44 protein-coding genes (1 of these 44 cut by a window edge) are annotated in these 57671 nt (G+C 36.2%); 9 read left to right on the top strand and 35 right to left on the bottom strand.

The features are described from left to right. Positions 1-4: 4 nt before the first annotated feature. Positions 5-181 (bottom strand): 30S ribosomal protein S21, encoded by a 177-nt coding sequence (gene rpsU, locus KBW87_RS03900; protein WP_002880182.1) that lies wholly within the window; start codon positions 179-181, stop codon positions 5-7. 200 nt (positions 182-381) lie between these two features. Here rpsU and KBW87_RS03895 point away from each other — a divergent pair, with 200 nt between their 5' ends. After that, complete coding sequence (locus tag KBW87_RS03895) at positions 382-1218, top strand: pyruvate, water dikinase regulatory protein (RefSeq protein WP_057811059.1); 837 nt, start codon at positions 382-384, stop codon at positions 1216-1218. 210 nt (positions 1219-1428) lie between these two features. Here the strand turns inward: KBW87_RS03895 and KBW87_RS03890 are convergent, their stop codons facing one another. Next, positions 1429-2388, bottom strand: coding sequence for a hypothetical protein (locus tag KBW87_RS03890; protein ID WP_057811057.1), 960 nt, complete (start codon positions 2386-2388; stop codon positions 1429-1431). Between the two features lie 19 nt (positions 2389-2407). After that, a complete protein-coding gene (locus KBW87_RS03885; protein ID WP_057811055.1) occupies positions 2408-2728 on the bottom strand; it encodes an ImmA/IrrE family metallo-endopeptidase in 321 nt (106 codons plus the stop codon). A gap of 517 nt (positions 2729-3245) precedes the next feature. On the opposite strand from KBW87_RS03885, the gene KBW87_RS03880 reads away from it, so the two are divergent. Beyond that, positions 3246-3917, top strand: coding sequence for a M23 family metallopeptidase (locus KBW87_RS03880; protein ID WP_057811053.1), 672 nt, complete (start codon positions 3246-3248; stop codon positions 3915-3917). Between the two features lie 36 nt (positions 3918-3953). Here KBW87_RS03880 and KBW87_RS03875 read toward each other — a convergent pair whose 3' ends face one another. The 7 genes from KBW87_RS03875 to msrB all read right to left on the bottom strand — a co-directional run bounded on the left by KBW87_RS03875 (position 3954) and on the right by msrB (position 9174). Next, positions 3954-4832 carry a YitT family protein gene (locus KBW87_RS03875; protein ID WP_057811052.1) on the bottom strand — a complete coding sequence of 293 codons (879 nt, stop codon included), beginning with the start codon at positions 4830-4832 and terminating at the stop codon, positions 3954-3956. An 81-nt stretch (positions 4833-4913) separates the two neighbouring features. Continuing rightward, on the bottom strand, positions 4914-5456 hold the full coding sequence (gene msrA / locus KBW87_RS03870) for a peptide-methionine (S)-S-oxide reductase MsrA (protein ID WP_057811050.1): 543 nt from the start codon (positions 5454-5456) through the stop codon (positions 4914-4916). A 95-nt stretch (positions 5457-5551) separates the two neighbouring features. Beyond that, the gene (locus tag KBW87_RS03865) at positions 5552-6805 is read right to left on the bottom strand and encodes an SLAP domain-containing protein (protein WP_057811048.1); all 1254 of its coding nucleotides are present in this window, start codon (positions 6803-6805) and stop codon (positions 5552-5554) included. Between the two features lie 449 nt (positions 6806-7254). Continuing rightward, complete coding sequence (locus tag KBW87_RS03860; RefSeq protein ID WP_057811046.1) at positions 7255-7485, bottom strand: hypothetical protein; 231 nt, start codon at positions 7483-7485, stop codon at positions 7255-7257. Positions 7486-7767: 282 nt separating this feature from the next. Continuing rightward, positions 7768-7944 carry a hypothetical protein gene (locus KBW87_RS03855; RefSeq protein WP_004042356.1) on the bottom strand — a complete coding sequence of 59 codons (177 nt, stop codon included), beginning with the start codon at positions 7942-7944 and terminating at the stop codon, positions 7768-7770. A gap of 342 nt (positions 7945-8286) precedes the next feature. After that, complete coding sequence (locus tag KBW87_RS03850) at positions 8287-8682, bottom strand: iron-sulfur cluster biosynthesis family protein (RefSeq protein ID WP_057811044.1); 396 nt, start codon at positions 8680-8682, stop codon at positions 8287-8289. 63 nt (positions 8683-8745) lie between these two features. Next, positions 8746-9174 carry a peptide-methionine (R)-S-oxide reductase MsrB gene (gene msrB / locus KBW87_RS03845; protein ID WP_057811042.1) on the bottom strand — a complete coding sequence of 143 codons (429 nt, stop codon included), beginning with the start codon at positions 9172-9174 and terminating at the stop codon, positions 8746-8748. A gap of 117 nt (positions 9175-9291) precedes the next feature. Here msrB and KBW87_RS03840 point away from each other — a divergent pair, with 117 nt between their 5' ends. Beyond that, on the top strand, positions 9292-10476 hold the full coding sequence (locus tag KBW87_RS03840) for an aminotransferase class I/II-fold pyridoxal phosphate-dependent enzyme (RefSeq protein ID WP_057811040.1): 1185 nt from the start codon (positions 9292-9294) through the stop codon (positions 10474-10476). 37 nt (positions 10477-10513) lie between these two features. Here the strand turns inward: KBW87_RS03840 and KBW87_RS03835 are convergent, their stop codons facing one another. The 7 genes from KBW87_RS03835 to prmA all read right to left on the bottom strand — a co-directional run bounded on the left by KBW87_RS03835 (position 10514) and on the right by prmA (position 19364). Next, positions 10514-11662 (bottom strand): GH25 family lysozyme, encoded by a 1149-nt coding sequence (locus KBW87_RS03835; RefSeq protein ID WP_057811038.1) that lies wholly within the window; start codon positions 11660-11662, stop codon positions 10514-10516. Between the two features lie 212 nt (positions 11663-11874). Then, positions 11875-13731, bottom strand: coding sequence for an aspartate--tRNA ligase (gene aspS, locus KBW87_RS03830; protein WP_057811037.1), 1857 nt, complete (start codon positions 13729-13731; stop codon positions 11875-11877). 3 nt (positions 13732-13734) lie between these two features. Next, the gene (hisS, locus tag KBW87_RS03825; protein WP_057811035.1) at positions 13735-15021 is read right to left on the bottom strand and encodes a histidine--tRNA ligase; all 1287 of its coding nucleotides are present in this window, start codon (positions 15019-15021) and stop codon (positions 13735-13737) included. A gap of 289 nt (positions 15022-15310) precedes the next feature. Then, on the bottom strand, positions 15311-15748 hold the full coding sequence (gene dtd / locus KBW87_RS03820) for a D-aminoacyl-tRNA deacylase (protein WP_057811033.1): 438 nt from the start codon (positions 15746-15748) through the stop codon (positions 15311-15313). Beyond that, the gene (locus KBW87_RS03815) at positions 15748-17988 is read right to left on the bottom strand and encodes a RelA/SpoT family protein (RefSeq protein WP_057811031.1); all 2241 of its coding nucleotides are present in this window, start codon (positions 17986-17988) and stop codon (positions 15748-15750) included. Before KBW87_RS03815 ends, dtd begins: the two co-directional genes overlap by 1 nt. A 15-nt stretch (positions 17989-18003) precedes the next feature. Further along, positions 18004-18366, bottom strand: coding sequence for a hypothetical protein (locus tag KBW87_RS03810; RefSeq protein WP_057811029.1), 363 nt, complete (start codon positions 18364-18366; stop codon positions 18004-18006). Positions 18367-18419: 53 nt separating this feature from the next. Beyond that, positions 18420-19364 carry a 50S ribosomal protein L11 methyltransferase gene (gene prmA / locus KBW87_RS03805; protein ID WP_057811027.1) on the bottom strand — a complete coding sequence of 315 codons (945 nt, stop codon included), beginning with the start codon at positions 19362-19364 and terminating at the stop codon, positions 18420-18422. A 54-nt stretch (positions 19365-19418) separates the two neighbouring features. Between prmA and ybaK the strand changes: the two genes are divergently transcribed. Beyond that, entirely contained in the window at positions 19419-19925 is a 507-nt protein-coding gene (ybaK, locus tag KBW87_RS03800) for a Cys-tRNA(Pro) deacylase (protein WP_057811025.1), read from the top strand. Between the two features lie 300 nt (positions 19926-20225). Here the strand turns inward: ybaK and KBW87_RS03795 are convergent, their stop codons facing one another. Further along, a complete protein-coding gene (locus KBW87_RS03795; protein WP_057811023.1) occupies positions 20226-21587 on the bottom strand; it encodes a threonine/serine exporter family protein in 1362 nt (453 codons plus the stop codon). Positions 21588-21760: 173 nt separating this feature from the next. On the opposite strand from KBW87_RS03795, the gene KBW87_RS03790 reads away from it, so the two are divergent. Together KBW87_RS03790 and KBW87_RS03785 are read left to right on the top strand one after the other, a co-directional pair. Beyond that, complete coding sequence (locus tag KBW87_RS03790; protein ID WP_057811020.1) at positions 21761-22699, top strand: sugar-binding transcriptional regulator; 939 nt, start codon at positions 21761-21763, stop codon at positions 22697-22699. 318 nt (positions 22700-23017) lie between these two features. Next, on the top strand, positions 23018-26644 hold the full coding sequence (locus KBW87_RS03785) for a mucin-binding protein (RefSeq protein ID WP_057811018.1): 3627 nt from the start codon (positions 23018-23020) through the stop codon (positions 26642-26644). A 42-nt stretch (positions 26645-26686) separates the two neighbouring features. Here KBW87_RS03785 and citX read toward each other — a convergent pair whose 3' ends face one another. The 7 genes from citX to KBW87_RS03750 all read right to left on the bottom strand — a co-directional run bounded on the left by citX (position 26687) and on the right by KBW87_RS03750 (position 32661). Beyond that, entirely contained in the window at positions 26687-27226 is a 540-nt protein-coding gene (gene citX / locus KBW87_RS03780; protein WP_057811016.1) for a citrate lyase holo-[acyl-carrier protein] synthase, read from the bottom strand. Positions 27227-27285: 59 nt separating this feature from the next. Then, positions 27286-28827, bottom strand: coding sequence for a citrate lyase subunit alpha (citF, locus tag KBW87_RS03775; protein ID WP_157055160.1), 1542 nt, complete (start codon positions 28825-28827; stop codon positions 27286-27288). Further along, on the bottom strand, positions 28817-29731 hold the full coding sequence (gene citE, locus KBW87_RS03770; protein ID WP_004044969.1) for a citrate (pro-3S)-lyase subunit beta: 915 nt from the start codon (positions 29729-29731) through the stop codon (positions 28817-28819). The genes citF and citE overlap by 11 nt, the downstream gene beginning before the upstream one ends. Continuing rightward, a complete protein-coding gene (gene citD, locus KBW87_RS03765; RefSeq protein WP_004044971.1) occupies positions 29732-30025 on the bottom strand; it encodes a citrate lyase acyl carrier protein in 294 nt (97 codons plus the stop codon). Beyond that, positions 30015-31073: a [citrate (pro-3S)-lyase] ligase gene (citC, locus tag KBW87_RS03760; protein WP_057811012.1), complete on the bottom strand. Its 1059-nt coding sequence runs from the start codon at positions 31071-31073 to the stop codon at positions 30015-30017. The genes citD and citC overlap by 11 nt, the downstream gene beginning before the upstream one ends. 198 nt (positions 31074-31271) lie before the next feature. Further along, complete coding sequence (locus KBW87_RS03755) at positions 31272-32069, bottom strand: alpha/beta fold hydrolase (protein ID WP_057811006.1); 798 nt, start codon at positions 32067-32069, stop codon at positions 31272-31274. 109 nt (positions 32070-32178) lie between these two features. Then, positions 32179-32661 (bottom strand): hypothetical protein, encoded by a 483-nt coding sequence (locus KBW87_RS03750; protein WP_057811004.1) that lies wholly within the window; start codon positions 32659-32661, stop codon positions 32179-32181. Positions 32662-32766: 105 nt separating this feature from the next. On the opposite strand from KBW87_RS03750, the gene KBW87_RS03745 reads away from it, so the two are divergent. Together KBW87_RS03745 and KBW87_RS03740 are read left to right on the top strand one after the other, a co-directional pair. After that, the gene (locus tag KBW87_RS03745; RefSeq protein ID WP_057811002.1) at positions 32767-33345 is read left to right on the top strand and encodes a VanZ family protein; all 579 of its coding nucleotides are present in this window, start codon (positions 32767-32769) and stop codon (positions 33343-33345) included. 25 nt (positions 33346-33370) lie between these two features. Continuing rightward, positions 33371-33601 carry a hypothetical protein gene (locus tag KBW87_RS03740; RefSeq protein WP_057811000.1) on the top strand — a complete coding sequence of 77 codons (231 nt, stop codon included), beginning with the start codon at positions 33371-33373 and terminating at the stop codon, positions 33599-33601. A gap of 447 nt (positions 33602-34048) precedes the next feature. On the opposite strand, the gene KBW87_RS03735 is transcribed toward KBW87_RS03740, so the two are convergent. From KBW87_RS03735 to KBW87_RS03710, 6 genes are all read right to left on the bottom strand, one after another. After that, entirely contained in the window at positions 34049-35521 is a 1473-nt protein-coding gene (locus KBW87_RS03735; RefSeq protein WP_057810998.1) for a DASS family sodium-coupled anion symporter, read from the bottom strand. A 20-nt stretch (positions 35522-35541) separates the two neighbouring features. After that, positions 35542-36240 carry an RraA family protein gene (locus KBW87_RS03730; protein WP_057810996.1) on the bottom strand — a complete coding sequence of 233 codons (699 nt, stop codon included), beginning with the start codon at positions 36238-36240 and terminating at the stop codon, positions 35542-35544. A 22-nt stretch (positions 36241-36262) separates the two neighbouring features. Further along, positions 36263-37192 carry an L-lactate dehydrogenase gene (locus KBW87_RS03725; protein ID WP_057810995.1) on the bottom strand — a complete coding sequence of 310 codons (930 nt, stop codon included), beginning with the start codon at positions 37190-37192 and terminating at the stop codon, positions 36263-36265. 212 nt (positions 37193-37404) lie between these two features. Beyond that, positions 37405-49701, bottom strand: coding sequence for a Rib/alpha-like domain-containing protein (locus tag KBW87_RS03720; protein ID WP_057810992.1), 12297 nt, complete (start codon positions 49699-49701; stop codon positions 37405-37407). A gap of 444 nt (positions 49702-50145) precedes the next feature. After that, positions 50146-51540 carry a flavocytochrome c gene (locus KBW87_RS03715; RefSeq protein ID WP_057810990.1) on the bottom strand — a complete coding sequence of 465 codons (1395 nt, stop codon included), beginning with the start codon at positions 51538-51540 and terminating at the stop codon, positions 50146-50148. Positions 51541-51551: 11 nt separating this feature from the next. Further along, positions 51552-52961 carry a class II fumarate hydratase gene (locus KBW87_RS03710; RefSeq protein WP_157055159.1) on the bottom strand — a complete coding sequence of 470 codons (1410 nt, stop codon included), beginning with the start codon at positions 52959-52961 and terminating at the stop codon, positions 51552-51554. 507 nt (positions 52962-53468) lie between these two features. Between KBW87_RS03710 and KBW87_RS03705 the strand changes: the two genes are divergently transcribed. After that, positions 53469-54338, top strand: a complete 870-nt coding sequence (locus KBW87_RS03705) for an SEC10/PgrA surface exclusion domain-containing protein (protein ID WP_057810985.1) — start codon at positions 53469-53471, stop codon at positions 54336-54338. Between the two features lie 56 nt (positions 54339-54394). Here KBW87_RS03705 and KBW87_RS03700 read toward each other — a convergent pair whose 3' ends face one another. From KBW87_RS03700 to KBW87_RS03685, 4 genes are all read right to left on the bottom strand, one after another. Further along, positions 54395-55036, bottom strand: a complete 642-nt coding sequence (locus KBW87_RS03700) for an SLAP domain-containing protein (RefSeq protein WP_236695279.1) — start codon at positions 55034-55036, stop codon at positions 54395-54397. A 103-nt stretch (positions 55037-55139) separates the two neighbouring features. Continuing rightward, the gene (locus KBW87_RS03695) at positions 55140-55841 is read right to left on the bottom strand and encodes a methionine ABC transporter permease (RefSeq protein ID WP_057810982.1); all 702 of its coding nucleotides are present in this window, start codon (positions 55839-55841) and stop codon (positions 55140-55142) included. Next, a complete protein-coding gene (locus KBW87_RS03690; protein ID WP_004044998.1) occupies positions 55834-56892 on the bottom strand; it encodes a methionine ABC transporter ATP-binding protein in 1059 nt (352 codons plus the stop codon). Before KBW87_RS03690 ends, KBW87_RS03695 begins: the two co-directional genes overlap by 8 nt. Before the next feature lie 12 nt (positions 56893-56904). Continuing rightward, positions 56905-57671 carry the 3' portion of a MetQ/NlpA family ABC transporter substrate-binding protein gene (locus KBW87_RS03685; protein ID WP_057810980.1) on the bottom strand. The gene runs 88 nt beyond the window's last position, so only the last 767 of its 855 coding nucleotides appear in the window; its start codon lies off the right edge, out of view; its stop codon occupies positions 56905-56907.

Raw genomic sequence — 57671 nt, 5'->3', positions numbered from 1 at the left:
TTAATTAATAATGTCTACGTTTGCGTGCAGCTTCTGACTTAAGCTTTCTGCGAACACTTGGCTTTTCATAGAATTCGCGCTTGCGGTATTCTTGTAAGGTACCACTTCTAGAAACGGAACGCTTGAAACGACGAAGAGCATCATCAATAGACTCGTTTTCGTGAACGATTGTCTTAGCCATGTGTGATCCCTCCTTCCATTTCTTGGCGTTACGCCATACGTTTAATTAAATTATAGCAAACCTTAATTATCGGTCAATAGATACAGCAAAATTTTTTAAAATATTTTTCTTCTTCACTAAAAATCGGTTTACAAGTTGATAAAGCGATTTCAAAAATCGTCCTCTTTAGGTATAATCTTATTTAGAAAGAGGTGCTTTATATGCCAGAAAACGTAACAAACAATAAAAAAGAAGAAGTCAATATTATTATCATTTCCGATGCTGCGGGAGATACCGCTTTTAACAATGCAACTGCTGCAGCTGCTGAATTTCCAGATACACAGATTAATTATCGTCGTTACCCATTTATTACTGATAAGAAAAAGCTAGATGAAGTCTTTAAAGAGATTGAGAAATATCCTCATTTAGTTATTCTCTATAGCTTAGTTAAAGACGACATGCAACTTCCAGTAATCAAATTTGCGAGAGAACATAATATTCAAAGCGTGGATATCTTCTCCCCTGTTGTAGAGGCAATTCAACAAACTACTGGGATGCGTCCAGTGGAAAAGATCGGTGCCCAACATAAACTAAACCAAAAATACTTTGATCGAATTTCTGCAATGGAATTTGCAGTTATGTATGATGACGGTAAGGATCCTAAAGGCTTTCTTGAAGCAGATGTAGTTTTGCTTGGAGTTTCAAGAACCTCTAAGACACCTTTATCACTATTTTTAGCAAATAAGAACTTAAAGGTTGCTAACTTACCACTAGTTCCTCAAACTCACATCCCTAAAGAAATCTATGAGATCAACCCAAAGAAAATTATCGGATTAACTAATGATCCATCAGTTTTAAATGAAATCAGACGTCAAAGAATGATTTCTTATGGTTTAAATCCAGATACTACTTATTCAAATATGGACTCTATCAATGAGGAGCTTGAGTCTGCTCAAAAGCTTTACAAGAAATTAGGTTGCTACGTAATTAACGTATCTCATCGATCTATTGAAGAAACTGCAGCTTTAATCATGCACCACTTGGGAATTGAGGATTAAATTAAAACTCTTTAATAAATATATTTTTATAATATCCTACTTACGTTAAAAGACCATTCTAGAATTTTTCTCTAGAATGGTTTTTGATTTAATCTAATCTATAATGCACGTTGATCAGCTTTTTTAAAATTTACATTCCTCTTAAGTTAAATAAAAACCTGCTAAATTAAAAGGCTGTCTATCTCAAATAGACGGGCTTATTTTTATACTTTACTTTAAATTTACGGTCATATCATAGGTATGATCGTAATCATCAGCATCTTGATTATTTTGTAATTCACAATCAAATTTAAATCTAAGTGATTGTATTTTATTAATATTTTTTAACTTGTAAATTGGAATATAAACCGTCCCAGTTTTAGACATTCCTTTATCTAGCTCGTCCCAATCGTCTTTGGTTTCAATATCATGTTGTTCATTAATGCTTGGGATACTTACAGTTGCACTATTCATAAGTATATCAATATCTTTCAAAGCTTTAACTGTTACATTAATTGCTAACATGCCTTCTACTGATTTTCTCCCACGCTTAGAGCCATAAGTATAACCACTCTCAGTTTTATAAATAGTTATATTGTTTATTTTTGCTGTAGCATTTGACCATGAGTTGTCTGGGTCACCAATTTTATATTTTTTATAATTAGTGTAATAAATGTGTTGTCCATCTAAACTAATATAATTTTTGCTTTTAGCTGAAGTACTTTGAGAGCTATCACTTGACGAAGTATCAATATTTGATTCAGCGGTGGCATAAGCAATCAATAAAAAGGCAGCCGCAGAAACGTAAAACCACCAGTTTTTAGTTAAAACTTTTTCAGGTTTAGTTTTAACATAAGGACATTGCTTATAACCATTTTTGCCCCAAGGTGCGCCAATAGAATAGAGAATAATTATTATATCAGTAGACATAACAGATCCTACATTTACATGTGAACTAAGTAATAAAATAATAAAAGCAAAAATATAAAATGTGATTTTTAAAATTCGCTCATTTTGTTTATAAATTGGACCTGCATTCGTTTTTACAAAGTAACAACCAGGAACAGCGCTTAATACTACAAAAGTAATATTAAATAAACCACCAGTAAAAACGCAAAGAAAACTTATTACTGCACAAATAAGTAGCATTATACCTATGATATTTCTTCTTTTAATTGTTTTATTTTCCAAATTCTTTTCCTCCAAAATATCAGCTTTTTGAGTCTTCCGGATCTGGACTATCTTTCATCAAATACTTAGATAATTCAATTTCAACATCTTGATAATTCTTGACACCTAAGTTTTTAGCTAAATTTATATAATTTGCTCTTTTAGCATCAAAACCATAATCCACATATTCTTTTATAAGTTCTCGAATCATGAATTGATTTGCGGTGCTTTCGGATTTTATTCTCACGTAATAATCGTGCAAATAATTATTAACCATTGCATCATCATGGATATAATGACCTATTTCGTGTAAAACGACCTTAGGTACTTCACTATCGGGTAAATTCGAATTAACCATCAATTGATCGGGAATATCACCCTTGGTATTTACATTCCTCTTAAGTTAAATAAAAACTATTGCTATCGTAAGCCTTGATATATCAACAATTTTAAACCACTTATCTGTCGACCTAATCAAAAAACGCATCTTGATCACTTAATTCATCAGCCATAATCTAAACAACATTATTGTACCGACATTTTAATCATCTGTCGATCCCCCAGAGCTTTTCGCTCATCTCCCATCGACAGATTGATTTTAGAAAATATTTTATCCTTTTAAAACACACCTAAGCATTCCTCTGCTAAAAGTCATAAAGAATTTTTTCTAAAATTTAGGGCTCCATTTTCACTACACTCGTTACCTCGCCATTCATTTGAAATTGGAGACTAAAATTTAATAACCAAAATAAGCAAATTTTGTAACTTGCTTATTTTTTGTCTGTAACTATTATGTAATATTCTCCGGCTAAAATAGATCCTGTTTATAAATAAAAGGAGTGAAGATTTTACAAGTTTAACTTGTAAGTAAAATTTAAATGGTAAAGAAACGTAATTTAATCAAATTATTAGCTGGTGCATTTTTAATTAGTAATTTTGGATTGATTTCCAATGTGGCTTCTGCTGCATCTAATTCAAACAACGTTGGTTTCACTACTGAAGATGTAGTCAACAGCAATCAAGAAACAAATTCTTCAACTACTGATAAAGAAACTAAAAAACTTACTTGGGCTTACCCATTTGCAAGTCAAAAGAAAAATGGAGTTCGACCAATGTACAAAGCTCAAACTTTTGGAATGACTGACTATGCTCGTTCCCTCAGCCCACTTAGCTACTTCCATGACGGTTGGGACTTTGGCTTTTCTGAAGTAGGTCACAGCACAGTAAAAGCTATTCACCCCGGAACTGTTAAAGAAGTACGACAAGCACCGGGACTTGGCTGGTATGTTTGGGTAATTAGCCCTGATAAATACGTTGAAATCTACCAAGAAGGTTTTAATTCGCGTAAAGATATTACCGTAAAACCTGGTCAAAAAATTAAGACGGGTCAAAAAATCGGTAAATTAACTGGTAGTCACCTTCACTTAGGTGTAACTAAAACTAACCATAAGTATATTAATCAACATGGCTATCCCTGCAACAATTGGTATCGCGATGTAGGTACTTGGTTAAATCCAGTTAAGGTTATTGAAGATAACATGAATAAATAATAAAAAAGCATTCAAGATCTTGAATGCTTTTTTATATTAAACAATTTCTTGCTCTTTGAATCGTCCATAAACTTTTTCCACTTCACTCACACTTACAAAAGCATATGGATCAGCTTGTGTGATAATTTGCCGAATATCATACATGTCATAGCGATCAATAATGGTAATTAAGACCGTTTTTTCAGTATGACCAAAAGCTCCTTCCGCATCATGAATAATCGTAATTCCACGGTGCATCTTATTTTGAATTCCATCAATAATTGGTTGAGGATGCTCTGTCACAATCATTACTTGCATTTTCTTATGTTGAGTATAGACGCTATCTATTACTCGCCCATTAATAAAAATAGTTAAAGCTGAATAAAGTGCTCTCGTCCAGCCAAATACAAATCCAGCTGCCGCAATAATTACTAAATTAACTAATATATTAAATTTTCCGTAGCTGGTACCGGTTTTTTGCCGAATAACGATTCCTATAATGTCTAATCCACCAGTAGAAATTCCGTTCTTTAAGGCAAAACCAGTCCCAATACCATTAATGGTTCCCCCAAAAATCGCACATAACAGGGGATCCCAATGGACGCTTAAAGGTTGAACAACCTTCATCATAATTGAGCCAAGTACAACGGCTATAATAGTGAAAAAGGTAAATTTATGCCCTATTTTTACCCAGCCTAGAACAAATAATGGTACATTTAACACAAAGTACATTAAAGATGTAGAAATCGTAAAAGGTAAAAAGCGTTCACTCATTGAATTTATCAACTGAGCAAACCCAGTAATCCCAGACGAGTACATATGACCTGGGGTCCAGAAAAAGTTTAGGGCAATTGCCACAGCAATAGCATAAAAGAAGGCCGCTGACAGCTTAGAAACAAAATTATATCTTCGATTGAACTTGTCAATTTGATCCATGTTAAATTAATTCCTCAAAAAATATCCTTAATCTTCAACATAAAGTTTAACAAAAGTCGCCCAGCTAACCAACCTTAAATATTATTTTTGCCAATGTTTCTTGATAAATTGAGCACGTCCTCCAGCTTCTTCCATTGCATATCTTAAGGGATCTTTTTTATAAAAATCTTGGTGATACTCTTCTGCTGGATAAAAAGGAGCAGCTGGTTCAATTTTAGTTACAATTGGCTGATCAAATTTACCGCTCTCTTCAAGCTCCTGTTTTGACTTCTCAGCGGCTAATTTTTGCTCGTCAGAATTGTAAAAAATCACTGGACGATAATTGTCTCCACGATCTTGAAATTGACCCATAGCGTCTGTTGGATCAGTTACTTGCCAATAATAATTAAGAAGCTCTTCATAAGAAATTTCGTTTGGATCATAAGTGATTTCTACTGCTTCAGTATGACCCGTAGTTCCAGAACAAACTTCTTGATAAGTCGGATTAGCGACGTGTCCCCCTGTATAGCCAGATATCACTCTTTTAACACCTTTTACTGTATCAAATGGCTCCACCATGCACCAAAAACATCCGCCGGCAAAGATGGCCGTGTTATATTGAGATTGCTCATTATTTTTCGTCATTTTAAATACCTCCAACTCATTTATCAATCTGGTTTATTATACCCACAAAAAAGATCCCTCCAAGCATCTTGCTCAAAGTGATCTTTTTGTTATATTTATCTAAAGTTAGCTACTTTAACATAACGATTCTTGTTGATACGGTAGTGCTTCTTACCATTGATGGTCATTGAAGAGCCATAAGTTGGAACAGTAATTCCGCGTCTTAAAGTTGGAACGTAGACACGTCTACCCTTATTGTTGTAAACGTAAGCATTCTTCTTCAATACACGCTTAGTACCATCGATATTACCAACAACAACGTATTGGTTATCACCAACCTTGTAGTAATCATGATTATGCATAGCTACAATTCCGCCTAAGACAGTTATTGAGCTATAAGCACTGTAAACTTTACCTTCAACCTTGTGGCCATCTTTATCGTAAACATAAGCTTTATGCATTACAGTCTTTTGGGTTTTAACTTCAGCTGGTGAAGAAGGAGTAGTCTTATTGTCAGCAGGCTTAGCTTGTTCACTAATGGCTGCGTTTGGATTGGTTGGACCTTGTGATGATGGCTCCTTAGTTGCATTTGAATCAGTTACATTATTAGGATTGTTAAATTGCAATGGAAGCAAAGTAATGTTTCCATCAACATTTAATCCACGCCAATTATCAGTAAATTGCCAAATTGCAACACCATTCATAGATGGGAAGTAGTTAAAATCAGCGGTGTCAATTCGGCCCATAGTGGCATAACTTGCAACCCAAAGAGCGTTTGGATACTTATTTAATACAATGTTGGTATTTACATTATTGTTAAGTAAGTATGCACCGGAATAAAGAAGTGGTTGATAACCTGCAGCCTTAACCTTATCCATAAAAGCAACGATTGCATTTGCACTGGCATCCTTACCACCATTAACATTGTTACCTTGACCAGTTTCCCAGTCACAGGCAATATATGAACCAGCTGGCAATCCTAAAGCTTTAGCACTTGCTACAGCATAATTCCCTTCATTAGCTGCTGCAGCACTATTTGCGCCAAAAGTAGCAAAGTGATATGCCATCGGCATCATGTTTGTTGCATTTGCACTGGCAATTTGTTGAGCGGCCTTAGGATTACGATAACTTGTACCTTCACTTACTTTTACAATTGCAAACTGGGCTCCAGCTTGCGCAGTACTTGCTATATTAGAACTTTGATAACTTGATACATCTACACCATATGATCTTGCAGCAACAGAAGTGCGTGCAGCTTGGACTGTTGCTGTTTTAGGAGTGGCCAAAGCTTCAATTGAAAAGACACTTGTAGTAGCCAAAGCACTTGCACATGCTAAAATTCCTAAAAACTTCTTATTTTTCTTTTGCATGGATTTCCTCCGCGTTTATTTCTTCTTATTACAACCTCTACTATATCACGTTTTGTTATATACAAATTTTAAGAAAATATGACAAAGTTACTTTTGATAAGTAACAATTTTGCAAAAGATTAGTTTTTTAATATAAGTGTATAAGGCTATCAATGAAAAGTTGTCTTCAAATTCACGCAAATCATGTAAAAATCTAATAACAGTTTTTAATTCGTTTTCTGAATATTAATCGGAAAATTTTTCTTCAATCTCTGTAATAATTTCTTGATGCATTTCATCATGTAATTTAGCAACAACTTTTCCATTAGAAGTCAATGCATAATATATTTTCTTTTTATCATTTGGTGCCTTTTGTACAATTATCAACTCAAATTGCAATAACTTCTTTGCAGCACGAGTAATTCCCCCCTCTAGTAACTTGCAATTCGGTTTCTAATTCAACTCCAGTTTTACTTTTTATTTCCAAAGCTGACAAAATATGTAAAGCTACGATAGATACTTTCAATGTCTTGAATACCGTAGAATTTCAGCATATTAGTTAGATATAAACTTCCTAAGTCCATTAGAGCTGAACCCGAGTTGTTTTTAAAATGGAATGTCTTTTTATTATGACGTTTTAAAAGAGCCTTTTCTTCTGTCGTCATTTTCTCATTGAATTTCTGCTTACGCCAAGCCTCCATAGTAACATCATTTAATGGTGGAACTCCTTGACCCTCATAAAGATCACAAATAATAATTTTATCTGTAGGATGATTTAATTTGTACTCCTCAATAAATTTTTGCCAACATTTAATGACAAACTATTAGTAGTATGTGGATGAGCTTGAATAACTAAAAGTGTACTCATTTTATCTTCTCCTTTATTGTTGATTATCAACAATAATTTGCATTCATTTTAGGTACTTGTCAACAAAAATGAAGACAAAAAAGCGAAACTAAGTATGATTAGTTTCGCGAATTTTTTATTTAATTGAATCTACTAAAAACTTTAACTCATCTCTTGAAAAACTACGACTATAACCATCAACTAGCTGGGTCATAATTGTGGCTTCATCAAATTCTGCTCGACGATACAACTGTATCAAACTTATTACCATTGGTGTTCTTTTGTTATTTTTAATCTTATCTATATCCATCATTAGTCCCCTCATTTACCTTTCATCATACTCTATTTCTCTCAAAAATCAACATTAAAAAAGCCAAAAGTTGATATAACTACTACTAAATCAGAAATTTAATTAGATCGTTATCATATAAAGCTTAGTCTACAAGCAATTCATCATACTAATATATCAGTTCTGCACTTTATACTTAAAATTGTTATTTATTAAATTTTTGAATAAAAAAGAACTAGTAGTCGTTATCTACTAGTTCTTAACTGAAATTGAAGAAAAATCTATTACACTTCTAGGAGGAAGGACCTCAGTCACTTACTATCCTAATCCATTTTCATTTAAAAGTTAAATGATATTTATTGATATTTAACAATTTTTAACTTGACCTTGCTTAACATCATAATTAGCTTTCAAAAGTTCAGGTCCGTTACCAATTCCTACTGCTCCATCCAATAAACCACTATCACTCTTAAGCATTAAGCCAGCATTCTTATAGTCAAGTACTAAATTATCGCCAAGCAAAGTTAAATCATAATCAGAAGTATAGATTTTTACACCTGCATTATTATGCAAAACTACGGGATAATCTTTATCGGGATGATCAAGTTTAATAATAGAAAAATGCATCCCCATACTACATGATCCTCCCAGCATCGAATATTTCCCTCCTGCATCATCAGCAATTAAAAGCATCGGGTGACCTAAAACATCTCTTTTTTTCAAATAATCCAATGCCGCCTGCGTAAATTTTATCTTTGCCATAATCGTTCCTCCCTATCTCTCTTAGATTTTATCCTGAAATCAGATTTAATAACTTGATTTAAATCAATTATCAAATAATTTTTTATATTCACCATATCCTTGTTTATCAAGCTCATCATAAGGAATAAACTTAAGCGCAGCAGAGTTAATGCAGTATCTCAATCCTCCTGTCGCAGTAGGCCCATCAGTAAAAACATGGCCTAAATGCGAATCCGCTTCGGGGCTTTTTACTTCAGTTCTTTCCATATTATGGGATTGATCTCGATGATATACAAGTTTTTTAATCGGTTTAGTAAAACTTGGCCAACCACATCCCGCATTGTATTTATCTTGACTAGAGAACAAAGGCTCACCAGATACTACATCTACATAAATTCCTTTATCGTAAAAATCGTCATACTTCCCAGTAAATGGATATTCGGTAGCCGCATTTTGCGTAACCTCATATTGCTCCTGAGTTAATTTCTTCAATTTTTCTTTTTTATCTAGCATTCATATCACCTTTTTTCTGATCTATTATTCAATATACCAAATTTAAGTAAAAAAATGTTGTCTCAAGTTTTCGAGTAATTTAAAATTAATATCAATGAGAGAAAGGAAGCATTAAATATGCCAAAATTAGCAGACGATTTATCAATGACACGTAATACTCGCTTAAATTCACTAACTCCATCTAAGATCCGTGCTTTTGATGAAAAAGCTTCTAAGATCCCTGGAATTATTAAATTAACAATTGGCGAGCCTGATTTAAATACTCCTGAACACGTTAAAGAAGCCGCTATTGCGGACATTAACGCCAACGATTCCCATTACGCGCCTCAAGCTGGTAAGCCAGAACTTCGCCAAGCTATCAGTGATTATTTAAAAAGAAGTCTCAATGTGGATTATGATCCAACTAGTGAAATTTGTGTAACTGTTGGAGCTACTGGAGCATTAAATGATGTTTTCATGACTATTTTAAATCCTGGTGACAAAATTTTAGTTCCTACCCCTGTTTGGGCTTTATATTTCCAATTAATTAAATTAACAGGAGCTATTCCAGTTCAAATTGATACTTCAAAAGATGGTTTTGTTTTAACTCCAGAGCACTTAGAAAAAGTACTTCTGAACGAAGGAAAGGGTGCTAAAGCTATTATTTTAACCGATCCTTCCAATCCAACTGGACGCGTTTATCCAAGTGATACTTTGAAAAAACTTGCTGAAATTATTAAAAAGTATCAATTATTCTCTATCACTGACGAAATTTACGGTGAGCTTGTTTACGAAGATAATGTCCACCATTCCCTTTCCGAGTACATTCCGGAAAGAAACATTTTAATTTCCGGCTTATCTAAAGCTTATGCTATGACAGGCTGGCGTTTAGGGTATATTGCTGGTCCTAAAGAAATTATGGCTAGTATCTGTAAAATAAATGCATTTTTAGTTACATCAGTAACTGATAATGTTCAAGCTGCAGCCATTGAAGCACTTAATAATGGAAAAAACGATCCTATAAAAGCTCGTAAGATTTACGAAGAACGTCTCAAATTCATGAAGAGCGGACTTGAAAAATTAGGTTTTGAGATGTCCACTCCTCAAGGCGCATTCTATATTTTTGCAAAAATTCCAGATAGCTTCGGTACTGATGATGAGGCTTTTGCCAACGAACTAGCAACTAAAGCAAAAGTAGGTGTAACTCCAGGCCGCTATTTCGGAAAAGGTGGTCAAGGATATGTTCGTTTATCTTATGCTTCATCTACTGAAAATTTAAAAGAAGCTCTTCGTAGAATTGAAAAATATGTAGAAAATATCTAAAAAAATAAAGCTTAGCAAATTGCTAAGCTCTATTTTTTTACTTAAAATTCTTAACCTTTACATAACGGTTCTTGTTGATCTTATAGTAACTCTTGTTCTTGATCTTCTTCTTGCCATAAGTAGCCACACGTGCATTCTTCTTAATGGCTTTTACACGACGCACGCGCTTACCTTTATTGTTATAAACAAAAGCAGTATGTTTTACAGTACGTGGAGTTCCATCAACATTGGCAAGACGAATATATTCGTGATCCCCAATTCGGTAATAATTCTTACCCTTGATTGAAACAGTCCCACCAAGGACAGTGACTTTCTTGTAGGCAGAAACTTTTTTACCTGTCTTTACGCCATCTTTATTATAAACTGCTGCAGTATGCATTACTGTCTTCTTGTTCTTAACATACTTAGCCTTTGGAGCTTGACTAGAAGCACTATTGCCATACTTAAGTGGTAAAAGACTAATGTTACCATCAACATTTAAGCCACGCCAATTATCAGTAAATTGCCAAATAGCTACTCCATTCATTGATGGGAAATATGAAAAGTCTGGATTATCAATTCTACCCATAGTAGCATAACTAGCTACCCAGAGTGAATTTGGATACTTAGAAGTAATTTTTCCAGTATTTATATTATTATTCAATAAAGATGCACCTGAATAAAGAAGTGGTTGATAGCCTTGGGCCTTAATTTGGTTCATGAAAGCAAGAATAGCATTGGCACTTGCTTCACGTCCACCATTAACATTATTTCCGTCACCAGTTTCCCAATCACAGGCAATATATGATCCCTTAGGAAGGCCAGTTGCTCGAGCACTAGCAACAGCATAATTTGCTTCTGCTACTGCCGCACCAGAATTAGCGCCAAACAAAGCAAAGTGATATGCCATTGGAAGCATATTATTAGCTTTTGCACTTGCTATTTGTTGAGAGGCCTTTGGATTACGATAGCCAGTACCTTCACTAACTTTAACAATCGCAAATTTAGCTCCAGCATTGGCAGTACTCTTTACACTTCCAGATTGATAAACAGATACATCAACACCATAAGATCTTGCATTTACGGACGTTCTAGCAGCTTGAACGACTTGACTATGATGTTCATTACCAACATTAGTAATTGCAGTTGTAGCAATTACACCAGCACATGCTAAAATACCTACTAAATTTTTCTTATTCTTTTGCAATTATATCCCTCTTAAAATCACTTTTTAGATTTAACAAACTACGTTTAACATCTTTTAATTCATCTATATTCCAATTGATAACTATAGCAGATTTTTTATATTACTAAATTACAAATTGGTAACAAGTGTGGTGAAAGCGATTAAGTTGGATAAATTTTACATAATTTATATTAATGAATAAAAAAGCACCAGCAAGCTGGCACTTTTCCTAATTAATCTTCATCCCAAGTAGAATTCTTGGCAGCATCTTCTTGAGCTTCTTTTTCTAGACGCTCTTCAGTTTCCTTAACGCTATCTTCGTATTGTTTTTCAATTTCAATACCAATGTCAGCTAATTGTTGATCAGCAACTGGAGCTGGTGCATGCATCATTGGTTCTGAAGCAGAAGCATTCTTTGGAAAGGCAGTAACGTCACGAATATTGTCCTTACCTGCTAACATCATTGCTAAACGGTCAAGACCAATAGCCAAACCAGCGTGTGGTGGGAATCCCATGTCCAAAGCATCTAATAAGTAACCAAATTGTTCATAAGCACGTTTCTTAGTGAAACCTAAAGCCTTCAACATCTTTTCTTGGATTGAACGCTTATGGATACGGATTGATCCACCACCCATTTCATCTCCGTTCATAACAATATCATATGAACGAGCATGAGCTTTATGAGGATCAGTATCAAGAAGCTTAATGCCCTCATCGTCTGGCATAGTGAATGGGTGGTGAGCTGCGATCCAACGACCTAAACCTTCATCATATTCGAATAATGGCCAATCAACAACCCATACAAAGTCAAAGACACCTTCTGGAATAATACCAGTTTCATGAGCAAATTCACGACGTAAGTGATCAAGTGAATCAGTAACTACCTTCCACTTATCAGCTACCATGACTACTAGTTCTCCGCCTTCAAGGCCAAATTCCTTAATTAAAGCTTCTTTATTTTCATTAGTTAAGAAACGTGAAACAGGACCTGAGAATTCACCGTCTTCGTACTTAACCCATGCAAGTCCCTTTGCATGATAACGCTTGATATAATCTTGCTTTTCTTCAATCTTTTTACGTGAATATTGCTTAGCACCGTTTTTAACAGCAATTCCCTTAACAACACCACCATCAGCAATAGCACCTGAAAATACCTTAAAGTCACTATCTTTAAAAATTGGGCTTAAATCATGAAGGTACATTTCATAACGAGTATCAGGCTTGTCCGAACCGTACTTGTTCATTGCCTCATCCCAAGTAATACGCTTGATAGGAGTCTTCAGATCAATATTCATAACATCTTTCATGATCTTCTTTAAAAGACCTTCAGTGTAGTCTTGAACTTGCTTTTCATCAGTGAAAGAAGTTTCCATATCAATTTGAGTAAATTCTGGCTGACGATCACCACGAAGGTCTTCATCACGGAAACAACGAGCCAATTGGTAGTACTTGTCAAATCCAGCACCCATTAACAATTGCTTAAACAATTGTGGTGATTGTGGAAGTGCGTAAAAACTACCAGGATAAATTCTTGAAGGAACTAAGTAGTCACGCGCACCTTCAGGAGATGACTTACCTAAAATTGGAGTTTCAATATCAATAAAGCCATTTTCGTCAAAGTATTCGTGAACTGCACGCAAAATCTTTGCACGTAACATAATAGCTTTTTGAAGGGTTGGACGACGCAAGTCAAGATAACGGTACTTTAAACGAGTTTGTTCAGCCGCGTTAATGTCATCCTTAATTTCAAATGGAGGAACCTTTGATTTGTTTAAAACATCAATTTCAGTAGCATCTACTTCAACTTCCCCAGTTTTCATATCTGGGTTAACACTTGAACGTTTAACTACCTTTCCTTTTACTTGAATAACATCTTCACTACCAAGTGAGTCTGCTACTTCCATTAAATCATTACCGGAATCTTTGTTAACAACAACCTGAACAATACCTTCACGGTCACGCAAATCAATAAATACTAAATTACCAAGGTTACGTACACGTTGAATCCAACCATAAAGATTTACTTCTTGTCCTTCATACTTGCTAGTAATGTTGCCAGCATAGTCTGTTCTTTTTTCCATATGTTCCATTCTTTAATCCTCTAATTTTTTCATTACAATTTGCATATCATTTAAATCTTCAAGACTTAAATCGATAGTCTTACCATCGGATAAGCGTTTGATATTCAAAACGCCATTTTCAAGTTCTTTAGCACCCAAAGTAATTACATACTTAGCATGTACACGATCAGCTTTTCTAAATTGTGCCTTAAGTTTCTTTTGATCAACATCGTATTGAGTCTTAAAGCCTTGTTTTCTAAGAGAACGTGCAATTTCAACAGTCTTCATTTCTGTGCCAGCACCAATATTGGTAATGAAGAAATCGATTCCTTCATCTTTAAATAAATTAGGATTTTGCTCTTTCAAAACAAGCATTAATCTTTCTTCACCAATACCAAAACCAACAGCTGGAGTTTGAGGACCGTCAAATTCTTCAACTAAGTGATCATAACGGCCACCACCAAGAATAGTGGTTGCGGACTCCCAAAGATTCTTATCCTCTACCATAAACTCAAAGATGATCCCGGTGTAGTAATCAAGTCCACGTACCAAATCGTCGTCCATTACATAGTTAATGCCTAATTGAGTAAGCATGGTGGTAATAGTTTCAAAGTTTTCCTTTGATTCATCATCAAGATAATCAACAATTTTTGGTGCATTGGGTAAAAATTGTTTATCTTCTTCTGCCTTAGAATCAAGAATTCTAAGTGGATTCATTTCAAGACGTCTTTGAGAATCTTCTGATAATTGATCCTTGACTGGAGTAAAGTAATTTACTAAAGCATCATGGTAATCTTGACGGACTTGATTGTTTCCTAAAGTGTTGATGTGTAATTCATAATTCTTCACACCAAGTTCAGCCAATAAATCATGGCCCATCATAATTGTTTCAACATCTGCTAATGGACTACTTGAGCCAAAACTTTCAACACCGATTTGGTGAAATTCACGTTGACGTCCCGCTTGAGGTCTTTCATATCTAAAAGTGTTGTCAATATAGTAAACATTGAATGGCTTTACTACATCGGGGCCATAAAGTTTATTTTCAACATAGGCACGAACAACACCCGCAGTCCCTTCAGGACGAAGAGCTATATGACGGCCACCTTTATCATTAAAATCGTACATTTCTTTTGAAACAACATCTGAAGATTCACCACTTGAACGAGAGAACACTTCATAATTTTCAAAACTTGGCGTACGGATTTCACGATAATTAGCACGCTTAAAAAAGTTTCTAGCAGTTTCTTCTACCTTTTCCCAAGAGCCAGAATTTTCAGGTAGAATGTCCACTGTTCCTTTAGGTCTTTGAACTCGCATTTTATCATCCTTTTTAATTTAATTAACAAAAAAGCGTCCTTGAAACTAATCAAGGGCGCTCAAAAATTAGCACGGTACCACCTTTTGGTTGCTACGATTAACGCTCGCGAAACGAACCATTATCTGATAAAGTTGTCACAGACAGCTCTCTATCCGCTTTTTCACCAAACTGCGGTCTCTTTCAATAGAGCACATGCTAATCTTCATTCTTTGTCATCGATAATTCTTTTTTAGCTTATATTTTTAAACGAATATTGTCAACCTCTGTAAGCGATTTAAATAAAATTTGCTACAGGTCTAAAACAATAGTAAAAGGGCCATCATTTTCTAAGCTGACTTGCATATCAGCCCCAAATTCACCGGTTTCTACATGGAAGCCATGGTCTTCAAGTTCTTGATTAAAGTCTTCCCACAATTCCTTCGATTTAGGAGGTCTCATTGCTTCTACAAAACTTGGACGGTTCCCTTTTTTAGTATTAGCAAGTAAAGTAAATTGACTTACACTTAAGATTTCGCCATTTACGTCTTTTAAAGATAAATTAGTTTTACCTTCTTCATCTTCAAAAATTCGCATCTTGCTAATCTTATCGGCAGCTTTCTTAACAGTAGCCAATTCATCACCATTTTTTAAACCAACTAACAGTAAAAATCCTCTGCCAATCTTTCCGACTGTCTTATTGTCAATATCAACTTTAGCATGATTAACGCGCTGAATAACAACTCTCATTAATTATCTGACCTCTTTGTTTCATATACATCAGGAATATCTCGTAACTTACTTAAAATGTCACTAAGCTGATCGGCATTCTTAACCGCAACGGTTACATAAATATGAGCAATATTTTCTTCATTAACTTTACCAGAAATGTTGTTAATGTTTTTAGTTAATGAATTAAGCTTATTAATTACGTCACTAAGTAAATTACCTCGATTATAACCAAAGACTTCAATATTGGCATTGAATGCTTGAGCACTATTTTCCTCTACATTCTCCCATTCAACATCAATTAAGCGCCCTTGTTCTTGGGCCTCTTTAGTAATATTGCGACAATCAGCACGATGAATAGTTACTCCGCGCCCCTTAGTTACATAACCGATTATCTTGTCTCCTGGAACTGGGTTACAGCACTTAGCCAAATGGAGCATTAAGTCACTAACCCCTTGGATCATAACTCCATTCTTATGCTTAACTTTCATTGTAGAAGAACTATTCTTAGGCTTTTTATCTGGAACAGCTGCTTGCTGTCCAGAATTCAAAATAGCTTCTTCTCGTTTCTTCTGCTTTTCTTGTTCATCTTTTCGACGAATATCTATGGTTAAACGGTTGTAAACCCCAATCGCAGATTGATCCCCAAATCCAATTGCAGCATATAATTCATCCGGAGTTCGATAGTTAAAATGCTCCAGAATCTTTTCAATATGCTCTTTATCCATAAATTCTTTTGCACTTAAATCATGTTCACGCAAAATATTGGCAACTTCTTGTTCACCTTCTTGAATACTTTGCTCACGATCTTGTGCTCTAAAGTAACGTCGAATTTTGTTACGAGCTCTGGAAGTTTTAACCATGTCAACCCAATCACGAGATGGAGTTGCATTAGTTTGGGTCATAATCTCAATTACATCACCGTTTTTAAGCTTATAATCCAGTGGAACCAATTTATTATTAACTTTAGCACCAACTGCATGGCTCCCTACTTGGGTATGGATGGCATAAGCAAAATCTAAAGTCACCGATCCCTTAGGCAATTCATAGACTTCACCTCGAGGAGTAAAGACATACACGCGATCCGAGAAAATATCACTTTTAACGCTCTTCATGAATTCGCCGGCATCTTTAGTTTCATCCTTTAATTCTAGGATTTCACGCACCATATCAAGTTTTTCACCAGAAGTGCTTTCCTCGACACCGTCAAAATTGCCACGCTTATATGCCCAGTGGGCAGCCACACCATATTCAGCTACTTCATGCATTTGTTCAGTTCTAATTTGAATTTCAAGCGGCTTACCACCAGGTCCGATAATTGTAGTGTGGAGTGACTGATAACCATTTACTTTAGGAACAGCGATATAATCCTTAAATCTACCTGGCATTGGTTTCCATTCAGTATGAACAGCCCCTAAAACTGCATAACAATCTCTGACAGTCTTAACAATCACTCTAACAGCTAATAAGTCATAAATTTCTTCAAAATCTTTATGCTTATCAACCATCTTTTTATAGATGGAATAAATATGCTTAGGACGACCATAAATTTCATATTTAATTCCCAGGCCATCTAAAGTACTTTTCATTACTGAAATAGCATCTGAGATGTACTTTTCACGCTCACTACGTTTAACATCCATTAAACTAACAATGCGGTAATAAGCTTCTGGATTCAAGTAATGGAAACTCATATCTTCCAGTTCCCATTTAATTGTCCCAATACCTAAACGATCAGCCAAAGGAGCATAAATATCCATAGTTTCTGAAGAAATTCGACGTTGTTTATCAGGACGCAAATGTTGCAAAGTATGCATATTGTGCAAACGATCGGCCAATTTAACCATAATTACACGCAAATCTTTTGCCATTGCTATTAACATCTTACGATGATTTTCAGCCAAAAATTCCTGATGTGATTTGTATTGGTACTTATTAAGTTTAGTTACCCCATCAACAATAAAGGCAACATCTTCCCCAAACTCATTTTTTATATCATCATTAGTAGTTGGCGTATCTTCAACAGTATCATGTAGAAACCCCGCAGCTACTGTATCTGGATCAAGACCTAAAGTAGCCAAAGTACCAGCCACTTGAGTTGGGTGAATAATGTATGGCTGACCAGAAGCACGCTTTTGTCCAGAGTGAGCATTTTCAGCGTATTCATAAGCCTTTTCAACAAAAGCAACCTGCTCATCATTCATATAGCTTTTGCAGACATCAATTACCTGATCATGAGTCATTTCAACATACTTTGACATTGACGATCATCCCTTCTAACGGTAAAAATTATTATCCATTAAGCCAAAGAGTTCAAAGATAAGGTAAACCAGTCCTAAAACCCAATTATAACTAGCAAACTTAGGTAAAATAGCTAAACAAAAAATAATCGGTAAACAAATTATCCATAAATTACTAATTCTTCGACTTTTTATCAACTTACCTACATGATAGCTAATCAGACAGTTAACAATTAAGAATACGATCCCTATCCGCCATACAATTCCAATTTTTAATAAACTAGAAATGTAAGGTAAAACAGCAATCACAACGCCCCACCAAATTACCGGCATCGGCCTAAATTTATTCAATTTCTTTAAAATTGGAATTTGAGTGAGCTTTTGTTTAATTATATTCATAAAAATCGCATTTTCCTCATCTAAGCTTAATTTAACTTCTTATTTTACCACTTTTAGCTATCTTTTCTAGTAATTCCTAATCCAATCCAACGACCTTGCTTCATGGTAAGATCGATCTTAAAGCCATTTTCGTCTAAAGCCTTCTCAATCTTCGGTAATTGTAGGTAATCAATCCCAGAAAAGATAACTTGACCATTTTCGTTTAAATGTTCATCCATTTGCGGAATCAAATCGAGTAAAATTTCAGCTAAAATGTTAGCTACAATAATATCAAATTTACCTTTTACATCCTGTAACAAGCTCGTTTTTTGAAGTTCAATATTAGTAATATCGTTTAAAGCTGAGTTTTCCTTTGCCGCAGTCATTGATTCATCGGAAATATCTGTGGCTAAAACTTGACTGGCCCCCAATTTGCTGGCCGCAATTGCCAAGATTCCCGAACCCGTACCAACATCCACAACAGTTTGAGGCTTAATCATTACTCTTTCAAGTCCCATCATGGCGAGTTGGGTCGTTTTATGATTACCAGTACCAAAGGCGAGACCCGGATCGAGCTTGATTAATTTTTGATCAGGAAAAGTAGGCTTATAATCTTCCCATTCTGGCACAATAGCTAAGTGACGAGAAAAATCAATCACATGGTAGTATTTTTGCCAAGCAGTATTCCAATCTTGATCAGCAATGTAAGAAGTGGTGATTTCACCTTCGCCAACATTTAAACCGTAGCCCTTCAATTCTTCAAGCTTCTTTTGGTACTTTTTAACTAAATCTTCCTTATCGGCTTCTTCATCAAAGTAAGCCATAAACTGCATGTCTTCTGGAAGGTCTTTAATATCATCTAGTTCAACTACAGTTGAATCATGAAGCCACCCAGCTTGTTCAAAATCGCTGCGTTTTCTAGTTTCTACTCCTAGCGCGTTTAAATTGTCTTGGCTATACACACTTAGCGCATCTTCAATTTCATGACTAGTGGCAATTTTAATAACTAATAACTTCATATTAACTCCTTTAGAAAAATCTTTCCTAATGCTATGATAATAACGGTGATAAAAATGTCGAAGAAGAAAAAGAAAAATAAACTCGAGAAAACTTTAGTCGAGAAGATTCTTGACCAACATAAAATTAAATACCGTCAAGCTGAATTTGCGACCCGCGAAGATAAAGGCGGAATTGCGCAAATGGATACTTCTATTTTAAATGAAGATGAGCATTTGGTCTATAAGACTCTAGCTTGCGAGGGCAATAAGACTGGTCCATTAGTTGGAGTAATTCCAGTTACTGAACATTTGAGTATGAAGAAGCTGGCTAAAATTTCTGGTAATAAAAAGTGTGAAATGATTCCACTCAAAAAACTAGAAAAAACTACCGGCTATGTTCATGGTGCCAATACACCCATCGGAATCCATTTTACTCATCACTACCCTATTTATCTAGATAATAGTATGAAAAATGAAAAAGAAATCGGTGTTTCTAGCGGTAAAGTTGGACGTAGTGTATTTCTTGCGCCAAGCGACTTACAGAAGATTACTGAAGCCAAATTTGGCGACTTACTCGAGTAAATCGCTTTCATCTTCTTCTATTAATGGTATACTTATCTTATAACCACATATAAAGAGTATATAGAAGAAGATGATTACTATGAATTTCATATTAGGAATTGTGGGCTTTCTTGTCGCAATTGGTGCGGTACTTTTAATCATGAGTACAGCCTTTGCCAAGTAAAGCATAAAATTTGAATACTAAAAGCATTCCATTTTAGTGGCGAATCAATTACTCTGCGGAGATAGTTGATTCGCTATTTTTTGGCCAAAACAAAAAACCTTGAAGTTCCCATAAGAATTTCAAGGTTTTGATATATTTTACCAATCAACATGACGCCATTTCTTATCAGTTAGAATTCTAGCTGTTAATAAGCCTAATGGCAAAGCGGCCACAATCATTAATGCTTCCGTAATCCAGTAAGCACCAATATTAATATTCGTCATTCCAAAATTAAACATTGCTCGATACATATAAAGTCCTGGAACCATAATCACGATTGAAGGCACAGTCAACGCAATTCGAGGGAATCCCACTTTATTGCGGACAATACTTGCAAGTAACCCGGCGACAGTTGCCCCAATAAAGGCCGCTAAGGCAGCCGGTACATGATCAAAGTCCACTAAACTTAAACGCAAAGTATTTGCAACTGCTCCACTAATTGCCGCCATGGTAGCCATTGAAGGCTTGGAATTAAACATAATAGAGAAACCAAATACTCCGCAAAAACTAGCAATAAATCGCAATAATGTGAGTACTAATGGGCTTAAGCCTAATTTTGGCATCGATCCCGGATGAAGCCCTAAAATCATCGCAACCGCCCATCCAGCCATTGTTGCAATCACAATAATTAACACAGCATATGTTAATCGTTCCAATCCTGACCTCATATCAAGCTTAGACATGTCCAAACCAGATGTAATAAATGGAAATCCTGGAATCACAAACAGCATTGACCCAATATAACCGTATGCATGATCATAGTTGATTTGGAACAATAATCGTAAAATTGTAAAAGCTACAAAATATGTTGCACATGCTACAGCTACTCCAGCCGCAATCTTGGCAACTAAAGTTAATTTATGCTTTCCCATCTCTGAGCGCACATAGTTACCAAATCCCGCTCCAAAGAAAGCACATATAACTTCAGGAATTCCTCCACCCAGCAAAAAGATAAATCCTGCACAGGCAAGTCCAGAAGCTAATCCAGATATCCAAGTAGGATAAGTAGTTTTAAAATTATCAATTTCATCTAGTCGATTCTTGATTTGTCCTAAAGTCCAATGTCCATGTCCTTTTTTAAATTGATGAACAAATTTTTCCAATTCATTCAACTTCGTCATATTAACTCCAGTTGAAGGAATTGAAAGAGTTTGTGAATAGGACTGATTTCGAACCCCAAAACAAGTATATTCAATTGAAACTAGGCCAATATCAGCTGAACAAGTAATTCCTAGAGTTCGAGCAATCGTATCCATAGAATCTCGGACTCTCCACGCTCCTGTTCCACAAGATAAGAGCATAATTCCTACACGTCCAACTAAAGAGCCTTTCTCAACAAGAGTGGCATCTTTTGCTAAAGTGTCATCATCACTTTTGAAAAATTCCTCCCAGCGAATTTTCATATGATGGTGATGTGATAATTTACGTCGTGCTTTTGTCGCACTATCTGATTCTGTCATCTTTTCCAACATTCCTTTTTATTTATCCATCATTATAAAATCAGCTCTATTATTTTACCACACTTGTTAATTTTATAAATTTTAAAAATAGTAGTAATAATTTAAATTATTTAAAAATAAATATATAATATAGGTAAGTAATTGCTAGTATATTTAATAAAGGAATGATTAAAATGACGCAATTAAGTAATGAAGAACTCGCAAGTATCGCTCATGACTATTATTTAAGCAAACTAAATATTGCCGATATTTCACAAAAATATAACCTATCAAGATACTTAATTACTAAGGCACTAGATGATGCAGAAGAGCGCGGAATTGTTAAAATTAGTATTCAACAACATACCAAACGTAATGAAGAATTAGAGCGCCAATTACAAAGTCGCTTTCATTTAAAAGAAGTTTTTATTCTGGAAAATCTTTCTACTAAGAATCAAGACAGTGAAGCGATCGTTAATTTTGCAGCTAAACAAATTCAAAATTATGCTCAAACAGCCAAAAATATCGGAATGACTTGGGGAACTTTAATGCTAGATGTTATTAACGAATTTACACATGAAGATCGAGATGATCTCACATTTGTGCAATTATTAGGACAAACTTTAAATTCTAAAAAGCGTAAAACTTCCTTAGTTCAAGAAGCTTCTAACAAATTCAATTCTCGTTCAATTTCTCTTCCAGCTCCTTTATATGCTTTAAATTCCGACTTTATTCAAGCTCTTGAAAAAGAACCTTTTTATCATGAGCTTCACTCTTATTATAAAAATCTCGATTTAATCTTTTCAGGAATTGGCACCTTCCAATCCATTCAAGTCGATCAATTTTTAATGAAAAACTATGCACCAACTCTCTTTAAAGGAATTGATCAAAAAAAAGTTGCTGGTCTAATTTTTGGTCGTCCATATGATATTGAGGGCAATTTTTACCAAGAGGTTGGCAAACATGTCTGCGGAATTAACTTAGATGAAATTATGCAAACCCCGACCCGCTTTGTCATTGTCAAGAATCGTTTCAAAACCAATGCACTTCTAGGTGCATTAAGAACTGGAGTTATCACCCATTTAGTAACCAATAGTGCAATTGCTGAACAAATTTTGGAAAAATCCAAATAAAATCTAGTAGCAATTATAATAACATCCTTAGCTTTTTATCTTAGCAATAAAAGTTAAGGATGTTTTTGATTTATTGTTATTTAAAAAGTATAGTGATGTTCTTTAATTTTTATCTATACCAAAACATTTTATCCCGTGTTATCTATATGGTTACCCTTTACGTGCTCATAAGATTGCACCATTTTAGTAATAAAACACACAAGTGAATATTTAAAATCAAAAAAATCAGCAATCTACTTAACAATTTTAAAAATAATGTGGTAGGCTAATTATGTTATAGAAAATAAAAATGTAAGTTATTTAATTAAGGCAATAAATATGAAAGATAAAAACGACTTAAATTTCAATTCAAAATTAAACAGCAAAGAAAGATTTGGTTTACGCAAATTGTCAATTGGACTTGCAGCAGTTTGTTTAGGCACAAGTTTCATTTTACTTAATAACCAGACTGCCTATGCTGCCGATAAAAATCAAGCTCAAAAAAATGTAGAAAACATTTCAAAGCCAAATACTAATTCTGTCGAAAAAACTGATAACGAAGGAGCTACTGAATCCAATTTAAAGCAACTCCTTCAAGAAAAACAACCCTCAAAAGCAAATTCTCAGCTTGAAGAAACTTCCAATCAAGTTTTACAGAATAATAACCAACAAACTAATCCTCAAGTTTCAAATAAATCTAATATTGAGAATGCCCACAATAATCAAGAATCAGAAAAGGTTACAACCTCTCTATCTCTCAACGAATCAACCTCTTTTGAAACTTCACCAAAAAATCAAGCTACCACAAATCAATCATCCATCGCTAAAGCCAAATCATCTGAATTTACCAACACTGATATATCTAATTCTAAAAATATAACCATCACAAGTTCTAACACTCCTGATATGATGGCTAATAGCACTGTTGGTCATGTACTTATTCACGTAAAAAATGCTGGTATTTATACAACTAATAGCAATGCTACAGTCACAATTTCTAATCCCGATAACCTTTTGAGCTTTAGTAATAACGCTCCTGTATTAGGAAATGACTTTTCTACTTCTACCAATGGAGAAGGAACCTTCACTTTTACTTATATAGGTAAAGTGACTTCTACATTTGATGACCTAAATTTAGATTTGGCCATTACAGGCAATAATGATGCTGTTAAAACGTATATGTCTCATCACAATAATCAGTATCCCACAAATATTCCAATCAGTGTGAATGTCACTCTTCCCCAGACCTCTACTTTCACTCAAACTTTCACTACTACCATTAAGCCTTATGCTGACAAAGTTCAATCAGATGAATTAATGCATGGCTTTATTATGGGGCCGAAAGTAGTATGGAGTCCCGAAAGTTCAAATAATACTCGTACAGTAAATGGGCAAGAACAAATTCAAGTAGGGATTAATAACAATGGTTCTCCAGTTTTTGTTAATAAAGGCACAGGCAAAGTAGAAAATGGATTTTATGTTGAAAATGGAGTGTCTTATTCAGGTCCTGAACTTTCTGCTATTCCTGATCTTTCCACTGAAGTTAAACAAGATTCCGCACGGTTGATGCAATATGGTATTGATTGGAACTTTGGGGAATTAAATCCTTTAGATAATGTATTAGCCACTATCAGTGTTAGTGAAGGTCAAGTTATCCTTCCAAGCACTATTAAAGTCTTTCACATTACTAATCCTACTTACATTAAAACCACTGATAATATACGTATCCCAATTGATGAATCTTATAATAATATTGTAGGATACAATCCTACTACGGGTAAATTTGACAATGAAGATCCCAACTTCGAAAAATTTTTGAGAGATCACATTTCTACCAATGGTCAAAATATAAGAATTGATCAAACAGGTCCATTTACTATCAATAATGAGAATTATTCTAAAAAAGGAGCTTATTTTATTCAATTCGATGCCAATCTTAATTTACAATATTTACCAAACTGGCAAGTAACTGGAAATGGCCCAAGTATTACTACCCCTATCCATAACGAGCGCAATTGGAATACTGAAGGCCAAGGAAACAATACTATTACCCAAACTTTTACTGGTTTTAATAAAGGTTACATTACTCCAGGGAACGCTGTAAATGAAAGCATTAATGTACACTATATTGATGAAAATACGGGGAAGCAAATCCAAGCTCCGTCTATCTATACTGGAAAAGCTGATGGAACTATTAGCAACCATACTTTATTGAACATCAAAAATATTGAGAATAATAATTATATTTTTGACAAAGTTGCCACAATGGGAGGAACTCCACATATTACCCTGCCAAAGAACACTTACGATCCAGCCTATCAAAATTTTGGATTCAGCAATGAAAATACTAAAAACAACGCCCCTGTCAATATATATAATGCACCAAATTTAGGATTTAGTAATGATCCAAATAGCAAAGCATTAAATTACTATGTTTACTTTTATCAAACACAGACTCCAACTTCTCGAACAATAACTGCTACCCAAAATATTACTTATATCTATGGTAACGGTCCGCAAGCTGGAAAAGAGGCTTCCTCACATATTTCTAAAAAATTGAGTTTTACCAATAATGGTGTTATTCAGAATGGAGTGATAACTTGGGATACAGATTGGTCAGTTAATACAGGAACATTATTTGGCTTTAGCAAAGTTGTATCCCCAGAAATTGCAAATTATACTCCCAATATAAAACAAATTGATACAATTAAAATTTTTAATCAAGAATTAACTAACGCCGCTAATAACAATCAACCTATTTCATTTAATTCTACTGTTAAATATTATACTAACGAATCTGCTACTCTTAGCTTTTATGATGACACCGATAATATTTCTTTATCCAACTTTTTAATCAAAAACAATCAATCTGCTACCTTATCAGATTCATATACTAAACAAGATAATAATTCTGAACACACACTCATAAAATTTAATGGTGCAAATAATATTGTTAAATTTCTTGAAAGCAAAGGATACAGATTTGTAAAAGTTACAGGACTCGGTTCCAATAGTGCTACTCAATACAATCAAGTAAGTTATGGTAACTTTGATAATGACCCAGATCACGATCAAGCCTTTGTCCTCCACTTTGTTCATGCAACTAAACCAGTTTCTCAATCAAAGACTGTAAATGAAACTATTAACTACATTTATGCTAACGGGCCAAAGAAAGACCAAGAAGCTGCACCTACTTATAAGGCTGCTCCGATTAAGTTTACCCAACATGGCACACAAGATTTAGTTACTGGAAATACTGAATGGGATGCTTGGACGCCAGCAAGTAATCAGTTTAAGGAAGTTGTTTCTCCAAAAATTGATCATTATACTGCCGATAAGCTTCAAATTGAGACTCAAACTGTAACTCCGAAGTCCAAGGACTTAAGTTATATCGTTTACTACTCAATGATTGAAGAACCAGATAAGCCAAATACCCCAGACCAACCTTCTATACCAGAAAAACCAAGTCAGCCTACTCAACCAACTACTCCAACTGAACCTCAAATTTCTGAAAAGCCAGTTCAGCCAATTACTCCTGACACACCATCCACCCCTCAGCCAACAATTCCCGACACACCTTCTACTCCTCAGCCTTCAAATCCTGGTTCTAATAATGTTCCTCAACCTCAACACCAACCTAAACGTCCTAATAAGTCAGCTAAAACTACAATTTCAGTTCCTCATTCCAGTTCCAAGCCAACTCCAGTTCCTCATCAACCAGTTCAAAGAAATATAAAGAACAAAACTTTACATAATAATTTAACTTTAACTAAGACTGCAATTATTGCTCATCCTCACTTTGTTAAAACTTCTCCTACTTCTTACCTCAATTCAAGTAGGGATACTCAATCTAAGCCTACCCTTCCTCAAACTGGTGAAAAAGAAAATTCACTTACTATTTGGGGATTAGCTCTTGCCACTCTTGCTGGCATTTTAGGCTTAAGTGTCAAGAAACGCAAAAACTAGACCAAACTAAAAAAGTTGTTAGCTCTGAAGCTAACAGCTTTTTTATTTAAATTCTTGCCAATAAATTTTAGAAATATAGTCCTGCAATTCTGCCACTGAATGTCGACGCGAACGCGCACACTCTTTTGCAGGCCGATTACATAAAAAACAATGTCTAAAAGGCAAACCATAATCTTTTCTTGAAAGTGCCATTGCTTGATCTTTTATCAAAACGTCCGCATCAAATAATCGCCCTAATTCAGACTCATCTTCAAATTTAACTGCAACCTTCTTAATTCGATCTGCATCCCTCGTACTTACATAAAAGACTTCGCTCCCACTATCTTCATCCCAAGTAGCTACCTTTTTTATCTCCAACTGAGCCTGCTCGAATTCGTCTTCCAGCTCATCTATTCCCTTATTAAACAAGCGCTTCAAATAATGATTGTTTTTAATCGGACCTGGGATGTTCATTTTTACATCAATAATTACATTCTTAGGATATTTCTTAAAAATCGCCTGCTGCATTAAAACACGCTTATCTTTAGCAGCTAAAATCTCTGGAATTCCTTGTTGTTTTCCTTCAGTAAAGATAGACTTCATTTTTCACCTCAAAAATAAAAAGGTGTGCCCCTAAAAGGACGCACCTTTTCTTATTGAACTTAATCTTTCACTTGCTTGATAGTATCAATCACAGTACCATCACGATATTCAACAATAGCGACAGTACGATCAGTATATTCAAGAGGCTTTGGTACCCCAACTTGCTTTTCAGCTATCTTTTGTAATTCCTTAATATCAAGAATCTTTAATCCTGGCACCTTAGAGAAACTTTCAATTAAATCTTTTCTAGCTGGGTTGATAGCAATTCCACGCTCAGTAACCAAAACATCAATTGAAGAACCTGGCGTAACTACAGTTTCAACCTTAGGAACAACTGTCGCATTTCTACCACGAACAAGTGGTGCGGTAATAATCGTCATTTTAGCGCCAGCAGCAGAATCTTGGTGACCACCAACAGCCCCTCGAATAACGCCGTCTGAGCCAGTCATAACGTTAACGTTGAAGTCGGTATCAATTTGTAAAGCCGACAAAATTGAAACATCAAGATTGTTAACAACAGCACCCTTGTTATGAGGATCAGCGTACCAAGAAGCATCAATTTCTTGTTGATCGCGATTCTTAGCCATTGATTGAGCAGCACCCTTATCAAAGTCTTGAACGTCCATCACTTTTCTGACTAAGCCTTCTTCAAGAAGATCAGTAGTTGGCTTAGTAATTCCACCAACTGCAAATGAGGCAGTAATTCCTTTATCAATCATGGCTTTGCGTAAGTAACGCGTTACTGCCAAAGCAGCACCACCTGAACCAGTTTGGAAGCTGAAGCCTTCTTTAAAGTATGGGGAGTTAACGATTACTTGGTTTACCATTTGAGCAATCATTAATTCCTTCGGATCCTTGGTAAAACGAGTAGCTCCAGAACCGATCTTATCTGGATCACCAATTTTATCTACTTTAACTACATAATCAACTTGATCTTGCTTAATTGAAGCTGGAGTATTTGGATAATCAACGATATTGTCAGTTAAAAGTACAACCTTGTTTGCATATTGAGCATCCATCAAAGCATAGCCCAATGAACCAAAGACTGCATCCCCTTCTTGACCATTGGCATTACCAGCCGGGTCAGAAATTGGTACACCCAAAAAGGCAACATCAATCTTAATTTCGCCTTCTTCAATAGAGCGAGCACGATTACCATGTGAACGAAAAATCACTGGATTTTTAAGACCGCCGTGAGAAACAAAGTCACCTAAGCTTCCACGCATCCCTGAAGAAGTAATGTTAGTAATGACGCCTTTCTTAATGGCTTCGATGATTTTATCATTCATTACACCAGTAAGTGAGGATGGAGCCAAAGTCAAATCCTTGTAACCCATCTTAATGATTAAATCCATCACCTTGTTAAATGCATAATCCCCATTTCTAAAGTGATGGTGGAAAGAAATAGTCATTCCATCTTTTAAATTATCCTTTATCACTTCTTCAAGTGAGTCAACCACTTTATTTTGACCAGTAGTCACTCTTACCGTAGGAGCTACACGTTGTTCAATTGGGTGCCCAATTTCAGTAGTTTCAAAAGGTTTTAAATCCATCTTTTTCATTAAGTCATCTGGTAAGTTGCGTTTTATTTTATTCTCCAATGTAATTGCCCTCCTCATCGATCAAGTTTGAAGCTTTAGCAGTTTGAAGCACCCGGGTTGCTTTTTCAACGACTGGTTTATCAACCATCTTACCGTTCATTGAAATAACGCCACTACCCTTAGCCTTAGCCTCACGAATGGCATTTTGAACATTTTGAGCATTTTCAATTTCTTCTTTAGTTGGATTAAAGACTTTGTTAACCATTTGAATTTGACGAGGGTTAACTAATGACTTACCATCATAACCTAATTCATGAATGTAGTTAGTTTCACGGTAGAAGCCTTCAGTATCTTTCATATTAGAAAATACAGTATCAAAGGCATAAACATCGGCAGCACGAGCTGCTTGTAAAACCATATTGCGTGCAAATTCTAATTCGCGACCATCTGGATAACGGTGAGTATGCATATCAGCAGTATAATCTTCTCCAGAGACAGCAAGTCCCATCATTAAAGGAGTGGCTGTTGCAATTTCTGGAGCGTTAAGCACGCCCTTAGCTGATTCAATCGCAGCCATGACCCCAATTGAACCTTTTTCAATACCAAATTCCTCTTCCCAGTGTTCAATATCTTTAACAAGTTTTTGAATCATGGCAGCTGATTCGGTCTTTGGCAAACGAATAACATCCACGCCAGCCTTAACCATAGCCTTGACATCTTCATCATAGTAAGGAGTATCTTGACCATTCACACGAACCACAATTTCAGAACCGCCAAAGTCTACAGTCTTAATCGCTTCATAAACAAGCATTCTAGCAGCATCTTTTTCAGTTAAAGAAACTGAATCTTCTAGGTCAAGCATGATTGAATCTGCTCCATAAATTCCAGCATCTTTAATCATAGCAGGGTTATTGCCAGGAACAAACATCATTGTTCGGCGTAGACGATTTTTTACGTAAGTCAATTAAAGGACCTCCAATTCTGGTTTATCTGAAGTTTCGGTTGCACGTTGAGCTGCTGCTAAAGTACGAGCCTTAATTACACAATCAAGGGCACCCTTATCAGTTGCTTTAACTTTTACATTAGTCAAACCATACTTAGTTAAAGTTTCAGTAATTACCTTTTCAATTTCATCGCCATAGGCTTTTTTTACTTCTGAATCAAGATCAATTTCAATACCGTTATTGCCTTCAGAAACCATGATTTGGATATCGGAACTTTCTAAAGTACCGGCAACGCCTGTAGTTTTAATTTCCATTCTTAATATATTGTCCTTTCTTAATTCTCTCTTGAAGAGTGGCCAGATTATTTTTAATAAACTTCTCCGTCGTTACAGGAACAAGCTTAGCTAAACCAGTTAAATCACCGGATTTGATTAATTGACGTACTTCAGTAGCACTAATTACCTTATTATCTACTTCCATTCGTGGAATAGTAATCACATCAACTGTTGGGCCTAATTCATGAGCCAAACTTACATTGTAATAATGAGTGGTCATTGAAAGAGGCTCTTTGCCTACATAACGTCTATTAATATAGAGTGGTGGTGCGATAATATTTTTGAAAACTTGCGCATCAATTGCAGTTTGTTGGTCAATTAGATCTTTAGGTGATGGTAAAAAGTAAGCTGGGAAGGTTGCACTTGAAACTAAATAGTCACTTCCACTAACTACCTTCACATTTTTTAGATCCTTTAAGCCTTCTTTGACCAGTTGCATACGTTCGTCAGTCTTAAAAAGCGAGAGGTCACTTGCAACCACAAACACATAAACCAAGTCGTTTTCCTGGCTTGCAAGTTCTACTAAATGACGGTGACCTAAAGTAAATGGATTGGCATTCATTACAATGGCACCTACTTGCTTATTTTCCTGATCACTAATCTTAGGCAAGCTTCTCATATAATCCAAAACATTTGGTGTACCACTTTCAAGAAAGGCAGCTTCCTTAGTCTTAGCAAGTTCAGTAAAGTTTAAATGCTGAAAACTATCTGAATACTTGGCTTTAGTAAATACAAACATATGAAAAATCTTTTCATTAAATAAGTATTGTTGTAAAGTCGTTACTATCTTATTAAAACGGGCACCAGAAGTTGCATCCTCGTTGCAAACAGCAATATACTTCAACACATTGCCTGCAACACTTCCTGTTCCCACTAACTTATTATCTTCATCTACTAAGCCAAAAGTATGGTCAATTGTATCAACTTCACGTTCGCTGAAGTCTTTGATACCTAATTTTTTCAAAAAATCTTCCCACTTCTGACGAGTAGCAGAATTATTAAGATAAAGATCTACTACTTTATCCATATAGAGCACCTCTTAACTCAAGTTTGTGCAAATAAAAACTATTTTGTCGACATCTATAGTTTACTCTCGTTTTTTAATTATTTCAATTTATTCATAATATTTTTAAAAATTATAAAAATGTAAGTGATTACAGTTTGTTTTTTGATAAAAACAAAAAGATGCAAGTTTAATACTTCACATCTTTTGCTTATGGTGCGATTACTTTATTAAATTTTTCTCTTGTAAAAATCTCATCACAGCCTTATAGGTTTCTTGGGGCTTTTCGGCATGAACTAAGTGACCACATTCAGAAATAATTTGAGTTTCAATCTCACTGTTTAAGAATTGAATAGCTTGCGTAAATTGCGGATCAAAGTATGGCGACTTCTCCCCTGCCAAAACCAACATCGGTACTGGCGTCTCCATAATCACATCTCGCCAATCTTGATCAGCATGTTCAATCAAACATTTGTAATTTTCTTCAGGGTCATAGGGCTTCTTTTCATTATCTTGTCGCGCTAAATTGAACATTTTGTCATCCACATGAGCATAGGTTGCCCGGCCAAATGGCAACTTCAAGTAATCGGGATAGTTGCTCCAAGTAAGTTCCTTAAAGCCATATTTCCAAGTATTGTCAGCCACCATCTTAGGTGATTGATCTAAATCCACCATGGCAGCTAGGCGACTTTTTCCATATAAAGAAATATAAGCCCAAAATGTTGATGCACCCATTGAATTACCAATCGCGATAACATTTTTTAAATCAAGCTTGGTAAAAAGCTCGCGCACATCGATGGCATGACGACTAATGCGTTGTCCCTTATAAGTATGTTCAGACAAGCCTTGGTTACGCGGATCCAAGGTAATCACCCGAAAATGCTGATGAAATAGTTTACCAGCATCCCTGAACATCTTAGACGATCCGCCAATACCAGGAATGAACACTATAGGTTGGCGATCAGTTTCGCCAGTATCAGTATAACTTAAATGCACATGATCATTTGTTGTAAATTCCATTGATTTCACTTCTTTATTTCTTTTAGTTTACTCAATTTTAACACGAAAAAAAGACTAGAATTAGATCTAGTCTTTATAAGATATATTATTTTTAGTTTGATGAGAGCGGTTAGTTAATGGATTTCAAATACAAACCTTGATGTTCTACTAGACTTTCAATATTTTCATGAGTATGACCTTTAATATTGAATAAATATGTATCAAATCCATCTTCTATTCGTAAAAGTGAAAAATGGTCTTCATTCTTGAAAAGTATATTCAAGCCAGAATAGTCATCCATTATTAGAGAATCGATAATGTTTGCCAATTCTTCTAATTCAAGATTTCGTAAATCTTTATTTTTTAAATCTGGATAAAGGGAATTCGCCACCCGTTCATCTAAATAAACATATGAGTCATAGTAATATATAATGGCAAAAGTGATAAACTTAATTTTATTCGCAAACTGTAGTTTATAATGCTTATTTAGATAAGTCTCTAATCTACCATAGTCTTCATTTTGAAAAGTAAAAGGGACAAAATCTATATAATAACCATTATCACTATTTTCTAACATCTTATCAATAAGATCAAAGACTCTTTCTGAATTCATATTTTCACCCTTTTCATAAGGAATAAAATATCAAAAAATATATTAAAATCACATATGTAATTTTAATCTACAAATTTACCAAAGAAGAAAGGAATATTTAGTCAAATGGTGTTAATCAATAATAAGTGGTATGTAGCTCCGATTCAATTAAATGGTAGTTTTTTACTTCCTATAATCTTAATTTTCTTTCTAATTCCAATTATTAAACAGATTCGAGCTAAAAAGATTAAATGGAAGAAGGATATAATTTATGGATTATTTTTAATTTATATTTGGATTTTACTATCCATTACTTTATTTCCAATACCGTTATTCGGAAGTGGAACAAAGGTCTATACCCTTGGTTTTGGTAAACAACTTTTTATAAATACTAAAATAAGTATTTTAAGTAGTCATATGCCGATTCAATTAATAGGAAATATCTTATTATTAGCTCCATTATCATTTTTTGCAGCTGTATTCAGCTCACGATTTGCCAAATTAAGATCAAACTTTTTATTAGTTTTTTGCAGTTCTTTAACTATAGAAAGCTTGCAATTAATATTAAGTTTCTTCTACCTTGGAAATCGAACTTTTGATGTAAATGACTTGATTCTAAATTCTCTGGGTACATTAGTAGGTTGGGCATTCTTTAAATTTTTAAATATTTTCTTTAATCAAGAAATAACTGTAATTAGACAATAAAATTATATTATACGGGGATGGATTTATGAAAAAGATAAAATTTATAATTTTTGCGGGAGCTACTTTTCTAGGTTTAGCAACTTCTACGAATGCGGTACTTGCAGCATCCCAATCGGTTTATGCACACTATAAAGTTCATGGAAGTGGAAACGGAATTTCAAGCGGAAAGTCCAACGGTGTATGGCATTACTTAAACAAAAACCGAACCATAACTTTAAAAGTTACTAGCAGTTCTGGTTCTGGATCTGGTTCATGAACAAAATAAAAGAATTTCTATATAGTTAGAAGTTCTTTTATTTTTATATAGATTCGATAATATAAAATTTTAGTTCTTCCTTTTCATAAAGTTTTTGCTACCAAGTATCCTCAGTATTATAATACATTGCATAAAATTCTAGCTAAGATATTTCCTAGAAACAAATTTAAAATATAGTTTTTCTTTTAAAACCAGTTAAATATTGAGTGAGGGGATCATTCAAAAAGAAGAACAGACCAACAATAATTATCTCCATGAATTTATACATTAACTTAAACTACAGAGGGATCACAGCTAAAATAACAAAAATTAAAGTAACAATGTTTCACTCATTCTCAATCATCTTGTTCATCCCACAAATTTTATCCCCCACTTTATCAAATTTCAATTTCTACTCCAAACAAAAATACAGGCTAGTCAAAACTAACCTGTATTTTCAAATCAACTTTACCAAACACCGATGATCTTCATCCATGCTGTACCAATAAATCCGAAAATGGCTAAGTAGATCAAACCTAAAACAAAGTTCATCTTCCACCATTCCTTCTGAGTTACATAACCCGTTGTGGCCAAAATAGATGCTGGACCATTAGCATAGTGAGTAGTTGAAGCGTTGATTGCACCAGTGAAGGCCAAAAGCATTGCACTAAGACCAAGTGGAGCACCAGTTGCAACAGCTACTGACAAGAATGGCAAATATAAAGCAGTCATGTGGGCAGTACCACTAGCAAAGAAGTAGTGAGTATAGAACATCAAAAGTACTAAGGCACCTAATACGAGTCCCCAACTAATTCCCTGAAGTCCGTTTTGAACCAACTTTGAGAACCAGCCAATAAAGCCATAAGAGATAAGCTTACCAGCCATGAACATCAAAATTGATAGCCAAATCAAAATGTTCCAAGCACCAGTTTCTGCTAAGGCATCCTTCATTGTCAAAACCCCAGTGATCAAAAGAAGTGCAACAGCTAAGAATGCGACAAATGTTGCATCAAGTTGTGGAATCTTAAAGAATCCAGACAATACCCAAAGAATAATTGACAAGCAGAAGACTGCTGTCATGATCTTTTCTGGGACAGACATTGGACCCATTGCTTCAAGCTTATCTTCAGCCCACTTTTTAGCATCTGGAGTTTCAGTAATTTCAGGTGGATAAATCTTATAAATTACATATGGAATAATTAAGGTTGCAACAGCAACTGGTACAACTGCTGTGAAGAACCAGCCAGCCCACGTCATTTGGTAGCCTTTTTGAGCAGCAAGCTGTTGAGCTACCATGTTAGGCGCCGCACCTGTAATAAATAGCGCTGTTGACAAAATATTGGCATGAAATGCTGTAAAGTCAATGTAGGCACCGATCTTTTTACGAGATGGGCTATGTGGTTCTGAATGATAACCTTCTTCTGAAATTGATTGAACTACTGGCCAAACTACCCCACCAGTACGAGCAGAGTTAGATGGAATCAAAGCACCTAAAATCAATTCCAATCCAGTAATCGCATAACCAATACCAAGTGATTTCTTACCGAATTTTTGAATCATAATGTAGGCGATCCGGTTACCTAGACCAGTTTTGCTAATCCCGTGAGCCATAATGAAGGCCATAGCAATCAACCAGGCAGCGGAGTTACCAAATGAACTCAGAACACCTTGGTTCATTACTACACCAGTTTTTGGATTAACCACATCTTTCATTGGTGCTAGTCCAAGCAAAACGGTAAATACTAATCCAACAAGTGTTGTACCACCAATTGGCAAAGGTTTAGTAATACAGCCAACGATGGTTGCTACGAAGACTGCAAACATTTCCCATGCCTGCGGAGTAAGTCCGCTTGGGCGCCAAGGAGTAATACACCACAGAACTATTCCTACTACCAAAGGCCAGATAAAGCCTTTATAGTTTACTTTCTCTAATGTTTTCATATCATATTCTCTTTTTTTACTTAAGGACGATAAATATCATCAATAATGTCGAATCCCTTATCCTTTAAGGATTTATCAACCCATCTAAGGTCTACATCACCTTTACTAAAGGCGATCTGCTTTTCTTCATCCTTTTTATGAAAAGCTTGTGCCTTGGGTAAAACACCAGCGGCATCTTTGCGCGGAATACAGATTACTCCATCGGCATCCCCTAAGATGACATCTCCTGGATTAACGCTCACATTTCCGCATGAAATCGGAATATTCACTTCGCCGGGACCATCTTTATAAGGACCACCTGGAGTCGTACTACGTGCATAAATTGGCAATTTCCAATTTTGTAAATTATCAATATCACGAATAGGACCGTCAATAACAATTCCCGCAATCTTCTTTTGATCGCGTAAATATGACATCATAACTTCCCCAATTAAAGAGCGCGTATTGTCGCCTTCATCATCGATGACAAGGACATCACCAGGATGACAATATCTTAAAGCCGCATAAATTGCCAAATTATCTCCTGCTCGAGTATGGATCGTAAAAGCAGGTCCTACCATTTCGCTGTCAGGTTTAGACATCAACTTCACACGGGGATGCATGGCACAATTACGTTCCATACAGTCAGCAGTATTAGAAGCAGGAATATGTTTAAACCCTTCAATCACTTTAGGATCTGGCAAATTACGCTTTAAGTAAATTCTCTTTCCAACAGGCATCTAAATTTCTCCCTTTAAGAAATTAGTCTAAATTAACTCCATCAAGAACTTCTTGCATCTTATCTGCGGAATTAAGCATTTTCTTAGTTTCTTCTTCGGAAAGCTTAGTTTCAATAACAGCGCTAATCCCTTCACCGTTGATAACAGTTGGGGTACCCAAGTAAAGGTCATGCTTAATACCATATTCACCATTAATCGGTGCAGACAATGGCATGCAAATTGCTTGATTAGTCAAAACAGCTTTCACAATTTGAGTAAGCATCATTGCCACACCGTAGAAAGTAGCACCTTTGTTAGAGATGATCTTTCCACCCTTCTTACGAACATCAGCTTCAATTTCACTTAAAACTTCATCGTTAATTTCGCTATAATCACGAAGTGGCTTGTCATTTACAAGTGATTCATCAAAGTTTTCAAAACTGGTGTCACCGTGTTCACCTAAAACCATTGAGTTAACCTTATCAACTGGAACATTAAGCTTCTTAGCAAGTTCAACACGAAGACGAGCTGAGTCAAGTGAAGTACCAGTACCAATAACTCTATTCTTAGGAAATCCTGACAACTTTTGAGTTAAAGTGGTTAAAATATCAACTGGATTTGCAGAAACTACAAAGACACCCTTAAAGCCTGAATCCACAACTGGCTTTACAATACTCTTCAAAATGTTGACGTTCTTGTTAACAAGATCAAGTCTAGTTTCGCCTGGTTTTCTTGGAACACCAGCAGTAATAACTACGATATCTGCATCCTTAGCATCTGAATATTCACCTGGGTGGATGTTAGTTTCACCAACAAATGGAGTAATATCTTCAAGGTCCATTGAATCACCAACAGGACGATCTTTAGCGACATCACAAATTACTAATTCATCTAAGTCAACGTGTTGCAATAAATCATTTGCAAAAGTTGAACCAACAGCACCATCACCGACAAGTAATACTTTTCTACTCATAATAAGTCCTTTCATAAAAACAACTTGTTCTTCTTTACACAAACTATTATACAATAAGCGCTTTCAGTTTTTCAATATTTTAAAAAAACAAATTATTTTTTATAAATTTAAAGTAGTGCACTTACCATACCTTGTGAATTATATCTCAAGTTTAACATAAAAAAAAGGAGTTAAACAACTACTGTTTAACTCCTTTTATATTAAGGCTTTGTCTAGTGTTTACGTTTCTTTACCCCAGCTAAACCGATCAACGATAAACTAGCAGCCATCATCCCAAGAGCTTCTAATTCACTATCTTTTTCACCAGTTACTGGTAATTCCTTAGAATTAGTGTTATTCTTCACATTTTCAGAATTATTCTTACCTAACTCTGAACGTAAATTTTTATTAGCTCTAATTTGACCTTGACGACCAATTTCAGCCAATGGTGAAAATGAGCTAGAAGAAGTAAATCCGTTAATTGATTCAGATTTTACGCTTGCTTGGCGTCCACTAGCACCATTCGTGGAGGCACCAAGACGAGAATTATAAGCGTAACTTTCAAATTTTGGACTATGGGAACTTGATCTTTCTACATGTTTAGCAGAATTCATACTCAAGCTATTTCCTGGTTTAACTGAAATGAAGATATCCTTCTTTTCCTTTTGGCCATTTGGATAATCAATTCCAATTGTTCCTTTAGCTTGACCCGGCTTTGAAACATCGGGTTTCTTAATCCAGTGGGCCTTTGTACCTTCTGGAGCATTTTCAAGCATTGACGAAGCACTTGGCAAATGATCAACCGTTGTTGAAGTATGTGTTTTAATCACATCACTAACAACGATCTTTACCTTAATGTTGAACTTCTTGCCATTTGGATAAGTTACCTTCACAATCGCCTTAATAGTTCCAACCTTTGATACATTTGGTTTCTTCTTCCAAGCATATTTAGTACCAACTGGCATTAACTTTCGATTCTTGATACCTTTAATTGGTTTTGGTAAAACATTCTTCTTAGTCTTAATCTTTTGACCAACTGGAACAAGAGATTTCTTTTCCGGAGTCTTTTCTGCAACAATAACCGTTGTTGAAGTTGTATCTTGCGAACCATCTGGATAAGTTACCACAATATTAGCTGTCTTTGAACCTGATTCGCTCACTTCTGGAGCAGTTTGCCAACTTGCTTGGCTCCCACTTGGTAAACTATCAAGATTACTAATTGCAGATGAAGCATCTGGAAGATCATCTACAGTGGTAGTGATGTCTTGAGTTTGAGGAGCAAACTTATCAGCATCAGTTTGCTTAGTAGGAGTAGTTGATGTTGACGGCGTAATTGGTGTTGGATTTACTGGAGTAATTGGTGTAGTTTGACCTGTATTAGAATTATTATTAACTACATTCAGTTGAGCATCAACTTCCTTTTGACCCGTTTGAGCAACAGCCATCACTTGAACCTGATTCTTACCTACTTGCATCCCCTTTGGAACAGTTAAACTACCAGTTTGTTCATCAAGTTTAACTCCAGCTGGAAGTGACTTAGCTTCAAACTTTACACTCTTTGGTAACTTGATTTGCTTCCCAGTCTTATTATCATAAGCTGCCAGTTGTAAGAACAAGTTATTCCCTGGAGTAAATGAGGCAGGCACGGCTAAGTACGTCATTGAAATTTGATTCATATCAAAGCTGTAATTAATATCAACTTTTTCAACTTGAGCACGATCTTTAGAAACTGGAGTAGCACCATAAGGATCACCGTCAACTTCTTCATCAGCAATCGAAGATTCATTAGGTGTGTAATCAGCAACTGTTGGCACACGGTATTCCTTAAAGTGAGCTGTAGTAGTTCCGGTTGAATTGCCATCACTATCGGCTACTGTCCATGGAACATACATTATCTTGCCGTTAGTAGTGTAACTGCTGTTGCCATTCTTATCCTTACGGATAAAGTGAATCACTTGAGTTACGATATCTTCTTGATCAGAATCTGGACGGTGAATCATGATTTCACGATAGATGTAGTAGTTTGAAGCATCGTTTACGCCTTGAGTGCCGGCTTGATATGGATTGCCTGTCTTAGTTGTAGAAACTACAACCGGCAAGTTAGTGGTGATTGATGATCCATCATTAAATGTTACCTTAACAGCTGGATAGGTAGTTCCTGGAACAGTTGTATCAGGAACAGTTTCATAAGTTACACTTTTAACATTGTCTTGCGCCTGCTTGTCGTTATTAATAGCTCCTAAAACTTCATCACCCTTTTTAATAGGCGTATTCTTCTTCACAGTGATCGGCTTATTAAGATCACTTGGACTGAACTTATCAGCATCATTTGGAATGATCATTACTGGAACACTGATGGTCTTAGTTGAGCCATCCTTGAAGGTAATTGCTGCTGGAGCCGTTTGCTTACTAAGAGTTGAAGGATCAATGTCCTTTGGATCGACAAACTGAATATGATCAATCGTGTTATCTGGATCAGTAGCTGCACCCTTTGCATTATTAGTATTTTCTGGATCAATGGTTGTATTGTGGAGAATATCAATATTTTGCGGAGTACCAGTGTAGTTATCAGCCTCAGAAGTAATTTGAATAGCTTGTTCAAGTGTCTTAGTTGAACTATCTTTGAAGGTAATCTTAATTGGTGTTTCAAAGACGTTTCTTGGCTTTGAAGTATCCAGAACATTCACATATTGAATGCCAGTGATAGTCTTACCAATTTGACTAGGATCCTTTAAAGCAACTTGAGCATTAGTGGTATCGGCCGAATCAATCTTAGTACCAACTGGAATCTTCACCAATGGAACTAATTGAGCTTTATTAAAGGTTGAAGCCTCGTTAGCACCCACATTCACAGTAATCTTGACATCTTTCTTGGACCCATCAATAAAGGTTAAAGTTGCATCATATGGATTACTGCCTTGTTCGTTAGTTGGCACATCCTCATTAAAGACGGCACTTTGAACACCATGCTTACTTGCATCAACCACACCTTCAATGGCATCGGTACTCTTAACTGTCTCACCAATCTTACGAGTTACGGCAGTTAAATCAGCAGAATCGTCAAACTTGTCTGCTAATGAAACAACCTTAACCGTAATTGGTACTATAGTTGAACTATCATCGCTAAAGCTGACGGTTGCATCGTAGTCTTTACTGCCAAGTACTGAAGTATCAACATCATAATTAAACTTTGCTCCAGTTGCGCCAATTTCAACCGCATTCTTAATACCTTTCATGGCATCAGCTGCTGGAACTTGACTGTTAAGCAATTCTTCAATAACTTGAGTTTCAGTCTTGTAATTATCCTTAAACTTAGAAGCCTGACTCTCATTCACAGTTACCGGCATTTGAAGGGTAGTTGTTGAACCATCTTTAAATGTCAGAACTGCTGGATAAGTCTTTTTACCAACTACACTTGTATCAATGTCTCCATCAAAGTTAGCAGTAGTTACATTGTAAGTTGCTGGATTCTTAATGCCTTTAAGTGCATCACTCTTAGCTACAGTATCATATTTATTGACCATAATGCCTTGAACGATTGTTGCGTCTTTCTTAATGGCATCGTTAAATTGACTAGCAGCACTAGCTACAATCTGAACTGGAATCTTAACTGTGGTATGAGATCCATCTTTGAAGTAAACAGTTGCAGCATAGCTTACAGGTGTGGATGTAACTGCTGAAGTATCAATCTTTTCATTAAAGTTAGATGTATCAATGCTGTACTTCGTAATCACATTAGTGCTAAAGCCATTGATAGCATCCGTTGGGTCAACATCAGTACCCTGCTTTTCGGTAATCGTTTGAGTTAATGGAGTCTTAGCATTGTCGTCATTGAAGATAGTTGCATCGTTATAAACCTTAACTGGAATCTCAACTTTAGCAGTTGTGTTATCGGCAAAGGTAATCGTTGCTGGATAGCTTGTAGTTCCAAGAGTCTTAGTATCAATTACAACTCCATTATCAAAGGCAACACTGGCATCTTTTGGTAAATCCTTAATACCGTCGCTGGCATTGATCTTGGTAGGGTCAGAGTTTTGAGTAGCCAGAATGGTTTGAACTTGGCTGTTATCTTTATTCTTGTCCTTAAACTTACCTGCATCAGTTTCACTATAAGTCAAAGTGATAGTGGTATTAGCAGTGTTAGCAGTAACGGTTTGACCAGCAATCTGACCACTTGTGATGTCCACGCTATTACCTGCATCGTCTTTTGCGGAAACCGTGTAATCAGTAAATGTTGGTACATTATATGCATCCCAACTACTCTTATTAGAATCAACTAAAGTCCAATCATCATAACTGATTACGTCCCCAGTAGTGTTGTTAACTTTCTTGCTACGCTCGAAGTCAACCCCTTGAGTTACAGTTACTGGCTTGTTGGTTGTCGGATTCGTGTAAGTAATAGTCCGAGTGATAGTTTCAAACAAATCATTTTGATCTGGATCGCCTTTATGGGTGGGATCAGGATCTACTGTGTTGATTTTGTCAACTTTAACAGTAATTGGGTTATTATCAGAAGCTTTGAAGGTGTATGTTTCAGGAACTTTATCATCAGCATTTAGTTGATAGCCATCTGGAATAGTTAAAGCTGATTTAATCTTAGCTTGACCATCAGTTACTCCTGAAATTATTTGACTATCTACTTTATCGCCACTATTAGTATCAACATAATTAATGGTGATTGATTGAGCATTTGCAGTATGGGTTACCTTAATTACTTCATTTGCGGCATGTTTTTCAACGCTAGCATCATCAAGTGCAATAGCTTCACTTGGCACTTTGCCATCACTAGTTAAAGTAATTGGCTTACCACTTCCGTCAACAGCACTAGCACTATAGCCAGCTTTTGAAACATCAACTTCCGCAAAGCTTGCATTATCACTTACCCAGTCTGAGTAGGAAACTTGCTGACCGGCAGGCTTTGAAGTATCAGTATACTTGATCCGAGTCAAGATAACGTGTTGGATAGGTCGAGCGGTCCCATCAACAGTAATGGTACGAGTGAAGTCCTTATAAACATCGCTGTCTTTTTGGTTAACCTTCTCTTTACCATCTTCAACGCCAATGACATTGATTGAAACATTTGCTTTAGTTATATAGCCATCATTATAGGTGATGGTGACATTGCTAGTAGTTTGACCAGTCTTTGAAACGTCAGGAGTAGTCGTCCACTTGACCCTAGTTGGATAACCATCAGCAGTTAGATCATCGCTAGCCTTAAGGTTAGTGACAACCTTCTTGGCATTCGTACTATTAGTCAAATCTGGAACAATATTTTGATCGGTTGAGATCGTCCCAATCTCTGGAGTAGCTTCAACAGTCACTTTACCTTGAACACGGTCAACAGTGCCATCTGGGTATGTAACATCCACATTAGCTGGTTGAGTACCCGGCTTAGTTGGATCTGGTACCTTCTTTGAATCAGTCCAAGTAATCGTCGGTTTGTCATTTGGATCAGTTGGCAAAGTACTTGGATCAACAACCTTAGATGGATCTACTTGAGTTTTTTGCGGAGTCTTAACTGGATCTTTAGTTGCTTGTGGATTATAAGTTTCGCTATCATTCTTCACTACAGTAATTGGAATAGTTACTTCTTGAGTTACACCGTTAGCATAACTTACTGTAGCTGTCTCAGTTGTTGGACCAACTTGAGATACATCTGGAGTTGTCTTCCAAGTTACACTAGTTGGATAGCCTCTACCCTTGTTAAGGTTAGAAATACCTTTATCAGCACTAGGGGCAACGTCTTTTGGCGTAGTGATGGTAGTAATTTCAGGCTTGTAGTCAGTAACAATAGTAGTTGAAACTTCTTTTTGAGTGCCATCGGGATACTTAACAACTACAGTTGGTGAAGTTGGCTGATCACCTGGATCTGGAACGGTTGGAGTCTCTTTCCATTGATATTTGGTGCCTTGTGGTGCATTTGGATCCTTCACACCATTCTTAGGGTCTGGAGTTTGAGGAGTCGTGCCTGAATCAACAATAATGACAATTGGATTTGGCATAATAGACTTGTCATCGCTGGCATTATCAGTAATTGCGACTGGAATTTCAACCGTCGTCGTAGTTCCATCTTCAAAACTTACTGTAGCGGCAAAGTCTTGAGCTGCATGAACAGCATCAGTTGCAGGAACTCTAGTAAAGCTTGCACCAGTTACGTGGTAATCAGTTTGACCTTGCTTAGTGATAATTCCGTTGATAGCTTCACTAGCTTTGTGAGTGGTTCCTTTACCCCAAGTAATTTGCTTTACTAAGGCATTATCTTGATTATCATTATCAAATGCGCTGGCGTCACTAGCAACAATCTTAACTGGAATCTTGACTGTTGTAGTTGAACCATCAGTAAAGGTAACAGTTGCTTCATAATCCGTTGCAGTCGTCGTTACCTTAGAAGTATCAATCGTAGCAGTAAACTTAGGAGCATTATCACCAGTTGAAACAATGGCATACTTAGTAATTACTTCTGGAGCAAATCCTTTAATTGCATCCGTATCTGCCACAACTGACCCCATCTTTTCGGTAATTTCTTGAGTCAAAGCATTATTCTTATTAGCATCGTCAAAGTTTGACTTGTCCGTGTAAACCTTAACTGGAATGTTAATGGTGGTGCTTGAACCATCCGCAAATTTTACAGTTGCCGCATATGGTACAATGCCAACGTCAGTAGTTGAAACAGCTTCATTAAATTGAGTACCATCTGCAACAATACCATATTTAGTCTTAGTTGCATCACTGAAGCCCTTAATAGCGTCACCTGCAGCAACAGTATCACCTTTATGAACGCTAATTGTTTGCGTTAATGGATTCTTATCAGTATTATCAGTTTCAAACTTATTAGCATCTGATTGAGTAACATCAATCGTAACTGGAATAGTTAACTTTGAACCATCAGCAAAATTAATATCTACATTGCCTGAAACATTCTTAGCAGCCTTAGTCAAATCAGGCTTGGTATCCCAAGTTACATTCTCAACTTCAGAATTATGCTCTTTAGTTAAATCAGTTGTATCAACGTATGCACTAGGATCAGCCAATGAAGAATCGACATTTTGAACGGCCTTTAATTGCTTGTTGGCATTACTTGCGCTGGCAGCTTTGGCACCATAAATATTTGCATAGACATTGCACCAACCAGCATCCCCATCTGGAATGCCAGAAATTGTCATTGCATCTCCACTAAGAGTGATATCAACCCGATACTTAGAATTATGAGTGCCGTCCCATTCATCGCTAGTTTTATCTGTTTTTACGGGAACTAAAGTAGTTTGACTACCATCAGTTGAGAAGTTTGAAGCATTAGTATTTAGTGTATATCCCTTTGCCCAAACTGTCGTAATTTGATCAGCTGAAAAGCTCTTCTTGCCATCAGTGCTCATGTAAGTCTTACCGTCACTAGATAAGTTATAAGTAGTAGTAACTCCTTTATCGCTGACGATAGTAACTTTAGAAACTCGTGGAGCAGCCGGAGTGTTATTTGTGCTGGTCTTGTGATAGTTAGGAGTGTCAAGGGTAATCGTCGTTGTGGTGTCTTGACCATAAACTGTAGTTGTGTTTGGCTTCAACGCATTAGTATTAGTTACGTTAACAGTAACAGTGGTGGTTTGATTATCTGGAAGAGTGACATCGACTGTTGCTTTTTGTAAATACTTATGTGGATCTGGAGCCGTCTCCCATTTAGCTGTAGCTCCACTTGGCAGATTCTCAAAGTTGCTAATCGCATCACTAGCAAAGGTAGGATCAGTTACATCCTTTCCTTTAACTTCATAAACCTTAGCAACTGCATTGTCATGAGTGCCGTCCTTATAAGTTACAACTACTGGAATTTCATAACTTGCAGTGTCGCTCATAGCTTCTTGATCAATAGTAATCTCACCCGTCGTGCTATTTACATGAATATATTGCTTCATAGCTGCTGGCAAGTTTTGTTCACTAGTTTGACCTAAAGTATAATTTGCATCAGTAGGCTTATTATTGCCAAAGCTTGGAGTCACGGTCACAGCTTGCTGCTTACTATCAACCGTATCGGCATAGGTCGGGTTATACTGACCAGCATCGCCAGTAGTAACGTTAATTCCGTTTGGAATTTTAACATCTAAGTAAGTAGGATTGCCACCCACTTTATCTGCGAAACTAATGCGAACAGTCAGCTCTTCAGCTTTAACTGAGCTAGTATCAGGTGTATCAACCAACGAATAACCTGTTACCTTAAAGGCTGGATCAATCTTGTCAAGAGCAGAATGGTCAATTAAAGTAGCTAAATGATTAGAAGTAAAGTATCCCTCTGGATCTTTTGTTACATCATAACCCTTGGGCAAGTTGATTTGGCTACCTAAAATTGCGCCCGCTCCAGCGAAGTTGACATTTTCGCTCAATCTGGTCTCAGCACCATTGTTAATAATGCCATTTTCAGCTGGAAGTGATGTAGTGCCAAAAGTTACAGTAATTGGCAAGGTGGTTGAATCGTCACTTGTTGTGTCGAGCTGCTTGGCAGTGTCAGCGTAATTAACACTCACATCACCGATTGAATTCTTCTCACTATCGACATAATCACCATTACCATAGGTATAAGCAGTCTGATCTAACTTAGTTGAATCATTAGCATCAGCAGTATAAATATCAATTTCACTAACTGCCTTCTTAGGATCTAGACTGTCAATTGAAGATGAGGTATCACTAGTCTTGTGAATCGTATCAGTGCCAGGCTTCACAACAACGGCGCCCTTAACTGAGCCGTCTAGATTCGTCTTACCCCAGATAACAGTAGACTTGCCGTCAGTCACATCGACCAAGGCACTAATATTGTCAGTAGACTTATCAGCATAAGTTACAGTTACCGGAATCGAGTAAACACCAACTGCATCGCTAGTGGTTGGTGCTAAAGTAATTGTGCCATCGGAATTTAAGGTTGCAAAGTCGGGCTTGATTGCACTATCAGTTAATGCATAAGTTACATCTGCTGGAGCTTTAGCATCAGTATATGTAATTGTTCCATCCGCATTGTTAGTAACGAACTTAAAGCTTGGTGCTGTTACGGTAGCTGTTTTTCCTTGCTCAACTGTTTGTGTAGTGTAACTTGGTTGATAAAGAGTAGTTTGCTTCGCCTTTTTAACAGTAACTGGAACCAAGGTAACGTTTGTAGTACCGTCACTAAAGGTAACAGTCATTGGAATATTGTAAGTTTGCTCTTCTTTAGTACTGTCGCTTAACTTAAATTGAGTCTTGGTTGGATCATAGCCACTTGAACCATCTGGATTATTAATACTTTCAATCAACGAATTGTAAGCATTGTATTCAACGGTATCATCATAAGCTTGAGTATCAGACTTGCCATCAATCTTGTTTAAAGCAGCAAGTTTAGCTTGATCAATCTTTCCGTTGTGATCAAGGATGTTCTTAAACTCCGTGTGAGTCCAATCAATTCCCCACTGCTCTTTAGAAATGATTTTATCTAAATCTGTAGAAAGTTGCTTTCCACTGGCATCAGTTACGCCAATAATGACCTTATTATTAGCAAAGTCTTGAGCATTGTTTTCATACTTGCCTTCTGTATAAGTTTGCGGAGCAACCGTTGGAGTACAAAGATCACTCGGACTAATTGTGACGCCATGATCTGAATCGGTCTTTAACAAATCAGTTCCATAAGAAATGCGCCGTGCTTTCCACCAGTTGAAGTTATCAAGCAAACTTTGCAACCTCATTAGGTTTTGCTTGTTACCAGTTACCTCACCATTTGTACCGTTAGTATCACTATAGGTAGCATAGGAATTCTTTTCATTAGAATTTCCTGGCATCACAACAATACCGTTTGATTGACCTAATGAGACATTTTGAGCACCTTTATTAAAAACAAAGCCGTCATTGGTTAGTTCACTCAAATCAGCAGGGACATAATTAGCACTACTATCACCTCCACCATTTTGAGTAGCTAATTCCTCAATGTTCCATGCATTATTAGGCGTTGCCGTCTTATTAGTGCCATTCCATTGTGCCAGAGGTGCATCCCCATATAAAATAGCAATATTTTGAATATTTTTAGCCCAATTTAATGGATTAGGATTCCATAAGAACTTGCCTGGAATAGCCTTACCTTCAAGGTTTAATAAACGTCCCCATTGATTTCCGCGTCTTTGTAAGTTGATATAAGCTGGCGCAACGTATTTTCCATCGCTGACTTCACTACCTAATTGGACAGTATCCATTGAGTTAGTACCAAACATCGAAATCATACCAGGATAAAAAATATTTTTTTGAGCGTTGCTATCTAAGTATCCACTGTAGTTCCAATTATAATTGGCAATTCCTTGAGAACTAGTATCATCTTGCAGATCGAGTGTGGCACCTCCATCAACAGTTAAAGTGTAATATCGGGGACTGATAAATCCAGTCGTAATTCCAATTTGCCTACGACCATCCCCACCATTACCAAATGAAATCATAGGCGTTATAGCCTTAGCATTTTGAGTATCACGAATAACTTGAAGCTTTGCACCATTTTTTAAATGCAATTCACCGTCAGAATCAAATGCCATGGTAATTGGAGCATAGTGATTAAAATCAGGATCAGCACCAAACCTAACATCATTTTTATCCATTCTATTATTATTATCTTGTTTAGTAGTAATAAAAATTTGGGTGCCTTCGTCCACGTCCATATTATCGGTCAAAATAGCAGTTGAATGACCTGTCCCCATGCTCATATTAATATGAGCATTCTTACCAATAGATAAAGTAGCTGCTTTCTCGGGCGTATCTGTATTTCCATAAATACCACGAACATCGTGAACACTTACGCTAGAATCAGGTTTTGCATCACCGGTATTAATATTAATAGTTGCCCCATCGCCAATATTCATCTTATCAGTAAAGGTAATAGCGTTATTAGCAAAGTTACCCAAGTCAGTATTTTCACTATCAGTAAGATTAAGGGTAGCATTAGTACCGACATTAATGTCTTTTCCTACCAAATCTTGACCATTAGTACTCATCGTCACTTTTGCATTGTTGCCAATGGTTAAAGTGTTGCTAGCATCTAAAATTGTTGTACCGCCACTAGCATTTAAAGTAGAATTATCGGCAACAGTAATATTAGCTGAATTTACTGTTGGCTTACTGTAGGTTGTACTTAGAGTAGTGTTACCTGAAAAGATAGTGTTAACTTGACTAGCCATCAAGGCTTGCCCAGCCTCAATTTTTACATTATCAAAGGTAACATTAGTCTTAGCTAAATCTGTACTATAAATAGACTTTCGTGTTGCTTTCCAATCCTTTGTATGGAAGAAATATAGTGGTCCATAACTTGCGTTTTCTGCATTAGTCTTGAAAGTCATATTCTTAAAGGTAAAATCCCATGGATTATCCCCATAATTTTGACGAGAAAAAGTAATCGTCCATTTATTCATATCAAGGGTATGATTGTTACCGTTAATCGTGATAGTACGCGCAATATCGTTATACTCTGAGCCGAAGGAATAGTCAGCGGCCATTTCATAGGTCTTTAGGCCCTGTAAATCAGCTACAATACCGCTTGTCGTTCCAGACTTCAACGCACTCTGATTATCAGCTGCTGTAATATCTCCAGTCATGTTAATGGTAGTGACATTCTTATCACAAAGCGCCTTAGTGAAGTCCGCAAACGTTGAAACGTCAGCTACACCATTATTGACAGAATAAAGTTGCTGATTTACTCCATTAGCCAAAGCAAACTGCGTCTTAGCTTGTGTGCTCATCTTCTCGTAATCAGCTTGAATCTTGGCAGCTCTTTGCGTGCGTTCATCAGCACTCAACTTATCAAAATTCGTCTGCAAATCTTGATATTCTTTTTGAAAAGCAGCTACTTCAGGATCCACTGTAATATTCGGCGTCTTCTTGTCGCTCTCTTTTACCATTTGATCGTTATTAGTAGGTGCATTCTTAGGCTCATTCTTATCAGTTAAAGCTGCCGTTTCAGTCTTACTTTGAATGGAAGCATTGTTGGTATTAGTAACTGCCGTTTTATTTGTATCCCTCACTGCTGCTTGTTGGACTTTTTGTGCAGCAGCTACTTCTTGCTTATTATCATTAACAGGCGTCTTAGACGTAGCTGTTTGATCAATAGTCTTTACACTTGTCTCATTTGGAGTTTGCTTAACTTCTTCTTGAGTCTTTTGACTAGCTTGATTCTTATTTACAGTTTCAGTTTGAGCTTTTTCAACTGAATTTTGTTTAAGGGCAGTTTTATTATTAACAGCGGCTTGTTCAGCCTTATTTAAACTAACCGCATCCCTATCTGCTATAAGTGTATTCCCTTTATCAACAATAACCTTCTTAGGAATCTTCGTCTCAGCACTCTGACCACTCGCCTGCTCAGGATGTCCATTACCTTGGTCTGGCTTGGCTAGTGTATCCGCATTAACTTCTTCCCCATTACTCATTCCAATAAAGAAGAACCCAATCAAAACCGAAGCGGCTCCCATCGAAAACTTACGAATAGAAAACCGATCTTGACGTGCTTCCATCTTACGTAGACGTTCTTGGTAGTTATTTTTTGATAACATCTAATTTAACACTTTCTTATTTCCCACTATTAAAACTTTTATACACCTTAAATAATAGCACTATACTTTGTCTTATTTAATAGAACCATCAATTATTATTTACATTATTTAGTAAATATAGTCTTACTTCTCACCATTTTTTCATAATCATTACGCTATTTTTAGACAACTTACAATTACTATAAAAAATTAAAAAAGTGCACTAAAGAACGTACAAAAAAGACTGGAAACAAATTCCAGTCTTTTCCATATTAAGATATTAAACTAATCTTGCTTACTAAGTTCAACCGTATTAGGTAAATAGGTTGTACCACTTATAAGTTGGATAATCCATGATAAAGTACTGTATTTTGCTTCGCAGTAACTTTGATATTGCCACGGTAATTATCCTTCATTGCTTCGGCAATCATCTTACTGTATGTCTTTCCTTATGCTAAGTCTAGCCTAGCATAATCTAATCTTTTTAGCCATTTGCATGCCTGCTTGACGACCAAAGATTACCGTTTCAGCGATAGAATTTCCACCAATTCGGTTATTTCCATGAAGTCCGCCAGAAACTTCACCAGCTGCATAAAGTCCTTCAATCACATTACCATTACTATCTAAAACTTCAGTTTCTGGAGTGATGTGAATTCCCCCCATTGTGTAGTGAATTGCTGGGTGGACATGGATTGCGTAGTAAGGAGCCTCATCGATTCCACGTTCCATTCCCGTAGTTCTACCAAAAGCGATATCATCCTTATTCTTCACTGCGCTATTCCATTCAGCAACAGTTTGTTCCAAGTTATTCGCGTCTACGCCAATATTTTTAGCTAAATCAGCCAGGTCTTTACCATGAACAACTAAACCAACATGATCATAGAAGTCAATTGCCTTGAAGTGATCACGAATTCCCTGATCAAAAATGAGATAAGCCCCATCTTCGTGCAAGTCAGTGATAGCATTAGAAACAACCTTACGAGTATCAAGTTCATTAACAAAACGCTTCCCCGCTTTATTAACTAAGATTGCTCCCTCACCTCTAACGCCTTCACCAATCAAGTAAGTGTGATCATGATCAGTTTGAGCAGTTGGGTGAACTTGTACAAAGTTCATTTGCATGAGTTGGGCATCAACACCTTCGGCCAGCTTCAAACCATCACCAGTGGCGCCAGGTTGATTGGTAGTTTTGTAATCAACTAAATCTGGACGATACTTCTTGATAAGTTCCTTTGAAGCACCAAAGCCACCACTAGCAAGGAGAACAGCTTTAGCAGTGATAATCTTTCTGCCATCTTTAGTTTCTACTTCAACACCGTTAACCTTCTTACCATCATCTTTGATAAGTTTAGTAACGCGAGAATTATTAAAGACGTCAATATCTTCTTTTTGGATTTGCTTAAGTAGGCCCGTTACGAGATATCCACCAACTGGAGCCATGGAAGCAGGACGGTGGGCACGCTTTTTACTCATTCCTCCGGTAATAGTTAAATCAGTTAAATCAATCTCATGTTCCATTAACCATGAAATCGCAATTGCCGAATGATCAACAAAGTACTTCAGCATTGGACGATCATTTAATAAACCGCCGCCCTTTAAGGTTTCTTCATAAAAGCTATGATTGTTATCAATGATACCATGGTTTAATTGCACTAAACTTTCAGAGGCATTCATTCCAGAAGAAGCACGGCTAGTATTTCCACCTAAATTCTCGTTCTTTTCTAAAACAACAACATTTAAACCTAATTCGTGAGCTTGCAAAGCTGCCGTCAAACCAGTACCACCAGCACCAACGATAATTGCATCATATGAATCTTTTAATTGATCTGCAGTTTTTGGGGTAAAAACAAATTTTGCCATTTTTATTCCTTCTATTTACTTTCTTCAGGCTTGTGCTTGTCAACATTAGTCATCTTCATGTAGTCCATCCACTTGTCATATTGCTCAGGAGTCACCTTGCCACTCTTAAGAGCTGCTTCACGCAAAGTAATGCCTTCTCTATCAGCTGCTTGAGCAATTTCAGCAGCTGCATGGTAACCAATATGTGGTGACAAAGCAGTAACTGTCATTAATGAATTATCAAGTAATTCGTTCATTCTATCCTTATTAACAGTCAAGCCGTGAATCATTTTATCAGCAAAGCCAGTAATTGTACCAGTTAATATATCACATGAATCAAGGAAGGCAGCGATCATCACAGTCTTAAAGACGTTCATTTCGAAGTTGCCTTGTGAACAAGTGAAGGTAATGGTAGTGTCATTACCAAAGACCTTAGCAGCAGCCATCGTAACAGCTTCAGCTTGAGTTGGGTTTACCTTACCTGGCATGATTGATGAACCTGGTTCATTAGCAGGGATGTTCAATTCGTTATATCCGCCACGAGGACCGCTTGCCAAGAAACGAATATCTTGAGCAATCTTGAACATATCAGCAGCTAAAGTCTTAAGTGCACCGTGAACTACATCAAGACCAGAGTGATGAGCCAAGCCCCAGAACTTGTTAGTATCAACCTTGAAGTCATGACCATAAACTTTAGAAAGCTTAGCAGCGATCTTTTCAGTCATGCCAGGAGCTGCATTAAGTCCCGTACCAACAGCAGTCCCACCAATAGCTAGTTCATACAGAGTTGGCTTTAAGATCTTAATATAGGAAAGATCATGCTTCAAAGCTGAAATATAACCTGATAATTCTTGACCAAAGGTAAGTGGAGTTGCATCTTGCAAGTGAGTCCGACCGACCTTAACAGTCTTCCAGTACTTCTTTTCCTTAACTACTAATTCATCAATTAAATGTTGAACAGCGGGTTCAAGCTTATCAAGTGCTTCAACCGCAACAATATTCATAGCAGTTGGGAAAGTATCATTTGAAGATTGACCACGGTTAACATCATCATTTGGCAAAATATTAAGACCTGGGTGAAGCTTATTAGCTAAATTAGCCACCACTTCATTGACGTTCATATTACTTTGAGTACCAGAACCAGTCTGTAAAACGTGGAGTGGGAAGTCTTTTCTAAGTTCTTCATCGTTTAAAGCTAAAAGATGGTCAATTGCCTCTTCAATTGCTTCACCTTTTTCTTTTGGTTCATCCCCTACTTCAACGTTAGATTCGGCAGCAGCCTTCTTTAAATGAAGAAAAGCGCGAATAATTGGAAGTGGCATTAATTCGCCGCTTGGGAAGTTATTGCGACTTCTTTCAGTTTGAGGACCCCACAAAGCATCCTTAGGGATTTTAACTGGCCCAATAGTATCACTTTCAACACGGTATTCTTCGCTCATAATTGATTCTCCTTAGTATTATTTACTTGATATATTTTCAACCTTAATGATACCTGTAAAGGCTTTCTTTTTCAATAATTTGAAAATATTGAAGTATTTTTCAACTATTTTAACAAAATCTTGAAGGTAATGTATACGAAAAAATGGAGGTTTATCAAAATGCAATAGATCATGTTTTCTACTTTGAAAGCGGTTAAATTTAATATTCAGCTATAAAAAATCAATATACTTTTTTATATATTTAAGCCTAAAACAATAAATTTATTAAATTATTTTTGCTTTGTATAGGAAAAATAACAACCGTACTTACGCTTATTCTATTTATGATTAGAAAATAACAATAGTTATATGCAAATATAGTTTTGTTATTTAAACTTTTCTCTTATAGACAAGTTTTTAAATCCTGATAATCTTTATAAGTGACAGAGGAAATTAATTTTAGTTCATGAAGAAACTGACTACTTCTTCATAATATTTAAAAAACATAACAGATAAAGAGGCATTAAGATTATGAAATTGGGAATTAAGCTTTTGGCTGTTATAGGATTAAGTGCAGGTTTATTGGGCACTACCACGATAGTTAATGAAGAAGTGCAAGATAATAACCAAGTTGTTTATGCAGCAAGTGAAGCAAATTTAACTTTACCTCAAACTAAAGGCTATACTAAGAGTCGTGTTCTTAAAGAAAACTTGGGCACTATTTCATCAAAAGACAAGCAAAAATTAATCAAGGATTCAATCGCTGGGATGAAAGAAAACACCTATGAGGATACTGATCCAGCTGATGCAAGAACAGTTGACGTGACCAATCTTTCCCATGATGATCAAGTTGAGATTAGTAAGTTTACTCTAGAGTTAATCAATCAAGTACGTAATCAATTTGGCAAAAAGGACTGGACGTATAGCGAAAGCAGCTTGAAGTTTGCCAACCGAATTGCCAAAGAATACTACGATCATAATCACTCCTGCTGGGATTCTGATCACTATGTGGCTGGAATTGAACGTGCAGCTAAGGCTTCAGGACTTAATTCAACCGTTGGCCAAGTTTATGAAGATGAAGCCGGTTTACCAATTACGAGTGCATTTCCCGGTCATGAACGTACAATGAAGGTTTTAAAAGAGCAAATCTATTTCAATCTTAAGCAGATGCTGTTTGGCGGATTTGCTGGTTCAAAAGCTGATTACAATGATACTTCTCGTTATTTTGAATGGGAACATGCAGGAGATCTTTTAGGATTGCGAACTACGAATTATGATGCTAAAACTAAGAAGTTTGCGGTTAGCTTTAGTGGCTTGAAAAATGATGAAAGTCGGATCAGCGTTCATATGATTAGCGTAGCCGATCGTTATATTAAGAATTATAAGAAGTTTGATAGATAAGAAAAGCATCCCCAATTCTTGAGGGATGCTTTTACTATGCCTAAAACTTTATTGAATTATTTAAAATTTTCCACCTTAACATATCTCTTGTCAGTCTTAGTGGCACCTTCTATTCTATAATAATGCTTGCCATTCTTAAATTTATAGGAATCACCATATGTGGTGATAGTGGTTCCTTTCTTTAACACTATGCGATTTGCGCGACGCGTACTGCTTGTATAGATATATGCATTATGCTTCAACACACGCTTAGTTCCGTCAATATTTCCGACCTTAATTAAGTAATTAGTATATGTACCATCGGCATTGTAAACTTGATAGAAGTCACCACTAGTCCAATACTTACCACCATCAACGTGAATTATCTTGTTCTTCACGTATACATTTGTATAAGCTGAGTAAACCTTTTTAGTCTTAGTACCACCCCAAGTATATGCGCGAGCTTTATGCATAATTGTCTTCTTTACAAGCTCTGGTTTTGCACTTTCACTTTCTGCAAGATACTTTGTTTGGATCCAGGCACCATCATCGTTTTGATTTGCCGCAGATTCAGAAATCTTGGAGACACTAGTAAAAAATTGCCCATCTTCATATTTAGTTAACTTACCAACATAATATTTTTGACCTTGATAAAAAACATTTACTGCAGCAGTACCAATATTGAAGCCCCCGTATACCCAATCATAAGGCAAATTCAATTGGATTTTTCCTTATATTATAAAATTGTTTTATAAAAGGCATTGTATGTTTACATATTAGTCAAAACAAAAACCATTAGAAACAAATTCTAATGGTTTTTCTTTATCTACTTTGATGATTCAATTTCTTAGCAAAGAAGTCGCCAACCACTTGCACGATGAAGATCAAGATCACTACCAGTACGGTTGCCACAACAGTTACATCACTGTTGAAGCGGTTATAACCATATGAAATGGCCGTATTACCCAAACCACCGGCACCAATTGCACCAGCCATTGCAGTCAATCCAATCAAGCTAATGATCGTTACTGTGGAAACTCTGATGAGTTCGGAACGAGCTTCTCTTAAGTAAACATCAAAGATAATGTCACTGGTAGTTGCACCTAAACTTTCGGCAGCTTCAATCTTTCCAGTGTCCACACTTTCAAGTGCCACTTGCACTTGACGTGCATAAAATGGGAAAACTCCCAAAGTAAGCGGAACTAAAGCTGCTTTCATACCAATTTGAGTACCGACGATCTTTTGGGTAACTGGTGCAATAAATGCCATCAAGATGATAAATGGCACAGCTCTAAAGATGGAGACAATTTTATCGCAAACATTGTACCAGAACTTGTTAGGACGAATGCCACCTTCTTTAGTGACTACTAATAAGACGCCGAAGATGATTCCGAGCACTCCTCCAAAAATTGCCGACCAAAATGTCATGAACAAGGTTTGGAAAATACTAGTTCCCCAACCAGCATCTCCTCCCCAACCAAGTTGAACTACATTGGGCATAATCTTTTCTAGCCAATTAATCATATAAATTCCCCTTTTCATCTAAACGAGTAAGCGTAACTTCTTGCTTGTTCAAGAACTCAACCGCCTTCTTCTGCTTTTCATTATCCCCTTTAACAAGCACAACCAAAGTTCCGATTGGCTCATCATTTAACAATTCTACGTTTCCGTAAAGCATACTTACTTCCACGCCAATCTTACTGTACAGTTCAATGATGATTGACTTGGTCACATTTGCAATGCTATAAACCAACTGGTAAACAGCTTCATTTTTACCAAGTTTGCCTAAATTTAAGCTCTCTAGAGTAGAAATAGCTTCAAGTGATCCCCCAACAAAGCGCTTGGTGAGTTCTTTTTCTGGATGTAAGAAAATTCGTCTCAAGCTACCCTTTTCAACTACTTTTCCGTATTCCATTACGGCCACTTTATTACAGATTTTCTTAACTGCGTCCATTTCGTGAGTAATCAAAACCACGGTCAAGCCTAAGTTTTTGTTCAATCTCTTCAACAATTCCAAAATCTGCTGAGTATTTTGCGGATCAAGCGCACTTGTTGCTTCATCTGAAATTAAGATATCAGGCTTATTAGCCAAGGCTCTAGCAATGGCCACACGTTGTTGCTGTCCTCCAGATAATTCAGCTGGATAAAAGTCGGCCTTGTCTTTTAAATCGACTAAATCTAATAATTCCAGTGATCTTTTTTCTAATTCTTCATCACTTAACTTGGCATGTTTTAAAGCAAAGGCTACATTTTCTAAAACTGTCGTTTCATTTAGTAAGTTAAAGTGTTGAAAGATCATGCCGATTTTACGGCGTTGCAATTGTAATTCTTTATTAGAAATGACTTGCTTCCCATTTTTAACAAACTCAACTCCATTAACAGTGATGTCGCCGGCGCTCGGTTTTTGTAATAAGTTGATGGTTCTTACTAAAGTTGACTTTCCTGCTCCAGAAAATCCAACTACGCCATAGATGTCGCCTTTATCAATTTCTAAAGAAACATCATCAACAGCCTTCACCAGCTTCTTTTTTTGTAAAAAATCAACACTTACATTCTTAAGATCAATAATTCCCATTCTTATCCCCTCTTATTTCAACTTAATATCCCAAGCGGCAACTTGACTCTTGCCATAGAACTTGTGGTAAAGCTTCTTAACTGCTTCAGTTTGGTAAGCCTTAACTACATCTTGATAATCTTTGTTATTTTCTTGACCCTTCTTAGCACAGATAATGTTAATCCATTGTTCTGAATCCTTATTAACTGGTTCAATGTAAATGGTTTGCTTATCCGTCAACCCTGCTGGACCAGCATAGTCATTGTTAACTATCGCTGCATCAACAGAATTTAAAACACGACTTGTTTGTTCAGCATTAACTTCTTTAATCTTGATGTTTTGTGGATTCTTAACCACATCAGCAACAGTTACTAGAGTCTTACCTTTTCTTAATGTGATGAGCCCAGCATTCTTTAATACGAACAAAGCTCTTGATTCATTAGTCGCATCGTTTGGTACTGCAATCGTAGCTCCATCTGGTAAATCACTTAATTTATGATATTTCTTTGAATAAAGTCTAATTGGAGCAATGTAAGTTTTTCCAATTGGCACAACTCCACCATGATTTGCCTTATTCCAAGCCTTCAAGAAAGCGTAATGTTGGAAAGCGTTCAGGTCAACATCGCCTGATTTTAAAGCCTTGTTTGGTTGATTGTAATCAGTAAAGTTCTTAGTTTGGAGAGTAATGCCATACTTTTCCTTAGCTCTTTTGGCAACTGTCTTCCAAATGGCTTCTTCTTGTTTGCTTTCACCTACAACTCCGACAGTCACAACTTTATTTTTTGAACCAACATTTAAGC

Source organism: Lactobacillus intestinalis (assembly GCF_024397795.1).
Lineage (GTDB): Bacteria > Bacillota > Bacilli > Lactobacillales > Lactobacillaceae > Lactobacillus > Lactobacillus intestinalis.
Note: the sequence above shows the minus strand (reverse complement) of the source record. Positions and strands in the feature narration are given on the sequence as shown.

Excerpts from the sequence above, each read along its gene's own strand:
- rpsU (WP_002880182.1), bottom strand. The coding sequence starts at position 181 with ATGGCTAAGACAATCGTTCACGAAAACGAGTCTATTGATGATGCTCTT.
- KBW87_RS03895 (WP_057811059.1), top strand. The coding sequence starts at position 382 with ATGCCAGAAAACGTAACAAACAATAAAAAAGAAGAAGTCAATATTATT.
- KBW87_RS03880 (WP_057811053.1), top strand. The coding sequence starts at position 3,246 with ATGGTAAAGAAACGTAATTTAATCAAATTATTAGCTGGTGCATTTTTA.
- KBW87_RS03875 (WP_057811052.1), bottom strand. The coding sequence starts at position 4,832 with ATGGATCAAATTGACAAGTTCAATCGAAGATATAATTTTGTTTCTAAG.
- msrA (WP_057811050.1), bottom strand. The coding sequence starts at position 5,456 with ATGACGAAAAATAATGAGCAATCTCAATATAACACGGCCATCTTTGCC.
- KBW87_RS03865 (WP_057811048.1), bottom strand. The coding sequence starts at position 6,805 with ATGCAAAAGAAAAATAAGAAGTTTTTAGGAATTTTAGCATGTGCAAGT.
- KBW87_RS03860 (WP_057811046.1), bottom strand. The coding sequence starts at position 7,485 with ATGGAGGCTTGGCGTAAGCAGAAATTCAATGAGAAAATGACGACAGAA.
- KBW87_RS03855 (WP_004042356.1), bottom strand. The coding sequence starts at position 7,944 with ATGATGGATATAGATAAGATTAAAAATAACAAAAGAACACCAATGGTA.
- KBW87_RS03850 (WP_057811044.1), bottom strand. The coding sequence starts at position 8,682 with ATGGCAAAGATAAAATTTACGCAGGCGGCATTGGATTATTTGAAAAAA.
- msrB (WP_057811042.1), bottom strand. The coding sequence starts at position 9,174 with ATGCTAGATAAAAAAGAAAAATTGAAGAAATTAACTCAGGAGCAATAT.
- KBW87_RS03840 (WP_057811040.1), top strand. The coding sequence starts at position 9,292 with ATGCCAAAATTAGCAGACGATTTATCAATGACACGTAATACTCGCTTA.
- aspS (WP_057811037.1), bottom strand. The coding sequence starts at position 13,731 with ATGGAACATATGGAAAAAAGAACAGACTATGCTGGCAACATTACTAGC.
- hisS (WP_057811035.1), bottom strand. The coding sequence starts at position 15,021 with ATGCGAGTTCAAAGACCTAAAGGAACAGTGGACATTCTACCTGAAAAT.
- dtd (WP_057811033.1), bottom strand. The coding sequence starts at position 15,748 with ATGAGAGTTGTTATTCAGCGCGTTAATCATGCTAAAGTTGATATTGAC.
- KBW87_RS03815 (WP_057811031.1), bottom strand. The coding sequence starts at position 17,988 with ATGTCAAAGTATGTTGAAATGACTCATGATCAGGTAATTGATGTCTGC.
- KBW87_RS03810 (WP_057811029.1), bottom strand. The coding sequence starts at position 18,366 with ATGAATATAATTAAACAAAAGCTCACTCAAATTCCAATTTTAAAGAAA.
- prmA (WP_057811027.1), bottom strand. The coding sequence starts at position 19,364 with ATGAAGTTATTAGTTATTAAAATTGCCACTAGTCATGAAATTGAAGAT.
- ybaK (WP_057811025.1), top strand. The coding sequence starts at position 19,419 with ATGTCGAAGAAGAAAAAGAAAAATAAACTCGAGAAAACTTTAGTCGAG.
- KBW87_RS03795 (WP_057811023.1), bottom strand. The coding sequence starts at position 21,587 with ATGACAGAATCAGATAGTGCGACAAAAGCACGACGTAAATTATCACAT.
- KBW87_RS03790 (WP_057811020.1), top strand. The coding sequence starts at position 21,761 with ATGACGCAATTAAGTAATGAAGAACTCGCAAGTATCGCTCATGACTAT.
- KBW87_RS03785 (WP_057811018.1), top strand. The coding sequence starts at position 23,018 with ATGAAAGATAAAAACGACTTAAATTTCAATTCAAAATTAAACAGCAAA.
- citX (WP_057811016.1), bottom strand. The coding sequence starts at position 27,226 with ATGAAGTCTATCTTTACTGAAGGAAAACAACAAGGAATTCCAGAGATT.
- citD (WP_004044971.1), bottom strand. The coding sequence starts at position 30,025 with ATGGAAATTAAAACTACAGGCGTTGCCGGTACTTTAGAAAGTTCCGAT.
- citC (WP_057811012.1), bottom strand. The coding sequence starts at position 31,073 with ATGGATAAAGTAGTAGATCTTTATCTTAATAATTCTGCTACTCGTCAG.
- KBW87_RS03755 (WP_057811006.1), bottom strand. The coding sequence starts at position 32,069 with ATGGAATTTACAACAAATGATCATGTGCATTTAAGTTATACTGATACT.
- KBW87_RS03750 (WP_057811004.1), bottom strand. The coding sequence starts at position 32,661 with ATGAATTCAGAAAGAGTCTTTGATCTTATTGATAAGATGTTAGAAAAT.
- KBW87_RS03745 (WP_057811002.1), top strand. The coding sequence starts at position 32,767 with ATGGTGTTAATCAATAATAAGTGGTATGTAGCTCCGATTCAATTAAAT.
- KBW87_RS03740 (WP_057811000.1), top strand. The coding sequence starts at position 33,371 with ATGAAAAAGATAAAATTTATAATTTTTGCGGGAGCTACTTTTCTAGGT.
- KBW87_RS03735 (WP_057810998.1), bottom strand. The coding sequence starts at position 35,521 with ATGAAAACATTAGAGAAAGTAAACTATAAAGGCTTTATCTGGCCTTTG.
- KBW87_RS03730 (WP_057810996.1), bottom strand. The coding sequence starts at position 36,240 with ATGCCTGTTGGAAAGAGAATTTACTTAAAGCGTAATTTGCCAGATCCT.
- KBW87_RS03725 (WP_057810995.1), bottom strand. The coding sequence starts at position 37,192 with ATGAGTAGAAAAGTATTACTTGTCGGTGATGGTGCTGTTGGTTCAACT.
- KBW87_RS03720 (WP_057810992.1), bottom strand. The coding sequence starts at position 49,701 with ATGTTATCAAAAAATAACTACCAAGAACGTCTACGTAAGATGGAAGCA.
- KBW87_RS03715 (WP_057810990.1), bottom strand. The coding sequence starts at position 51,540 with ATGGCAAAATTTGTTTTTACCCCAAAAACTGCAGATCAATTAAAAGAT.
- KBW87_RS03705 (WP_057810985.1), top strand. The coding sequence starts at position 53,469 with ATGAAATTGGGAATTAAGCTTTTGGCTGTTATAGGATTAAGTGCAGGT.
- KBW87_RS03695 (WP_057810982.1), bottom strand. The coding sequence starts at position 55,841 with ATGATTAATTGGCTAGAAAAGATTATGCCCAATGTAGTTCAACTTGGT.
- KBW87_RS03690 (WP_004044998.1), bottom strand. The coding sequence starts at position 56,892 with ATGGGAATTATTGATCTTAAGAATGTAAGTGTTGATTTTTTACAAAAA.